The sequence below is a fragment of the Sphingobacterium faecium genome (assembly GCF_003054045.1).
Lineage (GTDB): Bacteria > Bacteroidota > Bacteroidia > Sphingobacteriales > Sphingobacteriaceae > Sphingobacterium > Sphingobacterium faecium.
The window spans coordinates 173,014-230,684 of sequence record NZ_QBKH01000001.1; the positions used below are offsets into that span (position 1 = coordinate 173,014).

The following is a 57,671-nucleotide window of genomic DNA, read 5'->3' on the forward strand; positions in this document are numbered from 1 at the left end:
TTATGGATGAATACCTCCAAACGCATTGCTTGGAAAGATAAATCTAAACTTTTGACCTATATGTCTGTGCGTGAAAAGCAGTCGCGCTTAATGGCAACAGCATTGTTTTCATTGGCTGTAATTATATCAATTTATACTGTAGGAATGGCCTGTGGGTTATTTGCCTTTATTGTTATTTTGATGTGCATGGGATGCCTAATTGTATTATTCTTTCCATTTTCTTATTTCGGAATTCGAACTGTTTTAGGTCTCTATTTATGTTCATTTCTAATTGAAATCCTTATTCATTAATATATGCCTGCTAATAAGAAATATTTAACAAAATCTCCATGGATAAGGCTTTGTAGAATTTTATTGGGAACCATTGGTGGTTATACGGTCATGCTCAGTTTTCACGTTTTGCTTACCGAATTTTTCCCCAAAGAGAATGTGATTGCTACAGCTTTTTTTACTGGATATTTGCTTTGGGCATTTTTATTGTTTTGGGCGTTTTTAGAGCCTAAGTTGCTTCGTTTAGTCCTCACGTACATCGGTCTTACTTTGCTGTTTTCTTTGCCTTACCTAATCAATCATTAACATTATGGATCAGAGAAAATACAATATTTATTTTCATACACACACGATCAGTGGTATTATCATTGCTGCATTGCTTTTTGTCATATTTTTTGCAGGTTCATTTTCATTTTTTAAAGATGATTTAACCGCATGGCAAAAGGGCAAATCTCATAGCCATGTACAATCTCAGGCCGATTTTAATTATGTGCTGGACTCGATGGGCACTAAACATCATTTGCTTGGTAGAAATTTTGACTTCTACGTATTGAGAAGTGGACAAGAAACTTATGTCAATATGAGTGTCTCTCAAGATACAACCATTAGTAAGCCACAAGTAAAAAGTGAAAAATCTAAAGGACGTCGCGGCAGAGGTTTGAAAAACGAAGATTCAGCATATTTTCTACACTCATTTGCTGATAAATCTCAAAGTTCGTATGAGGAAGGTTATAATATTGGTGAATTCTTGTATCGATTACATTTCTTGGCACAACTTAATCAAATTCCAATTCGATTGGGAACACCTTTTGGATATCTAATTGCTGGGATTGTTTCATTTTTATTTTTATTTGCTTTGATTACCGGGGTATTTTTGCATTGGGATAAAATCAAAAACAATTTCTTTCTATTTAGACCTTGGAGTAAGTGGAAAACTGTGTGGACTGATATGCATACCGTGCTTGGAGTCATAGGGTTTCCATTTCAACTCGTATTTGCTATTACAGGAATTATTCTTATTGTCAATTTTGCTCTTATTGGCCCTTTTAGTAAATTACTTTATAATGGTGATCAGGAAGAATTATACCAAGATTTGCAGTATAATCGTAAAATGGAAGTAACCTATAGTTATCAACCCTTGTCCCAGTCTTTTGATGTAAATGCGTTTGTCAACAACTGGATGAAAGAGTGGCCTGAATCAGATATTTCTAGACTCTATATACGTAATTATGGAGATAAAAGTATGCAGATTGCATTGGAAACAAAACCAAAGTCTAATGCCAATTTTGCGGGGTCTGGTTATGTTAGAATGCAAGTTCTTGATGGAAAGCAATTAGAAGTCAAATCTCCTAAAACGGATGCGACTTATGTGGATTGGGTGAAAAGTTTGGTTTATCACTTGCATTTTGGTGATTATGGCGGTCGTACGCTTCGTATCGTTTATTTTGTACTGGGCCTATTGGGCTGTGTTGTGATTATTTCAGGTATTATGATTTGGTTAGTTGCTAGGGAAAAACCCAATATTCCAAGTTATAAAAGAAAGTTTAATTTCTGGGCAGCAAATTTATTCGTATCGATTTCGCTAAGTATGCTTCCAGTCACTGCATTTACGCTGATTATGTTAAAATTCTCTCCAACTATTAACCAAAGTTTGATCTACAATCTTTATTTCTACAGTTGGCTAGTCATGACTATCTATTTATTGATTTTACGAAATCTGACCAAGGTAAATAAGCATACGCTCGTGTTATCAGCTATTTTAAGTCTAGGCGTTCCAATTGCAAATGGTCTAACGACAAAGTTGTGGCTATGGAATACGCTACAGGCAAAGTCTTATGATATTTTCTTCATTGATATGCTTTTTATGACGATTTCCTTATTAAGTGTATTCGCATTTTTCAAAGTAAAGAAACAAGGTAAAACTTTTAAAATATTGAAATAGCTCAAATCTAAATTGGAAATTATACGATTTTAATGATTGCTTTTAGCTTCATCTCTTATTCAGAGATGAAGCTTTTTATTATTGATTTAATATCAGCAGGTAGATCAATAGAAGCATAGAGATAATTACCTTTCCAAAGTAAAATTTTATAATTTAAATACTTTGGTTAATAATTTCAGATCAAATTTTTGGCTTTTCAGATTGTAGTTTATGACAATATGAATCTTCTTTGGTTAAGAGTGTATCACTAATTGATTTTTCTTCTTTACATAAACCTTTTATATATCTCGCTCAAAGCTATCATCATAATCACATTGAACTCGATGCTGAATCAAAACGATTTTTTAATTTCCCAGGAGAAACGCCAAATTTCTTTTTAAATGCTGAGATAAAATGTTGCGGATTTTTATAACCGATATAATCAGCCACTTCATTGACATATTTATCTTCTTCTAATAAGAGACGTCTGGCCTCTTCCATTTTCATTTCGGTAATGTAAACATGAATAGTAGTTCCAAAGAGCTCTTTAAAGCCCTGCATAAGCTTCCTTCTGTTCATGCCACTAAGTTGAGCCAATTTTGAAATGGTTAAAAATTCATTGATATGTTGCTCTATGATCTCCTTTGTTTCATATATACGATCTCGATCTCTCTGTCCATATGAAAAAGAGGTATGGTGTTTATGATCTATATTTTGTTGCATTTGCAATAGAAAAAGTTCGGTCATTTTTGCTTCCAAGAATAATGCTTTCATCTTTGTGCTATATGGATTATTTACTATTTGCGCAAGAATACCGTACATTGTCGGGGTAATGGCCATCGCATCTCCTCGGTACAAATTAGGGGTATGCTTCGTAAACTCATACATCAATTTTTCAAAATGGGATATACCGATTCTGATTTCAAAAAAACTACCATCTTTTACCGGACACATCAAGATCTCTTGTTTATTATCTTTTTGATAAGTAAGCATATTGTTTCCATGTGTTAAATCTATCGGTTTTCCTGAGCGTTGAATACAGCTTGCTCCACTGATTCTAAAATGCATCTCTAAGACTTCCTTTTCTATATCAATATGAATCTGTTCATTATGGTTTAAAGAATAACCGCATTGTATAAACTGTAACGAATCAAAAATGGTTTCATGAAATAGAAATACTCCTCCTGATTTTGTTTCGACCTGATTTTCTTTTTCTGAATAATGTGCAAAGTTTTCACTTTGTAAATTATGCCGGTGAATAATTGTCTTTTCCTGATTTTGCATTGTTACGTTACTTTTAATCACGATGGCGTTATCATCGCTACATATGGAATTATAACCTTTGTACAAAGCTAAACAATAAGTGTTTGAGAAGCGAGATGTTCATATTCAAAACTAATTAATAAGGATAAATATTTTTCTTAAGTCTACATAAGTATTAAAAGCAGAATATGTCAATAGTTAGTGAAACAGACACCTGAAATTTTCCTGAATGTATATGTTGCATTAAGCATACTTCAGCAAATCGGTTTTAGCGGATAGTAATATTTTGACAAAAGATATTTATAACACTATAGGAAATGATAGTATCGGAATTACAACTCAGAATATTTCAAAATTTGTTTGCAATGGCTCACTCGGATCTATGAATTGATCCTCGAAAATGCAAATTTTCCTATGGTATGCAAGTATAAAATAAAAATTGAATTTTATAGATAATTAAAAAATGGAAATATTTGATGTTATAATTATTGGTGCTGGACAGGCTGGACTTGCAACTAGTTTTTACTTAAAACAGCATAAAATCATACATGTTGTCTTAGAACAAGATCGTATTGGTTCTTCGTGGGAAAAACAGCGTTGGGATTCTTTTAAGATGAATACACCAAATTGGATGAATATGCTACCAGGTAGGGAGATTCATTCGCAAAAAAGGCATCATTTTATGGCCAAAGACGAATTTGTAGATTATTTGAAAACGTATGTTTTACAATTTGATTTACCGGTTTTAGAAAAGCATAAAGTAGTTGCTGTTGAAAAAGTATCCGAAATTTTTATGATAACGATCGATGAGGAAGGAATGCAACATAATATCTTGACAAAAACAATAGTTGTTGCATCAGGTATTATGAATAAGATTTTATTCCCAAATTTATCAGACTTGATTCCAAACCATATTTTGCAAGTCCATGCAGCCAATTATAAAAATCCTATGGAGCTACCGGAAGGAAATGTACTGATTATTGGGGGAGGGCAATCTGGCTGCCAACTAGCTCAAGAGTTAATCTTGGGCAATAGAAAAGTATATTTGGCTGGTAGCAAGGTGGCTAGAGCTCCTCGTCGTTACAGAGGTAAAGATATTATGGAGTGGATGGATCAGTTAGGAACAATGGATATATCGACCATAGAATTAGCAAATAACCCAAATTTGGATGCTACACAACCTCAGGTTTCTGGTGTGGGCTTGTTAGGACATACCATAAGTTATCAATCTTTGCATCAGATGGGGGTGACTATTCTAGGAGGATTAAAAGGTGCTGATCATGAAAATTTATATTTTGAAGATAACTGTAAAGAGCATATTCGCTATGCAGATGAGACTTCAGATGCGATTAAGAAAAATGTTGATCAATATCTTAAGAAATATCCTGAGATCGCTGTCTCAAATACTGATGAAGATCCTTCAGATGTTCCTGATCATGCTTATCGATCAGTGTCAGATCTTAAAGTGATTAATTTCAATGACTTTGCAATAACCACAGTACTTTGGGCTACAGGATTTGGATATGATTTTAGTTATTTGAACAGTTCTTTGCTTGATAAAATTGGAAAACCTAAACACCTCGAAGGTAAAATGATGATAGAAGGGCTTTATTGTATAGGTTTTCCTTGGCTAAGGAAGAAAAAATCAGGGTTAGTGTATGGCGTAAATGAGGATGCTAAAATAATTGTAGAAAATATTTTACATCAGCTTCAAAATTTGAGCTAATGTTTACCTGTTTTTTATGCAATCTTACTTTAAATCTTTAAAGAAGTTTTTTCATCTCAAACTGAGCTAAATAATTGACAAGTCCTAGTTGTTTAAAAAATGATATGGCTTCTAAAGAGATATGATCTACGTTTAATACATATATTTCTTTAGAATTGATCTGCTGAGTCATCGTCTGTACAAGTTGTGTAGCTATACCTTTCCGTCTATGTACTGAAGAGATTGCGATTTGTTGTATTTTTTTTGAGTTAGCATTATAGATGAGATAACCAATTAATTTTTCGTCTATAAAAGCACCTAATATCGTGAGATGTGGTCTAGCTTTTTCTAAAGTTGTTATAGCATTTTGCCAAGAAGGTTTTATTGTCCAAAAACAAACAAGTTGATCCCATTCAAAATCCTGTAATTCTCTAATTGTAGATGTACAGGATTTTTTAGCCGTTTCCACAGATCCTTTAAAACAATCTAATGTTCTATTAACTTGATAACCTATTTTTTCATACGCTCGTATCGCGGCATTGTTACCTATTATTACTTCCAAAAGCATCTGTTCTACTGCAAGTGTTTTCAATTTTGGTAATAAATAATGGTACATTTTACCGACTAAACCCCGACTGCGAAATGCTGGAATAATACCCGTCGCAGCATTATAAGCTGATAATTTTCCATCAACAATATTTAATGCATGAAGCATAAAACCAACTAACTGACCAGATGAAAAAACTCCAACTGATAAGTCCAAGTGTATATTCTCGGTAACAATTTTATACTCTAATTGCTCGATATTAAGGTGTAAGGGCACTATATAATCTGAAAATGATGCATTTAAAACATCTGCTATATCTGCAATTGTACAATTTTCTAAAGTGGCAATCTCCATTATATATTAATCTTTAAATTAGTAGTAATCAGTCACGATTTACTAAGTTAGAATATTTCATGGCAGTTCGTGACTTTTCTCGGTTGTTTATTTTCTTATTTCCAATTATACTTTGTCGGAGAGACACCTATAATTTGTTTGAATTCTTTAAGAAAATGATTGTAGTCATAGTATCCAGAAGTAAAAGTATGTGATAATACATCCTGTGACTTATTGTTTTGACACTTACTGTACATAAATATAAATCGTTGTAAAGAAATATATTTTTTAGGTGAAATTCCTAAATACTTAATAAAACTCCTTTGCAACCATTTCCGGTTTACTTTATCCCCAAGTTCAAGAATTAAATCTGATACTGTAATATTACCTTTTTTGTTATCAATTTTTTCTAATGCAGATTGTAAGAGATAAGGATGATTTTCTGCTATTTTGTAGGTGCTAAAGATGAATTTTAATAGTTGCATTTGCTCAGCAACTGTTTCTTTTTGATATAATTGATTGAGAATTTCTGTCCAGTTTTTGTTCATGATATCACTAAAACTACAGAAAGGTTTTTTTAGAAAAAAATGGGGCTCTATATCAAAAATTTTATAAAAAGAAGCCGGTTTAAAACGTATTACAATCATATGGGATAAATCGGCTGGTAATTGCCAATGCGTATTCTGTATAATACCACAGCACACCCACGCTGCATTCAGCTTAATAAGCTCTTCGGCATTTTTAAGGTGAACAACATCAGTTTTTTTTGGTAGAAAAATTAAACAAGGATTTCCATCATTAAATAAGGGTTGACTTGGTTGTATATCTATACATGAAAATACATAAGCCCCAAGGATATGTTCAGATTTAAAAAACAAATCGGACATGCTTAAAGTGTCTAATAATTCGGGATTAAGAGACTCTGATAATTTAATATTTCCTAAAAAATTGATGGGCATAGTTTTACAAAATTACTTAAATATTTGTCAATATTAATACAAAATAATTGTCCAATTTTTACTTTTTGACTATAAAATATTACCGTATTTTTGTTTAAAATGATTTCAAAATCAATTGGTTATGCAATTTGAAGTATGGTATGTAGCTTATCTCCATATTAAAGAAAATCGTTCCATATTTTAAGACCACTGACATTACGGAAAAATTAAAGAAATATTTAAAATGAACCCTATCACCTATAAAACAGAAGAAGAAATAGCATTAATGACCATTAGTACCAGATTGACTAGTGAAACATTAGCAGCCATAGCAACTATGATTAAACCTGGTATAACAACTGTTGAGATCGATAAATTTGCCAATGAATTTATACGGGATCATGGAGCATTACCTTCTTTTTATCAATTCGGTGGGTTTCCATACCATATCTGCACTTCTGTAAATGATGCTATTGTGCATGGTATGCCAAATCATCAAATTTTAAAAGAAGGAGATATTGTTTCTGTTGATGCAGGGGCGTATAAAAATGGATTTCATGGTGATCAAGCGTATACTTTTATCCTTGGAGAAGTAAATCAGGACGTAATGCAATTGGTGAAAATTACTAAGGAATCCTTGTTAAAGGGTATTGAACAAGCTGTGCATGGAAATCGAGTGGGAGATATTGGCTATGCGATCGAATCGCATATTGCTCCATATGGATATGGAATAGTCAGGGAATTGGTAGGTCACGGTTTAGGGCGTGACTTGCACGAAGGTCCAGATATTCCTAATTACGGCCAGCGTGGCAAAGGCAAGGTCTTGAAAGAAAATTTAGTGATTGCTATCGAACCTATGGTCAATTTGGGTACACATGACAATCATAGGGCAGAAGATGGATGGACGATCCGAACAAATGATGGAAAACCTGCTGTCCATTTTGAACAAGATGTATGTATCAAAAGAAATGCTCCCTTGATGCTAACAGATATTAAAATTATTGAAGAAGCTGAAAAATCAAATTGTAACTTAAATTCTTCTTATTACTAGTCCATATCGTTTTTTATTATCCAAGTGATATCTATATCACTCGTGTGGATTATTTTTAAAAAAAGAGTTTCTTTTTGATTGTGATTTGCTTCGCATAAATTAGATTTTAGTTAAAACATACATTTTAATAATCTGTTTTTCACAATCGTATGTATATAGAGTTTATATATCTAATATTACCCTGCATAAGAATTGTGAAAGAAATGAATAAGATTAAACCCGTTCATATCGGTTTAATCTTATTAAATAATATCCACCAAACACAATTGTAACAACGCTCTATCTTTCTTTGCGGTTGGTTTTTAAGTTATCCCTATCACTATTACTGTTTTGGATAGTAGTGGAGTAAAGAGATGATACAAGTTTTACAATAGCCTTGTGATCATATCCATATAATCTATGAAGTTGTTCTTGCGTACCCTGTATTGCAAATTTATCGGGTAAACCTAATCGTTTTAAGGTTACATTATAGCAGTTTTCTATCATAAATTCCATTATTGCGGATCCTACACCGCCGGATATAGAGCCGTCTTCAACAGTAATTACTGTTGAAAATTGGCTGAATACTTCATGAAGAAGATCCTCGTCAAGAGGTTTAAAAAACCGTAAGTCGTAATGCGCTATATCGATCTGTTCTAACACCAATTCTTGACAAGCTGCTATTACATATTGACCTACGGGGCCAAGTGAAAGTATAGCAATATGTTTTCCAGACTTAATTCTTCTACCTTTCCCGATTGCCAACTTCTTAAAATTACTTGTTGGATTTCCAGATCCTGAACTTTTTGGATAACGAATAGCGAGAGGTCCTTTTATCGTATTAGACTGTGCTGTAAATAGTAGATTTCTGAAATCTTCAAGATCCATGGGTGACGCTCCTGTTATGTTTGGTATACAACGAAGAAAACAAATGTCGAATGCACCATGATGTGTCGGCCCATCTGCACCAACTACTCCTGCTCGGTCTATACAGAAGATGACAGGTAGGTTTTGTAAGGCGACATCATGGATAATCTGATCGTATGCGCGTTGTAGAAATGTGGAGTATATGGTACAAAATGGCAGCATGTTGTCAGCAGCAAGTCCTGCCGAAAAAGTGACAGCATGCTGTTCGCTGATACCAACGTCAAAAACACGCTCAGGCATTTCGATTTTCATTTTATTTAATGCACTACCCGAAAGCATAGCCGGCGTGATCGCCATGATACGCGGATTATCTTTTGCAAGTGCGATTAACGTATCACCAAATACTTCCTGATAGGTTGTATTAGGGCCTTTAGTACTGCTTTTATTTATTTTTGCTCCTGTATATTTGTCGAAAGCGCCAGGTGCATGCCATTTAGATTGGTCATTCATTGCAGGTGCAAACCCCTTTCCTTTGACTGTAATACAGTGCAATAATTTCGGACCAGTTATATTTTTGAGCCGTTCAAATGAGTTAATCAGTTTTTTTAGATCATGTCCATCAACAGGTCCAAAATAACGAATACCTAATGTTTCAAATAGATTGCTATAACGCATTGCTCCAGTTTTAATCGATTTTTCTAATTTTCGAATGGTGCTAATAGCCCATTTTTGAGATGGATTTGCTGCTGAAAGGAGAGTTTTTAGGTATAACCTTAAATTGTTATAATGCTTTTCGCTCGTTAAATCTGTGAGGTAGTTTTGTAGTGCTCCGGTATTGTTATCAATGGACATATTATTGTCGTTTAATATTATAAGCATATTGGGTTGCTCATAACCAGCATTATTCATCGCTTCAAAGGCTAATCCTGCAGTCATTGCACCATCTCCAATAACGGCGATATGTTGACGATTGTTTTCTCCTCGGTATCTTGCAGCGATAGCCATCCCAAGGATTGCTGAAATAGAAGTAGAGGAATGTCCTGTTCCGAATGCATCAAATTCGCTTTCATCTATGTTTGGAAAACCGCTGATACCTCCTAACATTCTATTGCTATAAAATTTTTTTCTTCTTCCAGTAAGTAATTTATGAGGATAGGCCTGATGTCCAACGTCCCAGATCAACTTATCTACAGGTGTATTAAATATATAGTGTAACGCAACGGTGATTTCGACAACTCCTAGACTAGAACTAAAATGCCCACCATTTTCTGAAACATGATCGATAAGGAAAGCTCGTAAATCTTCACAAACTTGCTCTAGAGATGGGATTGATAAATTTCGTAGATCGACTGGACTATTGATGAGATGATTTTGTTGCATGTACTTTTTTTCTCAAAGGTAATTACTTAGATTTGCGATACAGATGCAGAATGTGTAAATACTAACAGTACAGATATGAAGGCGTATAAATTTGAACTATTTACCAATACTATTGAAAAGAATATAAGAACTGGTATTTTTAAACCGGGCCATAAATTACCTTCTGTACGCGAATTAAAAGAAGAATATAGATTAAGTATTAGTACTATACAACATGGATATGAGTATTTGATGATCCATGGTTTGGTAGAAAGTGTTCCAAAATCAGGTTATTACGTTTGTTACCGCCCTGAATCTTTTAAAAAGGAATTAAAATCCAATCTTATTCCAACTGTAAGAGATGCTATATTTAGTAATCATCTTCAGCTGACAACCTCATTACGTTCTGGTAGTAAATTTTCAGAATTTAATGTAGCCGCCCCAGGCGACTTATTGATCCCACAGAAGTTAGTTTTACGGACCATGCAGCAGGTGGTGAGAGAGCAGGGGGCAGGCTTACTACGCTATTATCCATCAAATGGTTCACTCCAATTAAAGGAAAATATCATTAAACGTGCGGCTGCACATCGTAGCGTTATCCATATAGATGAATTATTGGTTACAGACGGCGCCCTACAAGCCCTTTATATAGCTTTAGCTTCTACATGTACGGCTGGAGATATCGTAGCAGTAGAAAGTCCCTGTGTATTCTCGATATTGGAGGTCATACGAGTTTTAAATTTGAAAGTCATCGAAGTTCCAATAGATCCTGATATCGGTTTTGATATTGACTTTTTTAGAAATGCCTGTCATCACAATAAGATCAAAGCCGCAATCTTAACACCTAATTTTCATAATCCAACTGGAATATTAATGTCTGATGAACATAAATTGGCTTTGGTGACTATAGCTTATCAATATCATATAGCGCTTATCGAAAATGATATTTATGGTGATTTAAATTTCCACGGCACACGACCTACAACATTAAGAAGTTTCGATGAAAGCGGTGTGGTCCTTACTTATTCATCTTATGCGAAAACGTTAGCTCCAGGAATACGACTTGGCTGGTTAGCAGCAGGTAAATTTATGGAACGAGCAGAACAGATTAAATTCTCCTTGGGTAGTACCGTTTCACCAATTTATCAAGAAACGGTCAATAAGCTGTTAACTGGCAGCAGTTATGACCGTCATATTCGAACATTTAAGGCACAGCTTGCCAAGAATGCCTATTTTACAGTTAATTTGATTTCGGATAATTTTCCTCAAAAAACAGCTGTTTTAATGCCTTCTGGCGGTTACAATATTTGGGTTAAGATGCCTGATCATACAGATATGCACTATTTTTATAGACAATGTGAGCAGATTGGAGTTCGATTTACCCCAGGCTTCACTTTTTCTTTTTCAGGTGCTTTTGATCACTATTTTCGAGTGGTGTTTGCTGATAAATTTTCTGATAGAAAAATTGAAGGAATTAAACTTGCCGGACAGCTATTTAAGTAATTTCTGTACTGGTGTATGTTTCATAAGCTGTAAGGGTTATTGTTTGTAAAGACCCCTAGTTTTGTAGGTGTACATTTAACTTAGTAATATGAACATAATAGCAAAATTTACAGTAGCAACAGAGCAAAGTTTAGACATTCTTGTCAAATTAACACGTCAACTAGCAATAGAAAAGTTTTCCATGCTCCTTGATCCACAAGTCATGGAGAATTATATAACCCAATATTTTAATGCAAAAGCTTTGGTCGTTGAACTGAATAGCATGTCAAATCAATGGCTAGTGGTATATGTGGATGATCAACCGGTGGGCTATGCCCAAATTACTTCAAAAGGCCAGAGAACCTCTTATTTAGAAGAAAAAAGAGCTATTCGTATTGCCAATTTTGGAATATTAAAACAATATAATTTACCTGCAGTTTGCGACGTATTATTTCAAAAGTGTTTAAGTGTTTGCAAATCATATGAAGTAATCTGGATTCATGAATATATTCAAAGTCCGTGGATTGAACTTTTTGAAAATAATGGATTTTCGAGAAAAAAGGAAACCTATCAACTTGATGAATTGCCCTTGACTTCGCTTTATTTAATGACATAGGGCACTTATCAAGTTTCTATGATCTGATACAAAAATAAAAGTAGGATAGTGTTCCGTTTTTTGCTAGATTATATGACTATTAGATCGTTATTGTCTATGGTATAAAATTTTGCAGAAATATTTTTTTTTAAAAAATGTCCCGAATTGTTAATCTAATTTGTCATTAGGATAAATAGTTTATTTATTAACCTTTAAAAAATCAAAAATGAAAGAATTCCTAATGCTAATCCGTGAGTCTGCTGATTATGGAAATTTATCTGTAGAAGATATGCAAGTTGATATTCAGGCGCATATCAATTGGGTTGAAGAATTGGTCGCAAATGGACATTTTTTAGAAGGAAATCCATTAGAAGCTACTGGTGTTACTTTAAAGCTAAATGTCATTTCAGACGGTCCATATATGGAAACTAAAGAATGTGTAAGTGGCTATTACAAATTATTAGCAAACAGTTTATCAGAAGTAACTGAATTAGTAAAAAGTTGTCCAGATCTTAAGAATGGTGCAACATTAGAATTAAGAGAGATTATCAATACTGATGAATAATAGCGATCATAAGACAATTTACAAATTTGCAGATCATCTTTTCAGGGAATCCCATGGAAAGATGATTGCATTGTTGTCTGTGAAATTTGGTTATCAACAAATCGATAATATCGTTGATGCGGTACAAGAGGCTTTTGAAGTCGCATTAAATGAATGGAAATACAAAGGAATTCCAAATAATAGTTTTGCATGGTTGATTCAAGTCTCTAAAAACAAATTAATTAATAAAATCAAACGAGATGCTGTTGGTAATCAAATTATACTTCAATTTGATACTGAAGATCTACAGTTAGATCCAGATGAAGCAGAAGATAGTCTGATTAGACTTTTAGTTTACTTTTCTAAGATTAATCTATCTGATAGAAATAAGTTAATCATTGCATTGTTTTATTTATGTGGATTTGGGTATGTGGAAATCTCTCATGCATTGATGCTATCAATTGAAGCCATAAAAAAGATAATAGGTCGTAGTAAGAGCCTGATTAAGGATTTTGCTGTTCAATATGAAGATTATGACCTGAAAGTTTTGCAAAATGAAATGCCTTATTTGCTTCATGTCTTATACCTGATGTTTAATGAGGGGTTTAAATCATCCCGAAAAAATGGCTCCATACATCATGACCTTTGTTTTGAATCCATTCGATTAGCAATTTTGCTTAAAAACTATCAACAAGAAAGTTGCGAATTAAATGCGATTATAGCTTTATTTTTCTTTCATGTAGCTCGATTTCCAGCAAGGATGCATAATGACATTTGGATATCTATGGAGCATCAAGATCGAACATTATGGGATAAAAATTTAATTGCAGAAGGTTTTGCTTATTTGAATCGAATAGATCTAAAAAAGAACAAACTAAATAAATATTATTTAGAAGCACTGATTGCCTCCGTACATTTATCTGCAGTTAATTATAAAAAAACAAATTGGCAATTGCTTTCAAAACTATATACACAATTGACATTATTAGAGCCCACAATAGCGGTTCAAATCAACAAAATCATTGTTGAAAGCAATTATTTACCTATAGCAGGGTTAATAGAAAAAATAAATAATTTTGAACCTGATCTAAACGAGTTCCTCAAATTTCCCTTTTACACAACATTGGCTCATCTTTATGAAAAAAATAAGATGAACCAATTGGCTTCAAAATATTATTTACGCGCTTTGTTACATACCAAAAATCATTTTGATAGAGATTATATTCAGCAAAAAATAGCTCAGATAGGCCAGTCGCAGGGTATAATTTGAAAATATCCGTTTTTAAGTTAAGCTTGAAAAATCCAATAAACGAAAAAAACCAACTAGGCAGTTGGGTTTATTTTTTGATTGCAGAGAGGGCGGGACTATTTCATGATCCCTAATGTAGAAGGTTCATCTAGCGGTTCATTCTAGCGAGACCCTAGCAAACCATCTTTTAGGGTCTCGCTGAAAATGAGAAGTATTGAAAAAACGATAGGGCGTATAAAAGAAAAACCCTACAAATTGTACAATTTGTAAGGTTTTGATATATTTTCCTTGTTAGGATGCGGAGAGGGCGGGATTCGAACCCGCGGTACCGTTAAGTACACACGCTTTCCAAGCGTGCTCGATCGACCACTCTGACACCTCTCCGTAGTCTGTTGGCAAAAATAGAAGTATAATTCTATTTTCCAAAACAAATTTCAGTAAAAAGTGTTATTTCCGCATTAATAAAAAAACTACCTTTACTTAAGGTGTTTGAAATTAGAAAATTATGGTCAATAAAAAATTATGGGCAATATTGCCAATTGCTGCCTTAGCATTTGGTTGCCAATCCAATAAAAGTTCAGATCAAAAGCAAACAGATCGAACTGTATTTTTAGATGTATCAGGAATGGATACCACGGTACATCCAGGCGATAACTTCTTTATGTATGCCAACGGACAATGGTTAAAAAAGACAGTTATACCACCATCAGAATCAGGTTGGGGGTCATTTTATACCCTTAACGATGAAAATTTACAAAAGCTTCATGGTATATTGGAAAAAGCGGCACAGTCTAATAGTAAGAAAGGGAGTGATCAACAGAAAGTTGGAGATTTCTATACCAGTGGAATGGATACGATCACGATTGAAAGGCTTGGCATTAAACCTATTGAAGATCAATTGAGAAAAATTGATGCGTTAAAATCTATTGATGAACTTATTGCTTATAGCGCTGATGGTTTTAAAGAAGGAAATGGAGATCTATTTTCTTTCTATATTGCAGCAGACGAGCGTATGAGTAATAAAAATGCAGCTACCTTTGTTCAAGGTGGTCTTAATCTTCCTGAAGCTAGTTACTACTTAGATCAAGATGATAAAGCTAAGAAGATCCGTGAAGCATATACGAGTTACCTTACCAAATTATTTACATTAGCAGGACAGCAGCCAACAGCCAAGGTTGATGCCGAGTTTGTTTTGAAAATAGAAACTGCTATTGCTAAATCTCATATCAGTCCTGTTGAATTAAGAGATCCCATTAAAAATTATAATAAAGTAGCTGTGGCTACATTTCAGAAGCAAACGCCAAACCTGAAGTGGAATGATATTCTAGGAAGATTATCGATAAAAACAGATACATTATTGGTGCAGCAACCTAAGTTTTATGTTGCTCTAAATAACTTGTTGAAATCGGAGTCATTGGATACATGGAAACTGAAGTTGAAAGCAGACCTCTTGAACAGCTCTGCTGCAGCATTGACCAAAGATTTCCGTAATGCAAAATTCGAATTATATGGTAAGACCTTGCAAGGTCAAAAAGAGCAAAAGGAACGTTGGAAATTAATGGTGAGCACAGTAGATGAAAGCTTAGGAGAAGTCATCGGTAAATTGTTTACAGATGAATATTTCAAACCTGAGGCCAAGAAAAGAATGCTCGAATTGGTCAATAATCTTGAAATCTCTTATCGTGACCGTATTGAAAAATTAGATTGGATGACTCCTGAAACTAAAAAAAGAGCCATTGAGAAACTGCAATCTTTTACTAAGAAAATTGGATATCCGGATAAATGGAAAGATTATTCAGATGTTGAAATCAATAAAGATAGCTATTATGCTAATCTACAATCAGCATCACGTCACGCTTATAAAGAAATGATCGATAAGATGGGCAAACCGGTAGATAAAACAGAATGGCTGATGACAACGCCAACAGTTAATGCCTATTACAACCCTCCGTATAACGAAATTGTATTTCCTGCAGGAATATTACAGTTCCCTTTCTTTGATGCCAACGCAGATGATGCGATTAACTATGGTGCTATTGGTGCAGTCATTGGACATGAGATGACTCACGGTTTTGATGATCAAGGTCGTCAGTATGATAAAGAAGGAAATTTGAAAGATTGGTGGACTCCAGAAGACGCGACCAAGTTCACTACAAAAACTAATCAGGTGGCAGCGTTATATGATGGTTTTACCTTATTAGACAATCAGCATGTCAATGGAAAACTGACATTGGGAGAGAATCTCGCTGATATAGGAGGGTTAAATATTGCTTTTGATGCTTTCAAAAAAACAAAACAAGGTCAAGAATCAACTAAAATAGACGGTTTTACGCCCGATCAACGGTTCTTTTTAAGTTTCGCTCAAGTTTGGCGCATTAAGAATAGCGATGAAAGAATGAGTATGCGCTTGAAAGTAGATCCACATAGCCCAGAAGAATTTAGAGTTAATGGCCCTGTTTATAACATGGAAGCGTTTTATCAAGCATTTCAGATTCCTAAAACTGCCAAGATGTATGTGGCACCCGAGAAGCGTGTCGCCGTTTGGTAGGAACAGAAATAAAAAGTGTAATATATTTTAGAAATTGAATAATAATTGCTAATTTTGCCGTTCATTAACAATAAACACATTTAATTAATTTATTAACAATGTACGCAATAGTAAATATAGCAGGACAGCAATTCAAGGTTGCAAAAGACCAATTTCTTTTTGTGCACCGCTTACAAGGAGATGAAGGCGCTAGTATTGAATTTGACAATGTATTGTTAGCAGAAGATGGTGGTAAATTCACAATCGGTACTCCGAACGTGGCTGGTGCTAAAATTTCGGCTAAAATTTTGTCTCATTTAAAAGGTGATAAAGTTATCGTTTTCAAGAAAAAACGTCGTAAAGGCTACAAAAAGAAAAACGGTCACCGTCAACAATTCACTAAAATCCAGATCACTGGTATTACATTATAATTGAATTTTTAATCAGACATTAGTCTTAATCTAAGATAAGAAATGGCACATAAAAAAGGTGCGGGTAGTTCTAAGAACGGCCGTGAGTCACATTCGAAACGTTTAGGTATCAAAATCTTCGGTGGTCAAGCTGCTATCGCTGGTAACATCATCGTTCGCCAACGTGGTACTAAACACAATCCTGACTTAAATGTTGGTATTGGTAAAGACCATACGTTGTTCGCTTTAGTTGATGGAAAAGTACTTTTCCGTAAAAAAGCTAACAATAAATCTTATGTTTCTATCATTCCTGCAGAGGTTTCTGAAGTTCCTGTAGAGAAAGCATAAGTTTTTGCTACACAATATTTGTAAAAGGCGTTAAGTTTACTTAACGCCTTTTTTGTGTTTTTAAAGCTTAATTACGAGCTCCTTAATGAGATTGTACATATTTATTTCTAAAAGAATCAAAGTTTGGTACAATTTTATACAGGAATAGCAGTTTATAGATAATATTAAACGTTCATGATTTTTAAAAGTCTATCATACAGTATTACAGCTGTTAGCTTATTACTACTATCATCTTGTAGTTCGATGTATATGCCTAATGTACCAGCTGCACCCATGTTCAAAGATGCAGGTGAGGTATATGTTTCCGGGAATATCAATTTAAAAGGAAATGTTTCGGCAAGTGGTGGAGTCGCAGTTTCAAATCATATTGGAGTGATTGCAAATGGTTCTTATGTCGATCGAAAAGATAGTCCAACTGATTTTGCTCAAAAAATGGGCGAATTAGGAATTGGATATTTCACTACTTTTGGACAGCGACGCAATCGTATTTTAGAAGTATATGCTGGATATGGAATAGGGGTAGTGAATGAATTGGATACCAGAACATCAACTGCTGGACCTGCTGTAGTTGAAAGTAGAGATATGGATTTTGATAAGATATTTGTTCAGGTCAATTATTCTTCTACAAAAAAAGAGAAAATTCGTTTATTTGGTGGAGATCGCGCATTGAATTATGGAACTATTTTAAGAGTGTCACATGTGAATATGACTGATTTTAAAATTGATCAGGTAGATGCACATAAGGAACGCAATGTGTTAATCGAACCTGTCTTTTATACCCGTATGGAAGTGGGGCGTGGTTGGCAGATTCAATACATGACTGGAATGAATTTTGGATTGATGAGTAATGATTATTTAAAAGCAGGTCATCCCATCAATAGCTTAGGAATTCTTTATAAATTTGGAAGGAAAAATTAAATTATGATAAACGTGTTGAAAAAGAATTGGTTATTCGCATTTGTAAGTATAGCAATTTTGACTAGCTGTGGAGTTAGCAGACAAAAAGCCCAAATTGAAAATCTGGGCAAATGCAAATACGATATACAGTCTGTAGATAGTATCCGTGTGGCAGGTACTTCTATTCAAAAAATTGTAAAATCAGATGGTATTGATCTGTCAGCATTGCCAAGTGTAGCATTAGGAATGTTGCGTAAAAATATACCTTTAGATGCTGTGGTTCGATTGAGAATTCAAAATCCTACCCTTAAAAAAGCTGCTATCAATCAATTTCAATATATTATCTTATTTGAGAAAAAGCAATTAGCAGAAGGTATTGTCAATCAATCGATCTCGATAGATCCAGGGCAATCAACAATAGCATCAGTGCGATTGAATACTAATATTTATGAATTAATCAATAATGGTGACTTAGCAGGATTTATCGGATCTAATTCCAATACAAAAAAGGGATTATTTACGATTAAGATAAAACCCTCGATCAATATTGCAGGTAAGTCAATTTTTTATCCAGGATATATTACTATAGATAAAGAAGTAAGTCGTAATATTTTGTTGTAAAAACAGGTTAATAATGTACTTAAGGCTTGTAAAACTTTGTTTTACAAGCCTTATTTTTTTTGTGCACTTGCTACTTTTAACTTTTGTAATAAAAAAGTTATGAGACTTATTGTTTATAATACACAATCAAATTAATATCTTAGACAAATAATACGTCTGGATTAGTGGTAGGGTGATGACCAATTATTTATAGAAAAAAATAAAATGCATAAAAGTTTACTTGCTCTTATCTTGTTAGGAATTTCTAGTACGTCGTTTGCACAGCAAAAGTTGGAAAGTTATGTACAAGAAATAAAGGGTACAAAATTGAAATTTGATATGGTTGCAATTCCTGCTGGAGTATATAAACAAGGCGGAAATGTGCAAGCAGATGAAAAACCTATTCATGAAGTGAAAATAGCACCATTCTGGATTGGCAAGTATGAAGTAACTTGGAATTTATTTGAACCTTTCTTGTATAAGGATTACGAACTAACTCAAAGTTTAGATGGCAAGATAGCACCAGAGGTTGATGCAGTTACACGTCCCACAAAGCCTTATTTGGACATGACTTTTGGTATGGGTAAAGAAGGTCACCCTGCTTTAGCCATGACACATTATAATGCTATTCAATTTTGTAAATGGTTGTATGTTCGTACAGGAGTTTTTTATAGACTTCCAACTGAAGCAGAGTGGGAATATGCTTGCCGTGCAGGAAGTGACAAGGCATATAGTTTTGGCGATGATGCAGCTCAATTAGATCAATATGCTTGGCATAAAGGAAATAGTGATGGATCTACACATCTTGTCGGTACTAAGAAACCAAATGCATGGGGTTTATTCGATATGCATGGAAATGTTTCTGAGTGGACTTTTGATCAATATATTGAAGATTATTATAAACAATTTGAAGGTAAAGTAGCAGACAACCCAGTAGCAGTACCTACAAAATTATATCCAAATAGTGTAAGAGGTGGTTCTTTTGATAGTGAGCCTGTGGATTTGAGAAGTGCGGCTCGTTTGGCATCAGATCCTTTCTGGAAGCAATTAGACCCACAGATTCCTAAAAGTAATTGGTGGTTTCCTGAAGCTCCATTTGTGGGGATGAGGTTGGTAAGACCCGTTACTCCACCTTCACATGAGGAGATCATGGCCTATTATGATAAGGCTCCAATTAAAGATTATTAAAATATCAATTATAACCCTAAATACCTAAAATATGGAAAAATTTGAACGTCGTGATTTTTTAAAAACGACAGCAGCTATTGCAGGTGGGACAGTTTTAAGTTCCATGCCTATCGTAGGAGCATTTGCAGCAGGAAGTGATGTGATTAAAGTTGCATTAATTGGTTGTGGAGGTCGCGGTACAGGTGCAACTTTTGATGCCTTAAGCTCTGGCTTCAATATTAAAGTTGTAGCACTAGCTGATGCTTTCAAAGATAATTTGGATAGCACTTATAAAACTTTAAAAGATAAGTGGCAAGATAAGATCGATGTATCTGATCAACATAAATTTGTTGGATTTGATGCCTACAAAGAAGCCATTAAGTTAGCGGATGTTGTTATTTTAGCAACTCCTCCAGGGTTTCGCCCGATGCATTTTGAAGAAGCAGTTCGCCAGGGCAAACATGTATTCATGGAAAAGCCAGTAGCTGTTGATATCCCAGGAATTCGTAAAGTTTTAGCAGCAGCTGAAATTGCCAAAAAGAAAAAATTAAATGTCGTTGTAGGTCTTCAACGTAGATATCAAACAAATTATAGAGAAGCGATCAAAAGAATTCATGATGGTGCTATCGGTGATGTTGTTGCAGGACAAGTATACTGGAATAGTGGTGGAGTTTGGGTAAGACCACGCAAACCAGGACAAACTGAAATGGATTACCAAATGCGTAACTGGTATTATTTTAACTGGTTGTGTGGAGATCATATTGTAGAGCAACACGTACATAATATAGATATTGCCAATTGGGTAAAAGGTGCATACCCTGTGCGTATCCAAGGTACAGGTAGCCGTGCTCATAGAACAGGTAAAGAGTACGGAGAGATCTATGATAATTTTGCATTAGAGCTAACTTATCCTGATAATTCGGTTGTGTACAGTCAGTGTGCTCACTTTGAAGGTGTCACTAATCGGGTCGATGAGCAGTTCCAAGCAACAAAAGGCCGAGCATACTTATCTGCAAATGGACAAGCTGTACTTTGGGATGCCAAAGGAAATGAAATCTATCGTCACGATCCCAAAGGAAATCCCAACCCCTATCAACAAGAGCATAAAGAATTGTTCGAAGCAATTTCAAAAGGAGAATACAAATTTGATAATGCAGAATATGGAGCTTACAGTACTTTAACAGGTATTATTGGCCGTATTGCTTGCTATACAGGAAAGGTCATCAAATGGGATGCGGCACTGAAATCAGATATTGATATTATGCCGACAAATTATGCCTGGGATGCTTTACCAAAAGTATTACCAAAAGAAGATGGTTCATACCCGGTAGCCATACCTGGTCAGAATACAAATTTATACATTTAATAAGGGGATGCATTCATGTATTTTAAATCATGGATACTGCTCTCAATTAGTTTGTTCAGCTTATGCGGCATCGATGCTGTACGAGCTGAACAAACTCATTATTTTCTAAAACCTCTCCGGAAAATTGTCTTATCTGGTCCTGCACAGGGTACATCCTATCACATTACGTATTTCGATCAATATGAACAAGTTTCAAAAAATGATGTAGATAGTGTGCTGAAAGTGATCGATTTATCCATGTCAATTTACAATCCTTTATCGACAATCAGTCAGTTTAATCAGCAGGAAACAAGTGCTGTCAGATTGGACCAACATTTTAAAAATGTAGTTGAAGCATCGTTTTACTACCATCAGATAACGAAAGGTATTTTTGATATCACTGTAGCGCCACTTGTCCAGTTATGGGGATTCGGTACTAAACAAATCAAACATTTTCCCGATTCCAATGAAATTAGTTCCACTTTATCGTCGGTTGGGATGAGCAAATTGATATGGGAAGAACCCTATCTCAAAAAATCTCAACCCAGCATTAGTATTGATGTAAATGGTATTGCTCAAGGATATTCGGTAGATGTATTGGCTGAATTTCTTGAACTTAGAGGTGTTAAAAATTATATTGTTGAGTTGGGTGGTGAAATGCGTGTCAAAGGCAAAAATTTACAAGGTGACTTCTTTAAGATTGGCATCGAAAGACCAATTTCAAATCATCATCAGCATTTACAAACAAAAGTAGTGTGTATCAAATCTGGAGCGCTAACCACTGCTGGTAATTTTGAGAAATACATGATGAATGGCAAACAGAAAGTAAGCCACCATGTCAATCCATTAACTGGATATATGTTTTCAAGTCCAATAGTGAGTGTGACGGTGTATGCAAAAACGGCTATGGAGGCTGATGCTTTAGATAATTATTTTATGGCACTGACACCTGACGAGATACTTGATTTTGTAAAGAAGAGGAAGAATTTAGAAGTTTATATTATATTTAACAATGAAAGGGGAGAAATAGAAGAAAAATACTCAAAAGGGTTTTCTGATTTTTTTCTAAAAAAAACAACATAATGAAATTATGAAAAGATCTGATTTTTTAAAAAATACCTTACTGGTAGCTGGTTCAGCTGTGAGCTTGACTACTTTAGGAGGGGAGCATCAACAGAAAAAAAATAAAGCTGGAGCAACATTTAATTTGGATTATGCACCTCACCAAGGAATGTTCAGTGCTACTGCTGGTAAAAATTTTGTTGATGAGATCAAATATATGCACGAACTGGGATTTCGAAGTATCGAAGATAATGGTATGACGGGTCGTAGTATTGATGAACAAAAGAAAATAGGTGAAACCTTGGCCGCTTTAGGTATGCGTATGGGTGTATTTGTTGTTCCAAAAGGCGGGAACGGTGCCAATACATTAGCAGCAGGAAAACAAGATTACATAGATATCTTTCTAAAAGGTTGTAAAGAGTCTGTGGAGGTTGCAAAACGCGTAAATGCAAAATGGGTAACGGTCGTTCCTGGAGACTATGAACGTAATTTATCTATTGGTGTGCAGACGGGTAATGTGATTGAAGCATTGAAAAGAGGAGCGGAGATTTTTGAACCTCATGGTATTACTATGGTATTAGAGCCATTAAGTGATACCCCTGATTTATTCCTAAGATATTCTGATCAAACCTACGAGATTTGTAAAGGAGTGGGAAGCCCTTCATGTAAATTGTTATATGATGCCTATCATATGCAAAAAAATGAAGGAAACTTGATACATAAAATGAATGAATGTTGGAGTGAGATCGCGTACATCCAAGTGGGTGATAATCCAGGTAGAAGAGAACCTACAACTGGTGAAATAAACTACAAAAATATATTTAAATGGCTTCATGAGAAAGGCTTTAAAGGCGTAGTAGGTATGGAGCACGGCATGTCCAAAGGAGGCAAAGTTGGAGAAGAAACTTTGGTTAATGCATACCGAGAAGTAGATAATTTCTTAGTGTAATTTGTACAATTGTTTTTTTTATGCTAGATTGTCATATTAAAAACCAATTATTGATAGAAATCTCTTATTTTAAAATAAATTAAACATATAATGTCTACATCTATTAGATTTAAATTGTCGTTCATGATGTTCCTAGAATTCTTTATCTGGGGCGCATGGTTTGTTACATTGGGTACCTACCTGAGTAAAAATTTACAAGCACAACCGCTTGAAATTGCGAATGTCTTTTCTACCCAATCATTAGGCGCTATTATCGCACCTTTTATTATAGGTATGATTGCCGATCGTTACTTTAATGCAGAGCGTATACTTGGTGTATTGCATATAGTCGGTGCCGTTCTCATGTATCAAATGTATAACGCTACTGAAATATCATCATTTTACCCTTATGTATTAGCTTACATGGTATTGTATATGCCGACACTCTCGTTGGTAAATTCGGTATCTTTCAGACAACTAAGCAATCCTGAAAAGCAATTTTCCAATATCCGTATCTGGGGAACAATCGGTTGGATCGTTGCAGGTTTATCGATTAGTTACTTATTTAAATGGGATGCTGCAGAAGCATCTTCTGCAGGTGCTTTGAAAAATACCTTTTTAATGGGAGCTGTAGCATCTTTAGTATTAGGTTTATTTTCATTCACTTTACCTAAAACACCTCCCGTTAAAATTGAATCCGATCAAAAACCTTCTTTTGCGTCCATTATTGGTTTAGATGCAATCAAATTATTGAAAGATCGTAACTTCTTGATTTTCTTTATCTCTTCCATATTGATCTGTATTCCATTGGCATTTTACTACCAAAATGCAAATCCATTTTTAGATCAAATTGGAATGGAAAATCCAACAGGTAAGATGACTATCGGTCAGATTTCGGAAGTACTATTCTTATTAGCATTACCCGTTTTCTTTTCTAAATTTGGTTTTAAGAAAACAATTTTAGTTGGTATGCTTGCTTGGGCTTTAAGATACATCTTATTTGCATATGGCAACGCCGGCGATCTTTCTTTCATGTTGATATTAGGTATTGCTTTACATGGTATTTGTTACGATTTCTTCTTTGTATCAGGACAAATTTATACGGATAGTAAGGCTGGTATTAAATATAAAAGTGCAGCTCAGGGTTTGATCACGTTAGCGACTTATGGAGTAGGTCAGCTAATAGGATTCTGGGTAGCAGGATTTATTGGTGAAAAATATGCGTATTTACAAGAAGCTAATGTTGCGGATTTCTGGAAACAAACATGGATTATTCCAGCAGGCATTGCATTCGTGGTTTTTATTATTTTCTTAGTTGCCTTTAAAGACGAGAAAGTAGAGAATAAAGTTATATCCGAATAAAAGTTAATTAAAAAACTAAACTAAACATAAATATAAAATGGCTGAAAATAACACTTATGATGCTATTGTCATTGGTTCAGGAATCAGTGGTGGATGGGCAGCAAAAGAATTGACAGAAAAAGGTTTAAAGACCTTGATGTTGGAGCGTGGTCGTAATATTGAGCACGTGAAAGATTATCCGTCGCCGAATAAAAATCCTTGGGATTTTCCACACGCAGGTGGTCGTACACAACAAATGATCAAAGATCGTCCTGTTTTAAGTAGAGATTATCCTTTAAATGAAAAAAACTTAGACTATTGGGTGAATGAGCAAGAAAGTCCTTATACCGAGACAAAGCGTTTTGACTGGTATAGAGGATATCACGTAGGTGGTCGTTCATTGATGTGGGGAAGACAATCTTACCGTCTTGGTGATTTGGATTTCGAAGCAAATTTAAAAGATGGACATGGTGTTGATTGGCCTATCCGTTATAAAGATATCGCTCCTTGGTATAGCTATGCAGAAAAATTTGCAGGTATCAGCGGTAATCGTGATGGTCTAGATGTTTTACCTGACGGTGATTTTATGCCTGCTATGGCCATGAATATCGTGGAAAAAGATTTAGCAGCTCGTTTGAAGAAAGAATATAATGGCAATCGCCATTTTATTATGGGAAGAACAGCTAATATTACTGTTCCTCATCACAATCGTATCAACTGTCAATATCAAAATCAATGTTGGTTAGGCTGTAACTTTGGCGCTTATTTCAGTACACAATCGGCAACTTTACCAGCTGCAGTAGCGACAGGTAATTTGACATTACGCCCTTTTTCTATTGTCACGAAGATCATATATGATAAGAATACAAAGAAAGCTAAAGGAGTGGAGATTATTGATGCAGAAACAAATCAAACCTATGAATTTTTCGCTAAAGTAATCTTTGTAAATGCATCGGCATTTAACTCAACTTGGGTATTGATGAATTCAGCTACTGATGTGTGGGAAGGTGGTCTTGGAAGTAGCAGTGGCGAATTGGGTCATAACGTAATGGATCACCATTTCCGTTGTGGTGCTGGAGGTACTGTTGAAGGTTATTTAGATAGTTATGTTTTTGGTCGTAGACCAACAGGATTATATGTGCCACGTTTCGTAAACGTTGCAGGTGATGACAAGAAACGTGATTATGTACGTGGTTTTGGTTATCAAGGAGCTGCAGGCCGTGGTCGCTGGTCTGGAGAGGTCGCAGAGATGAGTGTAGGTGGTGCATGGAAAGATGCTATTACTGAAGCTGGTGATTGGAGCGTAGGTTTTACTGCTTTCGGTGAGATTTTACCATACCATGAGAACAAAATTAGCTTGGACAAAACTAAAAAAGATAAATGGGGTCTTCCTGTATTATCTATGGATGTTGAAATCAAGGATAATGAGTTGAAGATGCGTGGTGATATGCAAAACGAGATGAAAGAGATGTTGGAGAAGATTGGTGTTAAAAATACCTACACATATGATAATGTGTATGGTTTTGGCCAAGGTATCCATGAGATGGGAACAGCTCGTATGGGTAGAGATCCAAAAACATCTGTTTTAAATGGTAACAATCAGGTTTGGGATGCTTTAAATGTTTTTGTAACGGATGGTGCAGCGATGACATCAGCAGGTTGTGTCAATCCTTCATTAACCTATATGGCATTAACAGCTCGAGCGGTTGATTTTGCTGTAAGTGAACTGAAAAAAGGTAACCTATAATCATCAATAAATCTAAATTATGGAAAAGAATAATTCATCAAGAAGAGATTTTCTAAAAAAAGCGGCCTTATTTGGTGCTGGAGTAACAATTTTACCTCGTCATGTTTTAGGAGGTACTGGTTTTACAGCACCAAGCGATATGTTGAATGTTGCATCTGTAGGCGTTGGTGGTATGGGTGGATCTGACGTTTCGCGATTTGCGGGTAGTGGAAAAGCTAATATTGCTTATTTATGTGATGTGGATACACGCCGTGCTGCAGATTCAGTAAAGAAATTTCCAAAAGCAAAATTTTATAAAGATTACCGTGAAATGCTCGATAAAGAGCATAAGCATATAGATGCAGTCTCTGTGTCGACTCCAGATCATCAGCACGCAATCGTAGCTTTGGCTGCGATGCAGTTGGGCAAGCACGTATACGTGCAAAAACCATTAGCACATGATGTTTGGGAAGCTCGTGCATTGACACATGCTGCCAAAAAGTATAAAGTTGTAACCCAAATGGGCAATCAAGGAGCATCAGGTGATGGTGTGAGACAGATGCGTGAGTGGGTTGATGCGGGTATGATTGGCGATCTGAAAGAAATTTATTGCTGGACTGATCGCCCAGTATGGCCACAAGGAATCCAATGGCCAACTCAAAAAGCAGAAGTGCCAAAAGAATTGGACTGGAACCTTTGGTTAGGTACTGCACCAAATAAAGATTACGTTGAAAAATTAATTCCTTTTAACTGGAGAGGTTGGTGGGATTACGGAACCGGTGCATTAGGAGATATGGGCTGCCATAACATGGAAGCACCATTTAGTATCTATGGTCTTCAATATGTAAAAGATGTACAGGCAACTGTAGGCTCGGTATATGTTGATGAATTCAAGAGAGGGTATTTCCCAGAAAGTTGTCCACCGTCTAGTTACGCGGTCATGACTTTTCCAAAGACAGACAAAACAACAGGTGATGTTAAGTTGCACTGGATGGATGGTGGAATTCAACCACCTAGACCAGAAGAACTAGGACCAAATGAAGCTTTTGGTGACGGTGGTAATGGTATCTTATTTATCGGTACAAAAGGTAAAATTTTAGCGGATACTTACGCAGCAAATCCAAGATTGTTACCAACATCTGCTTCCTATACCAATCCAAAACAAAAGTATGCACGTGTTAAAGGTGGTGCTGATGGTCACTGGGCACAATGGGTAGAAGGATGTATTGCTGGTTATGGTAATATGCAAATGTCTTCACCTTTTGAAATCGCAGGTCCGTTGACAGAGGCATTGCTAATGGCTAATTTAGCCATTCGTGGATCTGATTTAAGAGTGGATAATAAGTATCCTGGAAGAAACTTACGCCTATTATGGGATAATGATAATATGCGTGTTACTAATTTTGATGAAGTAAACCAGTTCGTGAAACGTAATTACCGTCCAGGCTGGGAAGTAAATTATACATTTTAAGTATTAAAAAGAGATTGATTATGAATAGAAGAGAAGCAATTCAACGTGTAGCCATGTTGATGGGAGGCGTAGTCATTGGTTCAAGCCTTTTTCTTGAAGGTTGTTCACGCTCTGCTACTAAACAAGTAGAAGTTTTATTTGAAGCTAAGACTACTGATCTATTGGGAGACTTAGCAGAGGCTATTCTACCAAAAACTTCAACTCCAGGAGCAAAAGAAGCTGGTGTAGGAAGTTTTATTCCTGTAATGGTTAGAGATTGTTACACTGACGAGGAACAAGCTGTTTTTATGGATGGAATTAACAACCTTGATAAAAAATCACAGGAGTTAATGAAGAAAAACTTCTTGGATCTTTCTGCTGAAGAACGTACAAGTTTTGTAAATTTATTAGACAAAGAAGCAAATGAGTTTAATAAAAAACAGGATGAGGAAACAAAAGCAGACCGTGAAAAGAATGCAGTTAAGCAGAATGAACTATATCGGGAAGTGGTTGGTAAACCACCACATTGGTTCACCATGTTTAAACAGTTAACCCTAACAGGATACTTTAATTCAGAACTGGGATTAACGAAAGCATTACGCTATGTTAAGATTCCTGGAAAGTTTGATGGAAATTACCCATATAAAAAAGGCGATAAGGCTTTTGCTGGTTAATCCATTTACTATGATATTAAAAAGGTGTACTTCTTTAGAAGTACACCTTTTTATTTTGTTTCAATTTCTAAAGCAAAGGAGATGTGTTCCTGCTTAGCAACGGTCATAAAATAGCCTATTTCAGTTGAGTTACCACTAATTTCTACCGTATCGTTATAACGGAGTTCTCTCAAATAGTTCATTTCTATTGCTGCTATTTGATTGGTTAATACCAGCTCCATAGGTAAGCGGTCCATACACCAATCCAAGTATTTTACATTGTTTGCATGATTGACAATATCTAGATCCGATATTTTAACCGTATAGCTTTCTATCGATTTGACCACCTGCGCTAAATTTAGTTTTGAAAAAGGTTTTTGCGTACTGATGCGGTCAGGAAAAGTTTTAAAATCTCCAAGAGCAATTGCCAATTCTTCAGGTCCTCTTTTTACCGTATTGATTACAGCCCAATAACTGGTTGCCGTCACATACAGTTGATCGTTGACATAAACCTCAAAATTACGGGTAGATTTGGCACCCTCAAGGCGCTGAATCCAAGTCTTAATGGTTACCCTATCCATCCACTTTGGCAAGCGATTTATTTCAAACCGGATACGACTAAGAACCCAAGTCTGATTGTTTTTTGCCATTTCTTTAAAACCAAATCCAGAGATAGTAGCATGCTCACCTGCCGTTAGTTGCAATAAGTTAGAAAGATCAGAATAGCGAATCCGGGCATTTGAATAGCATTGCGTAAAATTGATTTCCCAGTTTTTTTCAAATGTTGAATTGTCCATTTTTGATAAATTTCAACAAATTTAGGGATAATAATACTAGGGGTGATCTGGATTTGTAAAATAAATGTTAAAAATGAAATACTATTGGTATTTTATTTAGGAATCCTTACATTTAAGTAAGGTTAAGTATATGTTATAACAATTAGGACCGTTATAAATGAAATGACTTATTTAATCAAAATTGTCAATTATAAATTATTAGGAGTATGATCGGAGAATTGATAGAAAAAGAACAAATCTCTTCATTCAAAATTGTCGCAGCGAATGAAGATAGAACTCAAACGTTCTTAGAAACACTAAAAGGGGCTTTACGATTAGGTAATGAATTTAAGTCCAAGACAACGATCGCTTTTCAAACAGAGGCTGGTCCCAAGCGAGTGGAAACAACAGTTTGGTCTTTAACAGATAAGTATCTTCAAATTAAAAGTGGTGTGTTGATCCCCCTGAGGTCAATTTTAGCAATAGAGTATTAAGTCACATAAATTGTAATAAGAAAATAAAGTGCTGTAAGATCAGCACTTTTCTTTTTTCTCTTTAGCGAGTTCTATATCGTCTTGATCTACATCTAGAGTATTTTCTTCTTGTTCAATATCAGCAGATCTCTCATATTGCAATTCTGTTAAAATCGGAAAGTGATCCGAATTGAAGTTATACAACCTTTTCATCCGTTTTAATTTAAAATCCGTGCTACAAAAGATATGATCTAATGGAAAACGCATAAAAAAATGATGTGCATGAAATGTGTTGAGAAAGAAACGCCCCCTTCTTGGATCTAGTAATTGGCTTGTTTTTAAGAATAGCTCAGTCGTATAGCTCCATGCAACGTCATTCAAATCCCCACAAACGATAACTGGTATTTCGGATTTTTCAGCTTCATCTGCAATCATTAAAAGTTCTTTATCTCTTTCCGTTGATCGCGGATTTTCGTTTGGAACAGGTGGAGTAGGGTGTACTGCATACAATTGGATGAGTTCACCACTAGGTAAAATTACCTTTGTGTGAATTGAGGGGATATCATCTTCAACTAAAAACCTGACTTCACTATCTTTTAGTTCCAATTTAGAATACAAAAGCATACCATAGGTATTGTCGATCGGCTTTTCGACACGAAAGGGATATGCATCCGTAGCTTCTCTTAATTCTTCCATCCATTTATGACTGGTTTCGAGCAAAAGAACAACATCTGCACCTGTCTTTTTAATCTCCGAAATACAACCCTCATAATTGGTATTATCCTCAAATACATTGGATATCATAATACTGATCGATTGATCAGGTATATTTTTTTTAGCTCTTAAAATTTGCTTTTTTCCGATTGGAGTAAAGGGTAGAATCTGCCTGATCAAATATATAATAGTACCACAAAGTAGGGTAACATAGACGTAGAAAGTGGTTGATTTTTCGCAGAAAATCACTATAAAAACTAAAGATAAAATCGTCAGTACCAGCTTTTGTAGTCTAGGATATTCAAAAACCCGGAATGTCCAATAATCGTTCCTGATTAAAGGAATAAAACTTATAATGATCAGAATGGAAGAAAAAATATAAAGAGCTGTGTGCATATGTCATCTATTGTTCGATAAAAATATAAAAATAATCGAGAAAAGATGGTCGGTGCACAATAAAATAGCAATTCAGAGGTGCCTTATTAAGGAGATGATAGGATCCATTAATTGCTAATCAAATAATTGATGCAGACCATAAAGGAAAGTTTAAAACATAAAATTTCCTTTATGGTGTAACAACGGATGATCACTCTTATTCTTCATATAAGCGTTCAACTGCAAAACCATTTTGCTTGAGTTGCAAGGCAATTTCAAAAGCTTGAATATTGAGAGCTTCCAATTTTAAAATTAATCCATTACTGAGTCTTTTAATTTTAATGTTAACAATATTTGGGATATTCTTTAAAGTTGTCTCTAATTGATGAATCTTCTCTTCATGAATTAGCATAGTTTCAAAAATGTATATTTCCATAACAATAAATATTAAGGTTTTAAAATTAATGTACTCGGGAGTTGTTTTGTCCACTGTTCTTTTTCAAACGAGATTTGTTTCCATGCTAAGAAACTAATCAGTATAATATCAAATGATGCATATGCGACATCTTGACGATCATCTTCATCTATGATATTAATATGGTTAGGAGCTGCATAGTCTAGTGATCGAATAGCTTCCTTAAGTTCTACAGAAGTCTTTATCACTTGATCTTCATCCAAGAAACTTATTTTTACATCATTATTTTGAATTAGCTTGTGAATATAAATCAATAAGAAACTATCACTAAGAGTTTTGATAGGTACAAGTATGTTTTTCACGATTTCAGGAAGACCACGATCTACCAATATCCCACAAGGGATATGTATAGATTTTAAAAGTGCAGTTGTTTTATCTTCAAATCCACTGTGATTAAACAGACTTTCTTTTCCTGTCAATGATCCCAATAATCGTTCTGGATTGACCACTTTACTCGTAAATCCGATGATACTCCCAAGGACCGATCCTTCATAAACAGATTGACCAATTCCAGTTAATAATAAGTCAAAGTCTTCTTCGTTAGCCATTTTAGCAATATCATCATTGATATTGTCTGTGCCTCTAAAAATAGGCGTATAGGGTTGATCTATTTTTTGACTTTCATCGTTTAATAATGAAAAATTATCTCTTTCATATTCTATCGAATTAAACGTATTTAATTCATTCCCTAGAGAAAGATGTAAAGCAGTTACGGTACTATTTTCTTTTGATTTTTTCGTGAGCATATTGGCAATGCGAAGCAGGATTTTACCTGAATTAGGATTGCTAAATGAAATTAAAATGTTGTATTTATTTTTCTTAGATATCAGCTCAGCATTATCTTCTATTTCGGGTTTGAAAAATTTATTAATTAAATCTAGCGCAGGTCCAGTCATAAATGTGGTAATCAAGGCCATTAATACCAATATGGCGAACATTTCGTCGGTCAGAACTCCAAGGTCATAGCCTATATTGAGCGCAACTAATTCCATCAACCCCCTGGTATTCATTAATGCTCCGATGGTGAGACTGCTGTGCCAATTTTGTCCTACAAACCTTGCAGAAAGCGCACTTCCAATAAATTTGCCCACCACAGCAATCAGAACTACCCAAAAACATGTGTGCCAATGTTCAGCTTCATTGAGCAATCCAATCTGGGTACGTAATCCCGTAAATACAAAAAATAGTGGTAAAAGAAGTACTTGTGCTACATCCTCTACTTTTTCAATAAATATACTTCTAAAGCTCGTGTTATTGGGCATGATTACACCAGCCATAAAAGCCCCAAATAATGCATGGATACCAATAACTTCAGTCGTCCAGGAAGAGATGAGTAACGTCAGAAAAAATATGCCTACAATAGATTTTCCCAGACGCTCCTTTGTCGTATGCAGGTCTCCAATACGTTGTAGAAAAGGTTTCACAAATCGGACCATTAAGAAAACATAACCGACGGCAAAAGCAATGGTGTAAACAGCACTGATAACAGATCCTGCTTTCACGATAGCTATGACCGCTGCCAAAAGGCACCATGCAGTAATATCATCTGCCGCCGCACAGGTAATAGCCATGGAGCCCAATCTTGTCTTACTCATGCCCCTTTCTTGAACAATTCTGGCGAGTACCGGAAATGCTGTAATACTCATCGATATACCAATAAATAAAGCATATGATAAAAAAGAAACGTTGTCCGGCGCTGTCGATTGAAAGATCACATAAGCCAAGCCCATTCCGAGTAGGAATGGAAAAATAATACTAACATGACTAATGACAATAGCATCATGCGCTTTATTTTTTAAAATTTTTAAGTCAAGTTCCATACCCACTACAAACATAAAAAGGACAAGACCTATTTGGCTAAGTACACCCAAATTACCTAATGAACTAACTGGAAAAAGAAATGAAGATATGTCAGGGAAATAATTTCCCAGCAGAGAGGGACCTAGCGCTATACCAGCTACAATCTCTCCAATAACTGACGGCTGACCTATTTTTTTAAATAATAAACCAAAAATCCGAGCAACAAAAATAATGGTTATGATTTGCAGTATGAGGATTGCTAGAGGATAAGAAAGATTTTCATGCAAATGGTCTAAGAAATGTGACCAGGCCGAATGCATGGGGACATCTGCATTTGAATACGTTTCATTATCAAATCGTGTACCTTGATGGATAATAAAATAGCCAAGCGATATCCCAACTATTAAAATAATCAAGTAAAAAAACGTGGAGCGGTATTTATTTTTTAACATATATTGTCTTATTGTAAACAACAAGATAATAGCTACAAGTTTCTCTACAAACTTAAATGGTATTTTTTGTACTGAACAATAAAAAAAATGTACTAAACAACTAGACTGTTAATAAAATGATCCCTGTAGGGTGCAGATAATGTAAGCTTTATCATCGCAGATGTCCCCTTTATTTTACAAATCACATACTGTGCAGTATACGAAGAGACCGTCGCTAATGCAATCACATTTCGCCTATTGATTCGACAGAATTTTCCAGCAGGTAAAAGCATCATGATTTCGTCTAAACTTATGTTTTTTGCAAGAATATCAGGTCCGTCAGTCATCTTTATATACTTATCCCTTCTATCATGATCTGCGACTTCAATGTAAGCAATTTGTGAAGCAGTAATTCGAGTTTTCCCTTGATTGCTATTCAATTCAATGATACCTTCGCTAGATACCGCATTTGCTATAATCCATTTCATCGCTTTATCAAAAGCAATTTGCAAGCGATCAGCTTGATAAGGTTTACGTAAATAATCTACAGCATGCAAATCAAATGCATCAGCCGCAAACTCTTTATATGCGGTCGAAAATATAATAGCCTTATTAGGTAAGAGTTTTGCAATATCGAGACCATTAAGATTAGGCATGAGGATATCCATAACACATGTGTTAAAATCAAGCTTGTCGACCTGGTCTAAAAATTTTTGTGGATTATTAAAACTTTTTACAATTTCGACATCTTTAAAATTACCACATAAAGCCTGAAGGTAGCTTAGTGAAGGAAGTTCATCATCCAACAATATACATCTAATCATTCTTATACAGTTTTATTTTTACTGTTACGGTGTAAATATCTTCTTTTTGTTCTGTGTTTAAACTATAATCTTCACCGTAAATACTTTTTAATCGTTGTACAAATGTTTTGTTTCCTAAACCACCTAAAGTAGTCGTTGTACGTTGTTTTGACTGGATACGATTAGATACGGTCAGATAAAAATAATCTTCAACAACTTCAAAAACAACAGAGATATAACTATTTTCATTTTGAACATCGGCATGTTTAAACGCATTTTCGATTGGATTGATGGTCATAAAAGGCGCTATCAGCATATCTCCAGCTTCAGGGCTAATTTTTTTTCGAATATGCAAATCAAATAAAGGGCTGATTTTAAGTTTGTTGATCTCAATCAGATTTTGAGCAAAAGCAATTTCATCCTTTAGTTTAACAAATGTACCATCTGTTTCATAAAGAATATAATCCAGTACATTGGATAACTTATCGAGAGCATGATAACTTTGATAGGCATGTGATTGAATTGCGTTTAATGCATTTTTTAATAAATGTGGATCTAACTTATAAATGGTCGTTTCCGCTGGAAGCGAAATACTATTTACATCGCGATTCTGTTTAGTGAGCAATTCATTTTGGCGTTTCAAAATTCGGATTTTCCAATATAAAAATACAGTCAATAGCACAAGAACTAAGAATGCAAGAAATAATAAACTATAATAAAAATTGAGCATACTAACTTTATTTTACCTCGAATATAGCAATTTTCTAAAAAGACATTGGATTTTCTGGATTTCAGTTGAAAATTGAAATCGCCAATTGGATCGTTTTAAAACAAGAAAAGCTCATCTTTTGGATGAGCTTTCTTGTACCTAGGGCGGGAATCGAACCCGCACTTCCTTAACGGAAACAGGATTTTAAGTCCTGCGTGTCTACCAGTTCCACCACCTAGGCAGGTGATCTTAATGTGGAGCGAAAAACGAGATTCGAACTCGCGACCCCAACCTTGGCAAGGTTGTGCTCTACCAGCTGAGCTATTTTCGCATTGCTAACAGTCAACAAGTTGTTTTCTGTTTTGGTGATGCAAATATACGGTGATTTTCCTAAAATCAAAATTTGAAATCATCATTTTTTGATAATTATATGTAATCGCCTCAAATATTGCATCTTATTTTTTACTGTAAAATAAAATCAGGGAAAGTGTTGAACTATAAACATGATTATGGATCATATAATCTAAGCAACGGAATATTATGTTATACATCATCAGCAGATGCTAAGGAAATATTTAAACGTTTGGATAGTCCAATTTAAATTAGGAAATCTTGATTTATAACAGGTGTACCATACATCATATCCTAGTTAAAACGAGTCTATCCGAAAAGAGTTTATACAAGAAAAGCTCATCTTTTGGATGAGCTTTCTTGTACCTAGGGCGGGAATCGAACCCGCACTTCCTTAACGGAAACAGGATTTTAAGTCCTGCGTGTCTACCAGTTCCACCACCTAGGCAAGGTGTATTAAGTGGAGCGAAAAACGAGATTCGAACTCGCGACCCCAACCTTGGCAAGGTTGTGCTCTACCAGCTGAGCTATTTTCGCTTTTGATACTGCAAATATAGGTAGATTATAGAGACTACAAAATGTTTTTTTATAGCTAAAGCGTAATTCCCTCAAATGAAGCGAGATAAATTTTAGTCGTTTTTAAAGTAGGAGACCTTTGGACTCAAATTTAATATCAAATACCCATTGCTGTCTGTAATCTATGATAGCCATCTTATTTTTCTAATGTCCAAAATTTTAAAATTCAATTGTTGTGAATCGCCATAGGTAGGTGTCGACAAGTGTCAGTTTGTTGAAATCGACAGGAAGATCCGTTACTATTTTCAGTACCTGCATAGCCATCATACTACCAATAATACCTGGAAGCGGACCTAATACGCCGTATTGGTCACAAGTTGGTATATCTTCCGGATGCGGAGGCTCAGGAAATAAATCTCGAAGTTGCTTACTACCTTTATAATTAAAAACCGCCATTTGCCCTTCAAAAGCAAAGATACTTCCATAAACTAATGCCTTTTGAGCACGTGAGCAAGCATCATTGACAAGATATCTAGTGTTAAAATTATCTGAACCATCGACCACAACATCATATGCCGCAATGATACCATCTACATTGTCAGTACTAATTTTTGTCATTAAGCTGGTCACCTTGATGGAAGAATTTAGTTCTTCAATATAAGCAGACGCACTTTTTACTTTGTCTACATGTATGCTTTTTTCGGCGTGAATAACTTGTCTATTGAGATTATGGATTTCGACATGATCAAAATCAACAATCCCTATATTTCCAATACCAGCCGCCGCAAGATATTGAAGTACGGGTGAACCCAATCCACCTGCACCAATGACCAATACTTTTGCCGCCATGATTTTTTGTTGCCCCTCGATACCGATTTCATTAATAAAAATTTGGCGGGAGTATCGATCAAAAGCACTATGTTGTTCCATGTAATAGAAAATTTAAATTGTTATCCCGAGTAGCTTATGTCCCAATCTTTCATGATAGGGTCGTATCCAGCTTTTTTAATGATATTTTGGATAGTTTCCATACTTCGTTCATCACTGATTTCAAATTGTTCGAGCGATTGGGGATCGACAACATAGCCACCAGGATTTGTTTTTGAAGCGGCACTCATGCTCGTCACACCGATAGGAATAATATGATCCCTAAATTTTTCACGTTCACGTGTAGATATGGAAATTTCAAGATTTTCATTCCATAGGCGATACGCGCATATTAATTGGAGCAAATCCCGATCTTCCATGATAAAGTTAGGCGTTGATACCCCTTCAGCAGGACGTAGCCGTGGAAATGAAACCGAATATTTTGTACGCCAATATTGCTTCTCTAGATAGTCAATATGTAATGCGTTAAAAAAACTATCCACACGCCAATCTTCAAGACCTAACAGTACCCCTAATCCGATTTTATGAATACCTGCTTGACCGATACGGTCGGGAGTATCCAAGCGATATTCAAAATTGGATTTCTTACCCTTTGGGTGATAGGTTTTATAGACCTTTTGATGATAGGTTTCTTGATAGACAAGTACAGAATGGACTCCCTCATTATGCAAAATGAGATATTCCTCTGATGTTAAAGGTTGTACTTCAATGGATATCTGCGCAAAATAAGGTTTCAGTAACTGGATAGCATTCTTAAAATAACTGATCTCTACGGTTTTATTTGCTTCTCCGCTCACCAGTAATACATGATTGACCCCCATCGATTTTAGTGCCATCGCCTCCAACAATAATTCGCTATTGGAGAGTGTTTTTCGTTTGATTTTATTATCCATACTAAATCCACAATACGTACAGATATTTTGACATTCATTACTCAGATATAAAGGAGCATATAATTGTATTGTTTTACCAAATCTGCGTTGTGTGACCTGTTGAGTCAGTCGTGCCATCTCCTCCAATTCGGTTGTCGCCGCAGGAGATATCAAGGCAAGAAAATCGTCTAAATTTCTTTTTTCCTTCCGAAGACTTTTTCTGACATCATCAATTGTTTTATGGTATATTTTTTCCTTAATATCATGCCAGTTATATTGTGTAAATAGTTGTTGAAACGTTTGCATCATGATAGTTTAATCGATTAAAAATGAGGTTAGAGGACTAGATGCTATCGCCCGATTTTCCACCCCGCCTAGTCCAGCATGATAGGCTTTTCTTCCTGCGATCACGGCTTCTTTAAATGCTTCAGCCATTTTCACAGGATATGTTGCCGTAGCGATTGCTGTATTGACTAGTACGGCATCGGCACCAATTTCCATTGCTTTTGCAGCATCAGATGGTGTGCCTATACCAGCATCTACGATGACAGGTACTTGGCTTTGGGCAATAATCATTTCTAAAAAATCTATAGTGCGTAATCCCTTATTACTCCCTATAGGCGCTGCTAATGGCATGACTGCCGCCGTTCCAACTTCCTCTAGACGTTTACAAAGCACGGGGTCGGCATGTATATAGGGTAGTACAATAAAACCTAGTTTTGCCAACTGTTCAGTAGCTAATAGCGTTTCAATAGGATCAGGCATGAGGTAACGGGAATCCGGGTGGATCTCCAATTTTACCCAGTTGGTTTCCAAAGCTTCCCGAGCAAGTTGTGCCGCCAATATAGCTTCCTTAGCATTACGCGCTCCCGAAGTATTTGGCAACAAATGTACTGCTGGAATCTGTAATGCTTCTAAAAATGCATCCGAGAAAGACTGATGATCCAACCGTTTTAAAGCCATGGTAACCATTTCAGAACCCGATGCAATCAAAGATTCTTGCATTTGATTGAGGTGTCCAAACTTTCCTGTTCCTAAGAAAAGTCGAGATTTAAAGATGCGATCTGCTATTTTTAAAGTATCCATTCCAATTTATTTTTAAGTTCTTGAATAAGTTGAGGTTGTTTTGTGATGAGACCTGAGAGTGCTACGCCATATATACCCATTTCTTGAAGAAGGGTAATATCTTCGAGTAAGATTCCTCCTATAGCAAAAATAGGAGGATAGTCAGTTCCTTCAGTTCTTAAATTTTGAATGATCTCCTGATATCCTGTGAATCCCAATATAGGACTTAGCTTTTCTTTAGTAGAGGTAAAACGTAGCGGTCCAAGACCAATGTAATCACAGTTTTCTGCTATGCGTTGCTGTACATCAGATAGATTATTTGCTGTACCTCCAATAATCTTCTTAGATCCTAGTAATAATCTTGCTTCCAGTATACTGCTATCCGTTAATCCCAGATGAACACCAGCAGCATCTACGGCTTTAGCAATGTGAACATGATCATTGATGATCAGTTTTGCACCATATTGAAAGCACAGTTGTTTAATACAGATGGCTAATGTTAATAATTGATCTTCATTGCCCTCTTTCCAACGCAATTGAATCCAATCAGCACCAGCTCGTAGTGCGTTTCTGATATTTGTTTCCTGTTCCAGAGCTGTATTCCCCTGAGATATATATTGAATTTTACTAAACATGATGTTGACCGGTAAGACTTTTTTTGCTCTTTAAAAATTGTCTGATATAGTTTTTTCTAATTGACATAGTTCGATTTTATTATATCCTATCAACTGCTAGTGTCGATAAAGCTCCATAGTTTTAATATAAGTGCCTGTATCACCGTCAGGATCAAGATCTGCTATGAGGAGTAGGAAAAGTCTATCTGTAGACATTTTTTAAAATTGATTAAAGGTTGTTCGCTTTTCCAGATGGTTCCCAATAATGCGACCCCATCAACTCCATCCTGATATAAAGAGATGATGTTTTCGGCGTGTATGCCAGCAAGTCCAATTAAATGAACCTGCTGGTTATCCCGGTATTTGAGTTCTTTTTTTACGGTATGTTTAGCCCCATGATTAAGCTTTGAAATGCTTAAAAACATCGGACTAAGCAAAGCGTAAGACCATTGATGATCCAATCTGTTGAAATCATGGATACTATGTACTGATGTTGATCGGATGGTCTGTTGACTGAACTGATTTTGTATCCCCAATTTTCGATCGTGCTCATTAAAATGCAATCTCTTGATGTTAAATTGTTCCGCTAGATGATGATGACTATGCATGACAAGGCGATTTCGATAAGGAGTTGCTATCCCGTTAATAAATTGAGACATTTCATCATCAGAAAAGCTGTACTTCCGAATGTGCAACAGTTCCAATCCCGCGTCTAGTATATCATTGATCACCTGTAGTTCACGAGGTGCAGTCTGTTCAGCAGTCAAAACTAGGATCATAGATAAAGCTCCTTACCTTGCTCGATAAATTCTCTAGACATATCCATCATTCCCTGTTCCGCAGAATCCCGTATCTCTTGCGTAATCTTCATCGAACAAAATTTGGGACCGCACATTGAACAAAAGTGGGCCACTTTTGCACCATCAGCCGGTAATGTTTCATCATGAAATTCTCGCGCGGTATCGGGATCTAATGAAAGATTAAACTGATCTTCCCAACGGAACTCAAACCTAGCCTTGCTCAAAGCATTATCTCGGTATTGAGCTCCAGGATGCCCTTTGGCTAGATCAGCGGCATGTGCGGCTAATTTATAGGTAATGACCCCATCTTTCACATCTTTTCGATTCGGCAATCCAAGATGTTCTTTAGGAGTAACATAGCATAGCATGGCACATCCAAACCATCCGATCATAGCCGCACCTATTGCCGAAGTAATATGGTCATAACCAGGAGCAATATCTGTCGTCAATGGACCCAACGTATAAAAAGGTGCTTCATCACAAACTTCAAGCTGTTTGTCCATATTTTCCTTAATCATATGCATCGGCACGTGACCAGGCCCTTCAATCATAACTTGTACATCATGTTTCCATGCAATTTTAGTTAACTCCCCTAAAGTCTCTAACTCCGCAAACTGTGCAGCATCGTTCGCATCAGCAATAGAACCAGGGCGAAGACCATCACCCAATGAAAAGGCGACATCGTATTGCTTCATGATCTGACAGATATCTTCAAAGTGCGTATATAAAAAGTTTTCCTTATGATGGAATAAACACCATTTTGCCATGATCGATCCACCACGAGATACAATTCCCGTTACGCGTTTTGCTGTCAGATGAATATATCTCAACAATACCCCTGCATGAATGGTGAAGTAGGAAACACCCTGTTCTGCTTGTTCGATTAAGGTATCTCTAAATATCTCCCAAGTCAGATCTTCTGCTACACCTTTTACTTTTTCCAAAGCTTGATATATAGGCACTGTGCCGATTGGGACTGGAGAATTACGGATGATCCATTCACGTGTTTCATGGATATTTTTACCCGTTGAAAGATCCATTATCGTATCTGCACCCCAGCGACATGCCCAAACAGCTTTGTCTACTTCTTCCTCAATACTGGACGTCACTGCACTATTGCCAATATTGGCATTTATTTTCACTAAAAAATTACGTCCGATAATCATCGGTTCACTTTCTGGATGATTGATATTGTTCGGGATGATAGCTCTACCCGCTGCGATTTCTTCACGTACAAATTCCGCTGTGATCGATTTCTTTGGTGTACGAGCACCAAAACTATGTCCCGCGTGTTGGTGTTCCATACCCATTGTCGCCGCTTCTATTTGCTCAATGCGTTGATTTTCACGAATAGCAACATATTCCATTTCTGGGGTGATGATCCCTTTTCTAGCATAATGTAATTGACTTACGTTTTGACCTGCTAATGCTTTTTTAGGCTTATGGCTATATTCAAAACGAAGTTCATCCAGATCCGCATCCGCCAATCGTTCTTGACCATAATCGGAACTGATCTGCGGTAAAATTTCAACATCTTGCCTGTCCAATATCCAATTTTCTCGAGTGCGTGGTAGACCCTTACGGATATCGATTTTTGCGTGATCATCGGTATATGGACCTGATGTATCATAAATGGTTACCGGAGGATTGATTTCCACACCACCTTTGCTTAATTTAGTAGGGCTAAGCGTAATTTCACGCATAGCCACCTGAATTGGGAAGAGTTTTCCTGGGATGTAGACTTTTTTCGAATTTGGGAAAGGGGTCTGGGTAATGTTTTGTTCTAACATAATGGTTTAGTATAGGTATGAATGATTTATCCGCCTTGCGTTGCGGAAATGATGAGAATTGAATCCTGATGCTGTAATTTGGTCGTTGCCCAAGCCGTTTTGGGTATGACTTGGTTATTAATGGCAACAGCAATTCCTTTGCTTTTTTCTGGAAATTCCAAAAGCATCAAACCTTCCAAAGAGGAGGGTGGCTGTTCAAAAAAACGTGCTTGGTGATTGATCGTGAGTTCCATTCCTTTTAAAATTTTTAAATAAAAAACTTTAGGAATGGCCACAGTTATGCAGGTATATGCACAATGAAGACATCTTACTTTTCCCTACGCCAGTATGATCCGGATCAGGTTCTAAGGGTAAAATCTCAGCCTGCAAATCTTGCAGACACCCCTAAAGTTTTCACTAAACTAGGTAAAAAAAATTAATAAACGAAAAGAGGTAGATTTATTTTAGTCTATCCATTGTTTTGTGACAGAAGAGTATATCCACCTCTTCTCCTTGACAGATCATAAAATAGAGCAAGTAGAATCGACCAGAATTACTAAAGGAGCTTATAAAATATCGTTTAATTTAATATATTGAAGCAACATAATTGTTTTAGCATCTTTGATCTCACCGTTCGCGACCATCTGCATGGCTTCGGAAATATCTAATTCTAATACCTCAATGTTTTCTTCTTCATGATCCAGTCCTCCACCTTCACTCACCTTCATTTCTTTTGCATATTCGGCTATAAAGAAATGAAGAATTTCTGTAACCGAGCCAGGAGACATGTAAGCTTCAAATATCTTTCTTACATCTGTAATTTTATATCCCGTTTCTTCTTCCGTTTCTCTTCTAATACAATCTTCCGCATTATCTTTATCCAGTAAACCTGCACAAGCTTCAATCATCATTCCTGTTTCATTTCCATTAATAAATGTTGGAAGGCGAAATTGTCGGGTCAGGATAACAGTTTTTTGCTCTTTGTTGTATAGTAAAATAGTAGCACCATTTCCTCTATCGTAGGCCTCTCTACTTTGACTTATAATCGTACCATCCTTTTTTAAATATTCATAAGTAATCTTTTTGAGAACATACCAATTATCAGACAAAATTTTGGTATCTGTGATCTTGATGTTAGTTATCATATGTAAGCTGTTGCGGTGTTGTGTTGAAAAAGTTTTCGTTTGCTAAAGATATAAAAAAATACAAAATCACATTTTATTACAACATAGTAAGGAACTAATTTTAAAGAAAATTTTACCATGAGAGTTGAATTTCTAAGAAGATAATAACTGTTTGATATCGAGTAGAAGTTGAGAATGATATAATTGAAATTTAATAGTGGATTATTATAGGGTTTTAACTTTATGAACCTTCTATAAGATCACGATTATTTCACTGCTTATTTATAACATGATAAAAAACCAGAGAATATGTTTAATCAATTCAATCAAAAAAGACAGGGTCTAAAACAAGAAAAGCCCATCTTTTGGATGAGCTTTCTTGTACCTAGGGCGGGAATCGAACCCGCACTTCCTTAACGGAAACAGGATTTTAAGTCCTGCGTGTCTACCAGTTCCACCACCTAGGCAGGTGATCTTAATGTGGAGCGAAAAACGAGATTCGAACTCGCGACCCCAACCTTGGCAAGGTTGTGCTCTACCAGCTGAGCTATTTTCGCATTACTAACAGCTAACAAGTTGTTTTCTGTTTTGGTGATGCAAATATAGAGCTAATAATTAAAAAAACAAATTTTCATCCAAGCTTTATTTTCTTTTTTTTATAAGCCCTTTTCTTTCAGGACAGAAGAAATGATATCACTTTCAAAACCGCGGGATAAAGCATATTGAAATAGCTTATTCTTGATTATATAAGGATCTTTATCTTTTATTAAAAACTGTTTTTTATCGACCAGCTCGCTGAGTTTATGCTCATATTCATCTAAATCAATTTTCGATAATGCAATTTTAATCAAAGGTTCTGAAACTCGTTTAAATTTTAAAGACTGTTTGATCTTTATTTTTCCCCAGCTCTTTATCCGCAGCTTACCCAAGGTATAAGCAATCGCAAATCGTTCTTCATTTAAGAAATTCTCTGATATCAATTGCGAGATGATTTGCTCAACATCTTCTTGGTGTAATCCCCAGTCATATAATTTATCCCGTACTTCTTGTTGAGCCCGTTCTTGATACGCACAATAACTCTCCGCCTTGAGCAATGCCTGCTTAGGTGTGTATATTTTTTTTCTTGTTTTCTCTTCGTCAAACATCTTTACAAATTTCAAAAATATATTGAACTTACTGAAAAAATGTGGAGCTTTGATTGAATAAAATTTTTAATCATGTACAGCATAGCGGATATTTCGGAGATTTTAAGCCCTCAAAGATCAATTATAGTTAATGATCAATGTATCATTCAAAATTTGATATATGATACACGTAAGATCGTCAATGCAGAAACAGGATTATTTTTTGCTCTGGTCAACCGTCGGGATGGACATGAGTTTATTATGGATGCCTATAGCAAAGGAATTAGAAATTTTGTGTTACAAGATGATTTTCAACAAGAACTGGTATTGCAAGATGCTAATATATTATGGGTGGCCGATACTTTCTTGGCATTACAAGCCATTGCTGGTCATCAAAGGATGAAATTTAAATCCCCGGTCTTAGGTATTACAGGGAGCAACGGTAAAACTATTGTGAAAGAATGGCTTTTTCAATTATTATCTCCTGAATATAAAATATACCGCAGCCCAAAAAGTTATAACTCGCAGCTTGGAGTTGCTCTATCATTGTGGGAATTGAATGACCAATATAATTTTGCGATTATAGAAGCCGGGATCAGTGAAGTAGGAGAGATGGCAAAACTTCAACAGATGATCAAACCTACACATGGTATACTGACCAATATCGGTGTGGCACATAAAGAGGGGTTTGACTCTAAAGAGCAAAAAATTGATGAAAAACTGAAACTCTTCACGGATGCTGAAGTATTGATCTATCCAAAAAAATATTTGGAGCATATATATATGCCTTCCCAGATCTATAAATTTGCATGGGGAGAAGATGACAGCTGTCAATTGGAAGTCTATTCTGTTAAAAAAGAGGAAGATCAAGCCACATTACTCAGCTTATGTTTCTCCAGACAATTTTTCACGGTAAAGATCCCTTTTGTCGATCAAGCATCTATAGAAAATGCCATTTCATGTATCGCTGTCATGATTACATTTGGTTATGATTTCAAAACCATAGCAGAACGAATAGCTACATTACAACCCATGGAAATGCGTCTTGAATTGAAAAAAGGGAAGCATAACAGTTCCATCATTGATGATTCGTACAGTAATGATTTAGTTGCACTGCAGATTGCTTTGGATTTTCTAAAACAGCAGAAACAAAATCAGCGTAAAGTATTGATTCTTTCGGATATCCCAGGTGTTCGCTTGCACGATGAGAAAAGCATCAATAAATTGAAACGCTTGATTATAGACAGTGATCTCACGGATCTGATTTTTATAGGACCGATACTGAATCAGTTGTCAGCTCAATTTTCATTACCAGTAACCAGTTACCCAGATACAGCATCGTTTATAGAAGATTTTAAGCATATTGAATATAGTAATGCCACTATCTTGATCAAAGGAGCACGTGATTACCATTTTGAACAAATCAGTAAACGATTGGTTGCAAAATCCCATGATACCATTTTAGAAATTAATCTGAATGCATTGGAACACAATCTTAATGTCTACCGAGGATTATTGCCAGCAGGAGTAAAATTAATGGCTATGGTCAAAGCATTCTCCTATGGTAGTGGAAGCTTTGAAATCGCTAATTTGCTACAATTCAATCATGTGGATTATTTGACAGTAGCTTTTGCCGATGAAGGTGTTGATCTTCGAAACGGTGGCATTACACTTCCAATAGTGGTCATGAGTCCAGATGAAAATGCTTTTGATGCCATTGTACAGTATAAATTGGAACCAGAAATCTATAGTTTTAGAATTTTAGCTTCATTTCTTCGTTATTTGGAGCTACATCAATTAAAAAACTTTCCTGTCCATATCAAAGTAGACACGGGTATGCATCGATTGGGATTTATGCCAGAAGAAATTGATGAATTACTGGCTGTGTTGAAAGATCAAGAGGCAATGAAGGTTCAGTCTGTTTTTTCACATCTGGCATCAGCAGGAAATGCAGTGGATCATGCGTTTACAGAAAATCAAATTCATCTTTTGGATGTATTTGCGACCAAGCTTAAGCAGGAGTTAGGATATTCTTTTATAAGACATATAGCTGCGACATCAGGTATCGATCTATGGCCTAGTGCATATTTTGACATGGTAAGATTGGGGATTGGTCTCTATGGAATTGATATGGATCGTGATGATCTACCTGTTCGAGAAGTCAGTGTTTTGAAAACTAATGTGACACAGATCAAATCGCTTGCTGCTACAGAGACTGTAGGGTACAATCGTGCAGGTGTGTTAAAGCGTGCTAGTCGTACAGCTACTATTAAGATTGGTTATGCAGATGGTTATGATCGTCGTTTTGGAAACGGTGTGGGAAAGATGTCTATCAATGGGCAACTGGTACCCACAATTGGTAATATCTGCATGGATATGTGTATGTTAGATGTTACTGATATTGACGTCAATGAAGAAGATGAAGTTATTGTCTATCCAGATCTGAAAGAGGCTGCATTAGCAATTGGGACTATCCCTTATGAATTGTTGGTGAATATCTCCCAACGGGTTAAAAGAGTTTATTTTTACGAGTAATTCAAGGCTTATTTCGCATCTTTGCAGAGTCTATAGGTACAAGTGATATGTTATCAAAATTAATTAGAGCTTTTTTAAATTATCTTATAAAAGGAACCTTGGTCGTTGTTCCTTTAGCAGGTGCTATTTTCTTAATTGTCTGGATTGTAGCTTCGGTCGATTCGGCACTCAATCTAACAGGTTTATTTTTAGAAGATGAGACTGGGCATCCTTTATATATACCAGGCATTGGTATTTTAACGGTTATTTTAATCTTGGTTGTAGCAGGAATTGTTTTTACCAATTTTGTTACGGATCCTATTAAGCACTGGTTGAATAATCAGATTAATCGTATTCCATTGTTGAATACTTTGTACTCATCGATTAAGGATTTTACAGAAGCATTTGTTGGTGATGCCAAAAAATTCAATGTCCCTGTCTTGGTCAAAGTGAATGAAATTGGTGTGAGTAAGATTGGTTTCTTGACACAATCGGATTTATCAAAAATTAATTTGACAGATGAAGTGGTTGTTTACTTTCCTTATTCTTACTCGTTCGCAGGACAAGTTGTTGTCGTGAAATCTTCCTTAGTAACAAAATTAGATATGTCTGCTACAGACGCAATGAAGCTAGTTGTTTCTGGTGGTGTCAGTGGTTTGGAGTAATATTTGGATAAATTATTGTATAAAACAAAAGGGAATCATTGGTAAAATGGTTCCCTTTTGTTTACATTTATTTTGTATTGTAAGATCATATTAACAATGAAGATTGACTTTAAAACAGTAGACGAGTATATCGCTTCTTTTCCAAAAGACATCCAACAGATTTTGTTGCAGATGCGGAAGACCATTATGGATCATGCTCCCGACACTAAAGAGAAAATTGCCTACGGTATGCCAGCTTATCACTTTAAAGGAAAACCACTCGTTTATTTTGGCGGTTTTCAGAAACATATTGGGTTTTATGCAACACCGACCGGTCACTCGCAATTTGAGGCCCAACTTGCTTCTTATAAACAAGGTAAAGGTTCAGTCCAGTTTCCGTTACAGCAACCAATTCCTTATGAACTAATCGGAAAGATTGTGGAGTATAGGGTTGCGGAGGCATTAGAAAAGTTAAAATAGCGCGTTAAATTTGATAAATTAGAGTCGTATGGATCGATTGTGGAATCGTTTATGGAGTAGTAAGGTTCCTGAAAACTTACAGGAGCAATGGAAAGATAAGGCTACGCTATCTTATCTAAATAGTCAGGTAGATGTTGCATTGTTGCGAGGCTGTCTAAATAAAATTAAGGATGATCCCAATGATACGTCTTTTTTACAAGCTTTTTTAGATTATCAGGATATCGCTTTCCAAACAGAGACTATGATTTCTGCTGATGCAGAAATCAATTTTATAGAGCGGTATGTTTATTTATTTAGTCAGGTTTTTGTAGGACATATGTCCATTGTGTGGAGTAAAAAGATCGAATATCCGAACCTATTAATACCTCGTTTTATATTACTGCCATTAATTCAAAATGCCTTATGGCAGGGGTATCATGCCATAGAAAAATATCCCATGAAAATTAAGATTTCAGTGTTTGAGAAAAATCTTTTATTGGATGTAACCAATCATGTCAATCACCATATTGTCGATCAAAAAATAAATGATACTATGGAGAACTTTCAAGCACGATTACAATTTGAATTTGGCGATCGACATACGTTGATCATGAATAGTAATGCACATACATTTCGTTCAAATCTTACTTTAAGGTTTTAAATGACCTCAAAGTGCGCTAAAGCATTAAAAATACCGTCATTGTCGACATCGTCAGTAATATAGTCTGCGATAGCCTTCACCTCAGGATTAGCATTACCCATTGCAATACCATATGCCGTATGTTTTAACATCGTGATATCGTTTCCACCATCACCAAAGGACATCGTTTCATTGATGTCAATATCAAAATGATCGATAAATACATCGATTCCTACTTGTTTACTCTGGCCTAAAGGATTTACATCTGCAAATAAAGGAGTCCAACGGCTTGCCACAGAATTAGGCATGACCTGGTTCATAAATGTTTCCTGTTCTTCCGGTTGAATAAAGATATTCGTTTGGAGCACCGATGCCATATCAAAGTCAGCATAAGATCTTTGTGGAGGAACAGGTAAGTTTAAAAGCTCATACATGGAAGCGATCTCAGGGGTAACTTTAAATATAGAGATTTCTTGTTCTGACATCAGTGAGAAACTCACTTCATGTTGCGCAGCATGGTCGATCAAGGATTTAATATCTGTCGCATCTATTCCTTTTCTGAAGAGCACATCACCTTCTTTTGTAATACAATAACCACCATTGAAAGTAATAAAACCATCAAAGTCCAAGTATTTGATATGATCTAAACTATTAATAGATCTACCCGTGGAAACAATGACTTTTATACCTTTTGATTTTAACTTTTGAATGGCTTTTTCGGTTGAAGTTGGTACTTTATGGGTGTCGAAACTAAGAAGGGTACCGTCGATATCAAAAAAAACTGCTTTAATCATGCTACTATGTAAATGTTTGTGGTACAAAGTTAATCATTAGAAAAATGTTTTTTGCCCTATGGATGTCATAATGAAGATTAGGGTCAGATAACACCAGAGGCAAGAAAAAATAATATGAATTAATGTTTCAAAATTTTTGCCTTTCCAAAGTTTACTGGAATATCCAAAAAATTGAATAAGTAATCTCAACAACCAAAAAATCCCCATTCCCAAAGATAATTTGTTACCAAGTTCTGTTTCGACGAGTTCTTCAGAAGATGATATGCAAAGAACGCCCATTAAGATTATTGTGATTGCGATAAAGAAAGTGTGGATCAACATCATCTCTTTGTTAATCAAACTGAGTGATTTTAATTCTTCTTTCCAATTAAAATATTTGGGGAAATATAGATGTATGATACCTAAAAAGATTAAAATAAAACCAATGAATTTAAGGTGTACAATCATTTTTCATTAATTTAAATATGCTCATAAATGGAGTATGTTTTTTTTCTTCAACGATATCAAAACCAGAGGCCTTAAAATTTTTTATCCAGTTTTTTTTACTGTAAAAGTGAAAAAAACCGATATTGAAAGCTAAAAAATTAGGTATGTTCCTTAAATGCTCTACAATATATACCTCACCATTAGGTTTTAAAGTTCGATGTATTTCTTTAAAAAATAGAGTTCGTTCATTTGAATTACGAATTTCATGTGCAGCTAGAATAAGAAATATCAAATCTATTGATTGGTATTGAATAGGAATATGTAGCGTGCTGATCGTTAGGCAGGATTTAGCTAATGGATATGCTTTTCGAGCTCTTTTGATAGAAATTTCTGTGTGTTTTTTTGCATCATAAAAATCAAGTATTTGTATCGTTGATTGCGGAAATACCTGTTTTAAATATATAGTTGTTTCGTCAAATCCTGCATTAATATTCACAATTGATCTATTTTCATAAGATTTTTTTAACCATTTTAAAGAATAGAAATCGCTGAAATCATAAATATAAAATGATGCAATTAAAGACAGTCCCGTAGAGAGACAGACCATACTCAACAGTACCAAAAAATAAAATTTAAGATGATCACTAACGATAAAATAACCCCATAATAATAAACCTATACACAATAAGGCAATGAGATAGAAGTGCCAATTGAATCGGATGATATTTCCTAGACCTTGAAGTGGTTTCCTTAATTGCTGCATTTTTCTTTAATTCCTTTTTTCCAAGAATAGGATATATCATTAATAATAAAAGCATTTGCTAACATAGCATCATCTAATTTTAGCTCTTTCAAAAATTCGACATGGTATTGAGATACTGTTATTGGGATAGGTTTCCAGTTTTCTCTGACTCCCTCAATAATTAGCATTTCGTTATTCTTTGCATCATAATTAAAAGTAAATGGAAGTGGTCCAGCATATTTCCTGGCCTCTTTCCAATCAATAAAGGGAGATTGTGCCGGTAATTCACTGTTAATATCTCCCTCGCTATACTCGATCTGAAAATTAGAATTTTTGGAAGAAACGCAATGCTCTTTACCTTTTTGTTGCTGTTGGATATCGGTTGTCCTATAATTATAATGACTAAAGATATTGCCCAAAATTTCCATTTTTTTTCGATTGGTTTCGGATTTTAGAATATATAATCCACGACGTTTCTTCCCTTTTTCATTTTCATATTTTACAAAAATTCGATATCCAATAAGAAAGAAATCATTTCCGAATACCTTCGGAAAACCTTTAGGTCTTAATTGAGTTGTTTTCACTAATGCTACAGCCAAAAATCCATAGCGGTCATTAAGTGTATCCAATGTCAATGTTTTAGGAATCAGTTCCACTAATTTCTCCTTAGAAACGGCAAATGTTAAAACAATAGAACTTTCGAAATATGCTTCAACAGCAAAAGGGTGATTTTTAAGAAATGCGAACATGGCCTTTATTTTTAGAAAAATAGTATTCGTTGCTGTAGATAATGAGGATAAATATTAAAGCGTATAAGATATTCCAGGGACCCCAAAGCAATAAATGAGGTACAAATAATAGTTCTAGACTGTTCATCATAGCAATTACAATAATTTGAACAATACAATTTAAACGTGACTTAAAACCGCTTAAAATCCATATAGCCATAATAATTTCTGCGAGACCGATAAGTAACGTTAATACGCCTGCATATTGATCACCTAAAATTACGGAGACAATTTTTTGATGTCGTGGAACTAAATTCAGCACTTTACAATATAGACCATTTGCAAACCAAACGAAGGCAATACTGTAAGTTAAGAAGGTGTGCAAGGAACTATTTCGCATGATTGATGAAGTTTTTACTAACTATTCAGGATTTCAATTAAGTCAATATTTTAGTGATACGCTATTATAGCTCATATTCGTCACCGTCTTATTTTTCTGACTGTAACGTTTTCACCTTTTCAAGGATTAGCGCTATAGCTTCAGGAGACCTTAATATTTTTTCATGACCAACAGCGTTCAGGTTGATAGCTTCTATTTGAGGATGATCTTCCAAATATGATTGCAGATAATCATAGGGAGCAATTTTATCTTCCTTGTCGTACAGTAACAGATGCTGTTGGCTATTAGGGAAGGTGTATAAACTATTTAAATGAAAATAAGCAATTTTCATATTGAATTTTTCTTCAAAATTGTGGAAGAAGTGCTCTTGAACATCTCGGGGAACATTTACATAATCCATGCTGGCCGCAAAATTCGCTTTTAAGTTTACTAGAGGAGTAAGGCTAATGATCCAAGTTGGCTCATGTTTGATATGGGCTAAAGCCGCGACATTGGCCATAGCCCCAAGAGAATGACCAATTGTTATGGCAGGCATACCGTAGGCAGTTATAATAGCTTGCACAGCTTCTATATATAAGATTAAGTTGGATAGCTCACCCTCAGCCTCTCCATTTCCAGGGGCATCAAATGCAATTATCGTTAAGTCTGGATTTTCCAATAGCTGCTCAATAAGTATGGAAAAATCCGCAGCTTTTGATCCCCATCCATGTGTTAATAAAACGATGTCCTTACCCGCTCCCCAACGAAAGACAGGAAAGGATAATAGATGGCCACAGAAAAACTCATCTTTTACCGTCAGTTTATTTTTTGAGGCTAATTCAATCAACTGTTCCTGATGATGTCTCAAAGGCATTTTAGGAGAATAGCAGATATAAGACCAAATATCATGTATGTTTTCTGCAACAGAAATCTTTTCTAGAGATTTCAAATATTCCATGGTTTGCTTTAATTTTTTCATCGGTGCAGTAGTTCTTTCTAAATTTCCTGTCTATTCAAATAGAGCAAGTAAACGCTCTTTATTCATAAAATCCGCAATTGGATTGTATTTGCTGGAAATGATATTATCCGCTATGGCTGTTTTATTTGCCTGCAGTTTCATGATTTTGTCCTCGACAGTATCTGGGCAGATCAAACGTATAGCGGTCACATCTTTGGCTTGACCGATCCGGAAAGCACGGTCGATAGCTTGTGCTTCAACAGCAGGATTCCACCAGGGGTCTACCAGATAAACTAAACTCGCGGCCGTTAGATTTAGACCTGTTCCACCAGCTTTTAAACTGATCAAGATAACCCTTTGCGCATCATTTTCCTGAAATTGAGATACAATATATTGCCTATCTCTTGTTTGTCCTGTCAATTTTAGTGCCGTGATATCGTGTTTTGATAAAGCCATTTCGATTAGATTTAACATACTGACAAACTGTGAAAAGATGATAATTTTTTGATAAGGACTTTTATCCAGCACCTGTTCCACCAGCATTTCAATTTTACATGCATCTTGCTCCACACTTAGATCTTCTGTTTTTAGCAATTTTGTTGAGTTACAGATCTGTCGCAGTTTAGTCAGTCCTTTTAAGACATGCATGGGACTTTTACGGATTTCATCTCCATCTTTTACAGATATAAATTCTCGAAATTCTTTTTCATACGTATCATAGATATGCCTTTGCGCAGGTTTCATCTCGCAGTAAAGTACGATTTCATTTTTTGCAGGCAACTCTTTGGCGACCTCAGTTTTTGTGCGTCTTAGAATAAAAGGTTTTACTTTGCGTTGCAGTTCTTCCAGTCTTTTTTTATTACTAAATCCATCGATAGGCGTTGTGTAAACATCTTTAAAATATTTTTTTGAACCTAATAATCCGGGGTTAGCAAAGGACAGTTGAGCAAACAAATCCATGGTACTGTTTTCGATTGGTGTTCCAGTGATGACGATACGATTGCGCGCAGTGAGTTTGGTGACCGCTTGGTAACGTTGTGAATTGGGGTTTTTTATCTGTTGCGACTCGTCTAAAAAAATATAGTTGAAAGCATGTTTTTTTAAATGATTGATATCGGTCAATAGGTTATGATAAGAAATTAATATCAGTTCATATTGCTCAAATCCTTGGGTGTTTTTTTGCCGATCTGTGCCTTGCAGTACAAGTGTTTTAATCGATGGTGCAAATTTCTCCAGTTCATTTTTCCAGTTGAAAATAAGCGTAGTTGGCAGTATCAGTAGATTGCAATTGTTTTTAACTTTGATACGCTGGTTTAAAATAAAGGCAATGATCTGGATCGTTTTTCCAAGCCCCATATCATCTGCTAGGCAACCTCCAAAATTAAACTCATCTAAAAAATTCAACCAGTTCAGTCCATCATGTTGGTAACTTCTTAGGCTGCCTATAAAATCCTTGGATAGTGCTACCGGTTTGACCTGATCGATATTTTTGATTTTACTTTTGATTTCCTCAAGCCGTTCTTTTGCTATTTGGGATAACCATTGTTCCTCAAAGTACTGATCGATAGCTGAATAATTAGTTTCCGCAATCTGTAAGAGGCTATCATCGATTATTTCACCAGCTAAAAAAAACTGTTCAAATTTATTAAGCCATTCTTCCGGAAGCATACCTTGCGTACCATCATCTAAGGTGATGAATTTTGATTTGTTACGAATGGCTTTTTGAAGGTTTTTAAGAGAACCTTTACTTTTGCCAAACTGTATATCCACATTGACATTAAACCAATTCTGCCCACTGAGCACATGAATAGCTATTTTGCCCTTAAAGGAATTATATTTAATTGTTTTTATTTCGTTAAATCCGATGATAGAGATGTGATGATTACGCCAATCCTCAAAAACATTCAGAAACCAGTCCAATTCCAGGAAATGTTTACGATGCAGATAGAAGTGCAGAAAATCTTCATCCAGCTGCTCCTCAAAATAGGGATGTTGTTTGATGATTAAACTGACAATCTGGAGTTCAGCTTCGAGATCCCGTTTCACTAAAAACTTCTTTCCATTTTTATCAAATCCAAAAATGGACCGTCTACTACGTACCGGCACCTCTACATCAGCGTAGCGCATGGTTGGGATCAGATTGATGTAATCACCAGATTCTTCAAGATAGATAATCGCTTCAGTATCGCTGTAGAATTGCTGATCTTTAATTTGTTTACTGCTAGCCTTTGGGATGTATAAATAATTGACTTCTACGACTTCTTCCATGACCATTAAGAAATCTCTCTTAAAATCCTCAAACTTCGATTGATGTACTTTAAGGTGATCAGCTGTAGTATGGAACAGTTTGAAAAGGGTGAGGATCTGTCGATTTTCAATAAAATAAAAATGCTGCTGGACTTGGGTGAAATAATCAAATACTAACGCAAGTTGCTGTAAAGGATGATCTTGTCCTGCAATTTGGATGGAACTCCGAATAGTAAAAAAATTACCAACTTGATCGATATCGATACGAATTGTCTTTGGAAGCTCTCTTAATGTAATCTGCGTTAGACCATTTGCCGAAATACTTTGGGATTGAGATTTATCCTGCTGATAGATCTCCAGTCCCAGTGGATTTTTAATCAACTTTTTAAATGCTATAATCTGTTGATTCCCTTCTTCTACGGTATTTTGTCCTAAAAAATGAAGAGCCGTGAAGAATTGGCTTTCCGTGATATCTTTACTTTTCCAGATCATTTCCTCACAAGAAATCTGTTGTAATGGATTTTTTAAAGATCCATTCTTAGCACGTGTAGCACGATAAAGCAATACCTGTGGATGTTTGTAGTATTTATGCTCTTTCAGGACCAAGATATTGGTCTGTTGTTCGACTTCTTTGTCAATACGTGTTAGATCAGTACCAGTTGCGGTGTTAAGGATATCCAAAGACAGATCCAGTAAATTATCTTGCTTTTTGTGAATTTTTACATGTCCATCGACCCATTCGATCTCGAAATAGTCTTCCAATTGCAGTTCATGTTCTAGTCCGTATTTAATCGCTATTTTTTTCAGATGATCCTGATAAGCATTAGCTGAAAAAAATAAATACACGTGATCATTCTTATAGATTTCATTTAAAATCAGTTTTTGATGGATACAGAATTCTTCGCGGTCAGAACAATTACAAAATAAGGTAAGCACGGGGCTGTCATAGACCACAATGACATCGTAGCTAGTGCCTAAAGAAAGAATCAAAAAATGACCTTCATTTTTCTTAAGTGAAAAAATTTGGATAGGAGCTTGGTTATCGGATAAGTTCGACATCCAGGAATAAAAGCTGTATCGATATTCATTGTCAAAATGAATATCTGAAAACCGAAACTGGTGAAAATCATCTGAACCCTGTGGCGAATCGTCTTTTTTATACATGCTATTCAAACTTAGATAAATTTGTTTTATTTACCATTTTAATTCCGTCATTTAAAACCAATTTATTCATAAATATTCGTCTATCGTATAGTTACCCTTGTTTTGCAAGTGTTGATCTCACTTCTGCTGAGTAGAATCATAAAGCAACTAGAAAAGAGTAAAGAAGAATATTTTTTAAATTTATAGCACTGAGCTGTAACATTTGATAATCTGTATGCATCTAATGAGAAAAATATAAATTATGAATGAAGAAACAGTGATTGCTATTATGGTTGTATCCTTATTTAGCACAATTTTTTTTACACTTTATTACTATTTTCAAGCTCGCAACAAAGAACGTATGGCATTGATAGAAGCTGGGCTTGATTTATCTCAGTTTTATAAAAAGAAGGTGCAGATCTCACAATGGTTACGGTTAGGTATTTTAGCTGTAGGAATCGGAATAGGACTGTTTATTGTTGGTTTAATGACACAGTATCAGGTGCAGCCAATTACTGCAGTTTTAAAAGTTTCGATTATTGTACTTTGTGGTGGTATTGCGATGGTTCTTGCAAGCTATATAGATAAACCCAAGCAAGACAGGGATTGATGGATCAACAGTATATTGATAAAGTCTTAGCGGGAGATCGGCATTCCTTTCGGTATTTTTTACAGAAGTATCAGGATATGGTCTTTTCTGTTGCAATGAGTATTGTGAAGAACGAATCGCTTGCAGAAGAAGTCGCTCAGGATGCTTTTGTCAAATGTTACCATAAATTGGACACGTTTCACCAGCAGTCTAAATTTAGTAGCTGGTTATACCGAATTGTAGTCAATACAGCCTTTATGCGATTACGCAAGATCAAAATTGAAGTATTAGATTTTCAGCCTGATTATAATCAGGAGCTGATCGATGAGCATGAACTTACGTTACTGGAAGAAGAGGAGCGAAGTCAACTTATTAATGAAGCACTTTGCTTACTACCTGCCAATGAAAGTTTAGCATTACGCCTATTTTATCTGGAAGAAGAAAGCATTAAAGAGGTTTCCCTAATAACCGGATGGACTGATGCCAATACACGTGTGATCTTACACCGCGGTCGTAAACGCATGTATGGCATATTGAAGAAATTAATGAATAAAGCAAATGTGTAGCATGGAGAATAAAGATGAATTAATGAAATCGTTGATGCAGAGCAGCAAACTTAAAATGCCTTTCTCAGATTTTGAAAGTCGAGTCATGTTGACTATCGAGCAGGATGATAAAAAGTCTATTGCCGTTTTGCAAGATAGAAAAAAAGGAATTTACTTTTTCCTGGCCGGAATGCTATTTGGCGTAGTATTGAATTATTTACTAAGCAGATCTTGGAGAGATCTTAACATCAATTTGCCACAACAGGAAAATGCACTATTGGTTTCCCAAATCATTTATGCCTTATTGATTCTGTTTTTTATTGATAGACTTGTCAAATTATATCAATTGAACCGTTTAATAAAAAATTTATAAAGAAAAAAGGAGCATATACTATCTATATGCTCCTTTTCTATATTATCCCCTTTCACGTTCGAGTAAGATCATCATCATAAAACAAAGAATTAATCTAGTTTCATCTTTGGGATCGACCTCTGCGAGCTTATCCAACGTGAATTTACGACCGAAAAAAGAAGGTTTTTTCTGGAGTTGTAAGACCTTATTTCCCTCTTTATCATACATAGTATAAGAAGGGTTGAAAAGATATCCCGTGAGAATATTGAGGATCG

At 35.5% G+C, this 57,671-nt stretch carries 56 protein-coding genes, 7 tRNA genes and 1 riboswitch (2 of these 64 only partly in view); of the genes, 30 read left to right on the forward strand and 33 right to left on the reverse strand.

All coding sequences use genetic code 11. The features are described from left to right. The 3 genes in view from C8N37_RS00745 to C8N37_RS00755 are tightly spaced (at most 4 nt apart) and all read left to right on the forward strand, a layout consistent with a single transcriptional unit that may run on beyond the window. A protein-coding gene (locus C8N37_RS00745) for a hypothetical protein (protein WP_146170963.1) crosses the window boundary here: on the forward strand, positions 1–291 show its 3' portion. 42 nt of this gene lie to the left of the window's left edge; the window shows 291 of its 333 coding nt (coding positions 43–333); its start codon lies off the left edge, out of view; the stop codon is at positions 289–291. 3 nt (positions 292–294) lie between these two features. Further along, positions 295–576, forward strand: coding sequence for a hypothetical protein (locus C8N37_RS00750; protein ID WP_108157102.1), 282 nt, complete (start codon positions 295–297; stop codon positions 574–576). 4 nt (positions 577–580) lie between these two features. After that, complete coding sequence (locus C8N37_RS00755) at positions 581–2,212, forward strand: PepSY-associated TM helix domain-containing protein (protein WP_108157103.1); 1,632 nt, start codon at positions 581–583, stop codon at positions 2,210–2,212. 309 nt (positions 2,213–2,521) lie between these two features. On the opposite strand, the gene C8N37_RS00760 is transcribed toward C8N37_RS00755, so the two are convergent. After that, positions 2,522–3,475 (reverse strand): helix-turn-helix transcriptional regulator, encoded by a 954-nt coding sequence (locus C8N37_RS00760; protein WP_108157104.1) that lies wholly within the window; start codon positions 3,473–3,475, stop codon positions 2,522–2,524. Positions 3,476–3,917: 442 nt separating this feature from the next. Here C8N37_RS00760 and C8N37_RS00765 point away from each other — a divergent pair, with 442 nt between their 5' ends. Then, the gene (locus C8N37_RS00765; RefSeq protein ID WP_108157105.1) at positions 3,918–5,180 is read left to right on the forward strand and encodes an NAD(P)-binding domain-containing protein; all 1,263 of its coding nucleotides are present in this window, start codon (positions 3,918–3,920) and stop codon (positions 5,178–5,180) included. 37 nt (positions 5,181–5,217) lie between these two features. Here C8N37_RS00765 and C8N37_RS00770 read toward each other — a convergent pair whose 3' ends face one another. Beyond that, the gene (locus C8N37_RS00770) at positions 5,218–6,060 is read right to left on the reverse strand and encodes a GNAT family N-acetyltransferase (RefSeq protein ID WP_108157106.1); all 843 of its coding nucleotides are present in this window, start codon (positions 6,058–6,060) and stop codon (positions 5,218–5,220) included. 95 nt (positions 6,061–6,155) lie between these two features. Then, positions 6,156–6,998, reverse strand: a complete 843-nt coding sequence (locus tag C8N37_RS00775) for a helix-turn-helix domain-containing protein (protein ID WP_108157107.1) — start codon at positions 6,996–6,998, stop codon at positions 6,156–6,158. Between the two features lie 223 nt (positions 6,999–7,221). Between C8N37_RS00775 and map the strand changes: the two genes are divergently transcribed. After that, on the forward strand, positions 7,222–8,028 hold the full coding sequence (map, locus tag C8N37_RS00780) for a type I methionyl aminopeptidase (RefSeq protein ID WP_108157108.1): 807 nt from the start codon (positions 7,222–7,224) through the stop codon (positions 8,026–8,028). Positions 8,029–8,307: 279 nt separating this feature from the next. Here map and dxs read toward each other — a convergent pair whose 3' ends face one another. Beyond that, entirely contained in the window at positions 8,308–10,254 is a 1,947-nt protein-coding gene (dxs, locus tag C8N37_RS00785; RefSeq protein ID WP_108157109.1) for a 1-deoxy-D-xylulose-5-phosphate synthase, read from the reverse strand. Between the two features lie 75 nt (positions 10,255–10,329). On the opposite strand from dxs, the gene C8N37_RS00790 reads away from it, so the two are divergent. The 4 genes from C8N37_RS00790 to C8N37_RS00805 all read left to right on the forward strand — a co-directional run bounded on the left by C8N37_RS00790 (position 10,330) and on the right by C8N37_RS00805 (position 14,124). Continuing rightward, complete coding sequence (locus tag C8N37_RS00790; RefSeq protein WP_108157110.1) at positions 10,330–11,736, forward strand: aminotransferase-like domain-containing protein; 1,407 nt, start codon at positions 10,330–10,332, stop codon at positions 11,734–11,736. Positions 11,737–11,824: 88 nt separating this feature from the next. Then, on the forward strand, positions 11,825–12,331 hold the full coding sequence (locus C8N37_RS00795; protein ID WP_108157111.1) for an N-acetyltransferase: 507 nt from the start codon (positions 11,825–11,827) through the stop codon (positions 12,329–12,331). A gap of 205 nt (positions 12,332–12,536) precedes the next feature. Continuing rightward, on the forward strand, positions 12,537–12,875 hold the full coding sequence (locus tag C8N37_RS00800; RefSeq protein ID WP_108157112.1) for a YciI family protein: 339 nt from the start codon (positions 12,537–12,539) through the stop codon (positions 12,873–12,875). After that, positions 12,868–14,124 (forward strand): RNA polymerase sigma factor, encoded by a 1,257-nt coding sequence (locus C8N37_RS00805; RefSeq protein WP_108157113.1) that lies wholly within the window; start codon positions 12,868–12,870, stop codon positions 14,122–14,124. The genes C8N37_RS00800 and C8N37_RS00805 overlap by 8 nt, the downstream gene beginning before the upstream one ends. 278 nt (positions 14,125–14,402) lie before the next feature. Here the strand turns inward: C8N37_RS00805 and C8N37_RS00810 are convergent. Next, positions 14,403–14,487 (reverse strand) — tRNA-Ser (locus C8N37_RS00810). Between the two features lie 121 nt (positions 14,488–14,608). On the opposite strand from C8N37_RS00810, the gene C8N37_RS00815 reads away from it, so the two are divergent. From C8N37_RS00815 to C8N37_RS00875, 13 genes are all read left to right on the forward strand, one after another. Next, a complete protein-coding gene (locus C8N37_RS00815; protein ID WP_244914304.1) occupies positions 14,609–16,651 on the forward strand; it encodes a M13 family metallopeptidase in 2,043 nt (680 codons plus the stop codon). Between the two features lie 98 nt (positions 16,652–16,749). Beyond that, positions 16,750–17,061, forward strand: a complete 312-nt coding sequence (gene rplU / locus C8N37_RS00820; RefSeq protein ID WP_045753476.1) for a 50S ribosomal protein L21 — start codon at positions 16,750–16,752, stop codon at positions 17,059–17,061. A 42-nt stretch (positions 17,062–17,103) separates the two neighbouring features. Further along, positions 17,104–17,388: a 50S ribosomal protein L27 gene (rpmA, locus tag C8N37_RS00825; protein WP_108157115.1), complete on the forward strand. Its 285-nt coding sequence runs from the start codon at positions 17,104–17,106 to the stop codon at positions 17,386–17,388. 174 nt (positions 17,389–17,562) lie between these two features. Beyond that, positions 17,563–18,306: a hypothetical protein gene (locus C8N37_RS00830; RefSeq protein WP_108157116.1), complete on the forward strand. Its 744-nt coding sequence runs from the start codon at positions 17,563–17,565 to the stop codon at positions 18,304–18,306. 3 nt (positions 18,307–18,309) lie between these two features. Then, positions 18,310–18,906, forward strand: coding sequence for a hypothetical protein (locus C8N37_RS00835; protein ID WP_108157117.1), 597 nt, complete (start codon positions 18,310–18,312; stop codon positions 18,904–18,906). A 204-nt stretch (positions 18,907–19,110) separates the two neighbouring features. Further along, positions 19,111–20,073 (forward strand): formylglycine-generating enzyme family protein, encoded by a 963-nt coding sequence (locus C8N37_RS00840; protein ID WP_108157118.1) that lies wholly within the window; start codon positions 19,111–19,113, stop codon positions 20,071–20,073. Between the two features lie 31 nt (positions 20,074–20,104). Then, the gene (locus C8N37_RS00845; protein ID WP_108157119.1) at positions 20,105–21,418 is read left to right on the forward strand and encodes a Gfo/Idh/MocA family oxidoreductase; all 1,314 of its coding nucleotides are present in this window, start codon (positions 20,105–20,107) and stop codon (positions 21,416–21,418) included. Positions 21,419–21,433: 15 nt separating this feature from the next. Continuing rightward, positions 21,434–22,480, forward strand: a complete 1,047-nt coding sequence (locus C8N37_RS00850; protein WP_108157120.1) for an FAD:protein FMN transferase — start codon at positions 21,434–21,436, stop codon at positions 22,478–22,480. A 7-nt stretch (positions 22,481–22,487) separates the two neighbouring features. Next, positions 22,488–23,408, forward strand: a complete 921-nt coding sequence (locus C8N37_RS00855) for a hydroxypyruvate isomerase family protein (RefSeq protein WP_108157121.1) — start codon at positions 22,488–22,490, stop codon at positions 23,406–23,408. 90 nt (positions 23,409–23,498) lie between these two features. Then, complete coding sequence (locus C8N37_RS00860; RefSeq protein WP_108157122.1) at positions 23,499–24,749, forward strand: nucleoside permease; 1,251 nt, start codon at positions 23,499–23,501, stop codon at positions 24,747–24,749. A gap of 37 nt (positions 24,750–24,786) precedes the next feature. Beyond that, positions 24,787–26,475 (forward strand): GMC oxidoreductase, encoded by a 1,689-nt coding sequence (locus C8N37_RS00865; protein ID WP_108157123.1) that lies wholly within the window; start codon positions 24,787–24,789, stop codon positions 26,473–26,475. 19 nt (positions 26,476–26,494) lie between these two features. Continuing rightward, positions 26,495–27,925, forward strand: coding sequence for a Gfo/Idh/MocA family protein (locus C8N37_RS00870; RefSeq protein WP_108157124.1), 1,431 nt, complete (start codon positions 26,495–26,497; stop codon positions 27,923–27,925). Between the two features lie 20 nt (positions 27,926–27,945). Beyond that, the gene (locus tag C8N37_RS00875) at positions 27,946–28,578 is read left to right on the forward strand and encodes a gluconate 2-dehydrogenase subunit 3 family protein (protein WP_108157125.1); all 633 of its coding nucleotides are present in this window, start codon (positions 27,946–27,948) and stop codon (positions 28,576–28,578) included. 50 nt (positions 28,579–28,628) lie between these two features. On the opposite strand, the gene C8N37_RS00880 is transcribed toward C8N37_RS00875, so the two are convergent. After that, the gene (locus tag C8N37_RS00880) at positions 28,629–29,354 is read right to left on the reverse strand and encodes an acyl-[acyl-carrier-protein] thioesterase (RefSeq protein ID WP_108157126.1); all 726 of its coding nucleotides are present in this window, start codon (positions 29,352–29,354) and stop codon (positions 28,629–28,631) included. A gap of 206 nt (positions 29,355–29,560) precedes the next feature. Between C8N37_RS00880 and C8N37_RS00885 the strand changes: the two genes are divergently transcribed. Continuing rightward, positions 29,561–29,827, forward strand: coding sequence for a hypothetical protein (locus C8N37_RS00885; protein WP_045753487.1), 267 nt, complete (start codon positions 29,561–29,563; stop codon positions 29,825–29,827). Positions 29,828–29,866: 39 nt separating this feature from the next. Here C8N37_RS00885 and C8N37_RS00890 read toward each other — a convergent pair whose 3' ends face one another. The 20 genes from C8N37_RS00890 to C8N37_RS00985 form a co-directional block, all read right to left on the reverse strand. Next, the gene (locus tag C8N37_RS00890; RefSeq protein WP_108157127.1) at positions 29,867–30,916 is read right to left on the reverse strand and encodes an endonuclease/exonuclease/phosphatase family protein; all 1,050 of its coding nucleotides are present in this window, start codon (positions 30,914–30,916) and stop codon (positions 29,867–29,869) included. Positions 30,917–31,112: 196 nt separating this feature from the next. Further along, positions 31,113–31,331 carry a hypothetical protein gene (locus tag C8N37_RS00895; protein ID WP_108157128.1) on the reverse strand — a complete coding sequence of 73 codons (219 nt, stop codon included), beginning with the start codon at positions 31,329–31,331 and terminating at the stop codon, positions 31,113–31,115. An 11-nt stretch (positions 31,332–31,342) separates the two neighbouring features. Beyond that, positions 31,343–33,622 (reverse strand): cation:proton antiporter, encoded by a 2,280-nt coding sequence (locus C8N37_RS00900; RefSeq protein WP_108157129.1) that lies wholly within the window; start codon positions 33,620–33,622, stop codon positions 31,343–31,345. A 92-nt stretch (positions 33,623–33,714) separates the two neighbouring features. Beyond that, a complete protein-coding gene (locus tag C8N37_RS00905) occupies positions 33,715–34,425 on the reverse strand; it encodes a LytR/AlgR family response regulator transcription factor (protein ID WP_108157130.1) in 711 nt (236 codons plus the stop codon). After that, positions 34,418–35,134, reverse strand: a complete 717-nt coding sequence (locus C8N37_RS00910; RefSeq protein ID WP_108157131.1) for a sensor histidine kinase — start codon at positions 35,132–35,134, stop codon at positions 34,418–34,420. The genes C8N37_RS00905 and C8N37_RS00910 overlap by 8 nt, the downstream gene beginning before the upstream one ends. 135 nt (positions 35,135–35,269) lie before the next feature. After that, positions 35,270–35,354: transfer RNA gene (locus C8N37_RS00915), tRNA-Leu, on the reverse strand. Positions 35,355–35,368: 14 nt separating this feature from the next. After that, positions 35,369–35,444: transfer RNA gene (locus C8N37_RS00920), tRNA-Gly, on the reverse strand. A gap of 383 nt (positions 35,445–35,827) precedes the next feature. After that, positions 35,828–35,912: transfer RNA gene (locus C8N37_RS00925), tRNA-Leu, on the reverse strand. Between the two features lie 13 nt (positions 35,913–35,925). Continuing rightward, positions 35,926–36,001: transfer RNA gene (locus tag C8N37_RS00930), tRNA-Gly, on the reverse strand. A gap of 198 nt (positions 36,002–36,199) precedes the next feature. Beyond that, positions 36,200–36,910, reverse strand: a complete 711-nt coding sequence (locus tag C8N37_RS00935; RefSeq protein WP_108157132.1) for a HesA/MoeB/ThiF family protein — start codon at positions 36,908–36,910, stop codon at positions 36,200–36,202. Positions 36,911–36,930: 20 nt separating this feature from the next. Continuing rightward, positions 36,931–38,049, reverse strand: coding sequence for a 2-iminoacetate synthase ThiH (gene thiH, locus C8N37_RS00940; RefSeq protein WP_373866225.1), 1,119 nt, complete (start codon positions 38,047–38,049; stop codon positions 36,931–36,933). A gap of 6 nt (positions 38,050–38,055) precedes the next feature. Then, positions 38,056–38,826 (reverse strand): thiazole synthase, encoded by a 771-nt coding sequence (locus C8N37_RS00945; protein WP_108157133.1) that lies wholly within the window; start codon positions 38,824–38,826, stop codon positions 38,056–38,058. After that, positions 38,814–39,440 (reverse strand): thiamine phosphate synthase, encoded by a 627-nt coding sequence (gene thiE / locus C8N37_RS00950; RefSeq protein WP_108157134.1) that lies wholly within the window; start codon positions 39,438–39,440, stop codon positions 38,814–38,816. The genes C8N37_RS00945 and thiE overlap by 13 nt, the downstream gene beginning before the upstream one ends. Before the next feature lie 161 nt (positions 39,441–39,601). Beyond that, on the reverse strand, positions 39,602–40,198 hold the full coding sequence (locus C8N37_RS00955; protein WP_108157135.1) for a thiamine phosphate synthase: 597 nt from the start codon (positions 40,196–40,198) through the stop codon (positions 39,602–39,604). Then, complete coding sequence (gene thiC, locus C8N37_RS00960; protein WP_108157136.1) at positions 40,195–42,009, reverse strand: phosphomethylpyrimidine synthase ThiC; 1,815 nt, start codon at positions 42,007–42,009, stop codon at positions 40,195–40,197. Before thiC ends, C8N37_RS00955 begins: the two co-directional genes overlap by 4 nt. A gap of 26 nt (positions 42,010–42,035) precedes the next feature. Then, on the reverse strand, positions 42,036–42,242 hold the full coding sequence (gene thiS, locus C8N37_RS00965; protein WP_108157746.1) for a sulfur carrier protein ThiS: 207 nt from the start codon (positions 42,240–42,242) through the stop codon (positions 42,036–42,038). Between the two features lie 64 nt (positions 42,243–42,306). Further along, a riboswitch (TPP riboswitch) is annotated at positions 42,307–42,405 on the reverse strand. A 149-nt stretch (positions 42,406–42,554) separates the two neighbouring features. Further along, entirely contained in the window at positions 42,555–43,133 is a 579-nt protein-coding gene (gene nudK / locus C8N37_RS00970) for a GDP-mannose pyrophosphatase NudK (protein ID WP_108157137.1), read from the reverse strand. 361 nt (positions 43,134–43,494) lie between these two features. After that, positions 43,495–43,579, reverse strand: a tRNA-Leu gene (locus C8N37_RS00975). 14 nt (positions 43,580–43,593) lie between these two features. After that, positions 43,594–43,669: transfer RNA gene (locus C8N37_RS00980), tRNA-Gly, on the reverse strand. A 99-nt stretch (positions 43,670–43,768) separates the two neighbouring features. Continuing rightward, entirely contained in the window at positions 43,769–44,257 is a 489-nt protein-coding gene (locus tag C8N37_RS00985) for a regulatory protein RecX (RefSeq protein ID WP_108157138.1), read from the reverse strand. 72 nt (positions 44,258–44,329) lie between these two features. Here C8N37_RS00985 and C8N37_RS00990 point away from each other — a divergent pair, with 72 nt between their 5' ends. The 4 genes from C8N37_RS00990 (at position 44,330) to C8N37_RS01005 (ending at position 48,514) form a co-directional block, all read left to right on the forward strand. Continuing rightward, entirely contained in the window at positions 44,330–46,771 is a 2,442-nt protein-coding gene (locus tag C8N37_RS00990; protein WP_108157139.1) for a bifunctional UDP-N-acetylmuramoyl-tripeptide:D-alanyl-D-alanine ligase/alanine racemase, read from the forward strand. A 47-nt stretch (positions 46,772–46,818) separates the two neighbouring features. Beyond that, entirely contained in the window at positions 46,819–47,415 is a 597-nt protein-coding gene (locus tag C8N37_RS00995; RefSeq protein ID WP_108157140.1) for a DUF502 domain-containing protein, read from the forward strand. 96 nt (positions 47,416–47,511) lie between these two features. After that, positions 47,512–47,874 carry an iron chaperone gene (locus C8N37_RS01000; RefSeq protein WP_108157141.1) on the forward strand — a complete coding sequence of 121 codons (363 nt, stop codon included), beginning with the start codon at positions 47,512–47,514 and terminating at the stop codon, positions 47,872–47,874. A 28-nt stretch (positions 47,875–47,902) separates the two neighbouring features. After that, positions 47,903–48,514, forward strand: a complete 612-nt coding sequence (locus C8N37_RS01005) for a LytS family sensor histidine kinase (protein ID WP_108157142.1) — start codon at positions 47,903–47,905, stop codon at positions 48,512–48,514. Here C8N37_RS01005 and C8N37_RS01010 read toward each other — a convergent pair. The 6 genes from C8N37_RS01010 to C8N37_RS01040 form a co-directional block, all read right to left on the reverse strand. Then, positions 48,511–49,287 carry a Cof-type HAD-IIB family hydrolase gene (locus C8N37_RS01010; protein ID WP_108157143.1) on the reverse strand — a complete coding sequence of 259 codons (777 nt, stop codon included), beginning with the start codon at positions 49,285–49,287 and terminating at the stop codon, positions 48,511–48,513. The two genes, C8N37_RS01005 and C8N37_RS01010, sit on opposite strands and share 4 nt — an antisense overlap. A gap of 430 nt (positions 49,288–49,717) precedes the next feature. Then, positions 49,718–50,476, reverse strand: coding sequence for a methyltransferase domain-containing protein (locus tag C8N37_RS23025; protein WP_108157145.1), 759 nt, complete (start codon positions 50,474–50,476; stop codon positions 49,718–49,720). Continuing rightward, a complete protein-coding gene (locus tag C8N37_RS01025) occupies positions 50,464–51,204 on the reverse strand; it encodes a DUF2071 domain-containing protein (RefSeq protein ID WP_108157146.1) in 741 nt (246 codons plus the stop codon). The genes C8N37_RS23025 and C8N37_RS01025 overlap by 13 nt, the downstream gene beginning before the upstream one ends. After that, a complete protein-coding gene (locus C8N37_RS01030; protein WP_108157147.1) occupies positions 51,188–51,583 on the reverse strand; it encodes a DoxX-like family protein in 396 nt (131 codons plus the stop codon). The genes C8N37_RS01025 and C8N37_RS01030 overlap by 17 nt, the downstream gene beginning before the upstream one ends. Before the next feature lie 88 nt (positions 51,584–51,671). Then, positions 51,672–52,541, reverse strand: coding sequence for an alpha/beta fold hydrolase (locus tag C8N37_RS01035; RefSeq protein ID WP_108157148.1), 870 nt, complete (start codon positions 52,539–52,541; stop codon positions 51,672–51,674). A 30-nt stretch (positions 52,542–52,571) separates the two neighbouring features. Then, on the reverse strand, positions 52,572–55,931 hold the full coding sequence (locus tag C8N37_RS01040) for a DEAD/DEAH box helicase (protein ID WP_108157149.1): 3,360 nt from the start codon (positions 55,929–55,931) through the stop codon (positions 52,572–52,574). A gap of 241 nt (positions 55,932–56,172) precedes the next feature. On the opposite strand from C8N37_RS01040, the gene C8N37_RS01045 reads away from it, so the two are divergent. Genes C8N37_RS01045 through C8N37_RS01055 form a run of 3 tightly spaced genes read left to right on the forward strand, consistent with a single transcriptional unit; the run spans position 56,173 to position 57,417 of the window. Beyond that, positions 56,173–56,520 (forward strand): DUF6249 domain-containing protein, encoded by a 348-nt coding sequence (locus C8N37_RS01045; protein WP_108157150.1) that lies wholly within the window; start codon positions 56,173–56,175, stop codon positions 56,518–56,520. Then, on the forward strand, positions 56,520–57,065 hold the full coding sequence (locus tag C8N37_RS01050) for an RNA polymerase sigma factor (protein ID WP_108157151.1): 546 nt from the start codon (positions 56,520–56,522) through the stop codon (positions 57,063–57,065). The genes C8N37_RS01045 and C8N37_RS01050 overlap by 1 nt, the downstream gene beginning before the upstream one ends. Before the next feature lies 1 nt (position 57,066). Then, a complete protein-coding gene (locus C8N37_RS01055; protein WP_108157152.1) occupies positions 57,067–57,417 on the forward strand; it encodes a hypothetical protein in 351 nt (116 codons plus the stop codon). A 42-nt stretch (positions 57,418–57,459) separates the two neighbouring features. Here C8N37_RS01055 and C8N37_RS01060 read toward each other — a convergent pair whose 3' ends face one another. Beyond that, on the reverse strand, positions 57,460–57,671 hold the 3' portion of the coding sequence (locus tag C8N37_RS01060; protein ID WP_108157153.1) for an LURP-one-related/scramblase family protein. The gene runs 388 nt beyond the window's last position; the window shows 212 of its 600 coding nt (coding positions 389–600); its start codon lies beyond the right edge, outside the window — the gene reads right to left on this strand; the stop codon is at positions 57,460–57,462.

Bases quoted from the DNA above. Each gene is read 5' to 3' on its own strand.
- C8N37_RS00860 (WP_108157122.1), top strand. From the start codon at position 23,499: ATGTCTACATCTATTAGATTTAAATTGTCGTTCATGATGTTCCTAGAA.
- C8N37_RS00765 (WP_108157105.1), top strand. From the start codon at position 3,918: ATGGAAATATTTGATGTTATAATTATTGGTGCTGGACAGGCTGGACTT.
- C8N37_RS00985 (WP_108157138.1), bottom strand. From the start codon at position 44,257: ATGTTTGACGAAGAGAAAACAAGAAAAAAAATATACACACCTAAGCAG.
- C8N37_RS00805 (WP_108157113.1), top strand. From the start codon at position 12,868: ATGAATAATAGCGATCATAAGACAATTTACAAATTTGCAGATCATCTT.
- C8N37_RS01045 (WP_108157150.1), top strand. From the start codon at position 56,173: ATGAATGAAGAAACAGTGATTGCTATTATGGTTGTATCCTTATTTAGC.
- C8N37_RS00910 (WP_108157131.1), bottom strand. From the start codon at position 35,134: ATGCTCAATTTTTATTATAGTTTATTATTTCTTGCATTCTTAGTTCTT.
- C8N37_RS01025 (WP_108157146.1), bottom strand. From the start codon at position 51,204: ATGTTCGCATTTCTTAAAAATCACCCTTTTGCTGTTGAAGCATATTTC.
- C8N37_RS00795 (WP_108157111.1), top strand. From the start codon at position 11,825: ATGAACATAATAGCAAAATTTACAGTAGCAACAGAGCAAAGTTTAGAC.
- C8N37_RS23025 (WP_108157145.1), bottom strand. From the start codon at position 50,476: ATGCAGCAATTAAGGAAACCACTTCAAGGTCTAGGAAATATCATCCGA.
- C8N37_RS00955 (WP_108157135.1), bottom strand. From the start codon at position 40,198: ATGATCCTAGTTTTGACTGCTGAACAGACTGCACCTCGTGAACTACAG.
- C8N37_RS01010 (WP_108157143.1), bottom strand. From the start codon at position 49,287: ATGATTAAAGCAGTTTTTTTTGATATCGACGGTACCCTTCTTAGTTTC.
- C8N37_RS00880 (WP_108157126.1), bottom strand. From the start codon at position 29,354: ATGGACAATTCAACATTTGAAAAAAACTGGGAAATCAATTTTACGCAA.
- C8N37_RS00800 (WP_108157112.1), top strand. From the start codon at position 12,537: ATGAAAGAATTCCTAATGCTAATCCGTGAGTCTGCTGATTATGGAAAT.
- C8N37_RS00890 (WP_108157127.1), bottom strand. From the start codon at position 30,916: ATGCACACAGCTCTTTATATTTTTTCTTCCATTCTGATCATTATAAGT.
- C8N37_RS00905 (WP_108157130.1), bottom strand. From the start codon at position 34,425: ATGATTAGATGTATATTGTTGGATGATGAACTTCCTTCACTAAGCTAC.
- C8N37_RS01035 (WP_108157148.1), bottom strand. From the start codon at position 52,541: ATGAAAAAATTAAAGCAAACCATGGAATATTTGAAATCTCTAGAAAAG.
- C8N37_RS00815 (WP_244914304.1), top strand. From the start codon at position 14,609: ATGGTCAATAAAAAATTATGGGCAATATTGCCAATTGCTGCCTTAGCA.
- C8N37_RS00790 (WP_108157110.1), top strand. From the start codon at position 10,330: ATGAAGGCGTATAAATTTGAACTATTTACCAATACTATTGAAAAGAAT.
- C8N37_RS01000 (WP_108157141.1), top strand. From the start codon at position 47,512: ATGAAGATTGACTTTAAAACAGTAGACGAGTATATCGCTTCTTTTCCA.
- C8N37_RS00760 (WP_108157104.1), bottom strand. From the start codon at position 3,475: ATGCAAAATCAGGAAAAGACAATTATTCACCGGCATAATTTACAAAGT.
- map (WP_108157108.1), top strand. From the start codon at position 7,222: ATGAACCCTATCACCTATAAAACAGAAGAAGAAATAGCATTAATGACC.
- thiC (WP_108157136.1), bottom strand. From the start codon at position 42,009: ATGTTAGAACAAAACATTACCCAGACCCCTTTCCCAAATTCGAAAAAA.
- thiE (WP_108157134.1), bottom strand. From the start codon at position 39,440: ATGTTTAGTAAAATTCAATATATATCTCAGGGGAATACAGCTCTGGAA.
- rpmA (WP_108157115.1), top strand. From the start codon at position 17,104: ATGGCACATAAAAAAGGTGCGGGTAGTTCTAAGAACGGCCGTGAGTCA.
- thiS (WP_108157746.1), bottom strand. From the start codon at position 42,242: ATGGAACTCACGATCAATCACCAAGCACGTTTTTTTGAACAGCCACCC.
- C8N37_RS00840 (WP_108157118.1), top strand. From the start codon at position 19,111: ATGCATAAAAGTTTACTTGCTCTTATCTTGTTAGGAATTTCTAGTACG.
- C8N37_RS00835 (WP_108157117.1), top strand. From the start codon at position 18,310: ATGATAAACGTGTTGAAAAAGAATTGGTTATTCGCATTTGTAAGTATA.
- C8N37_RS00755 (WP_108157103.1), top strand. From the start codon at position 581: ATGGATCAGAGAAAATACAATATTTATTTTCATACACACACGATCAGT.
- C8N37_RS01050 (WP_108157151.1), top strand. From the start codon at position 56,520: ATGGATCAACAGTATATTGATAAAGTCTTAGCGGGAGATCGGCATTCC.
- C8N37_RS00900 (WP_108157129.1), bottom strand. From the start codon at position 33,622: ATGTTAAAAAATAAATACCGCTCCACGTTTTTTTACTTGATTATTTTA.
- C8N37_RS00855 (WP_108157121.1), top strand. From the start codon at position 22,488: ATGAAAAGATCTGATTTTTTAAAAAATACCTTACTGGTAGCTGGTTCA.
- C8N37_RS00830 (WP_108157116.1), top strand. From the start codon at position 17,563: ATGATTTTTAAAAGTCTATCATACAGTATTACAGCTGTTAGCTTATTA.
- C8N37_RS01055 (WP_108157152.1), top strand. From the start codon at position 57,067: ATGGAGAATAAAGATGAATTAATGAAATCGTTGATGCAGAGCAGCAAA.
- C8N37_RS00845 (WP_108157119.1), top strand. From the start codon at position 20,105: ATGGAAAAATTTGAACGTCGTGATTTTTTAAAAACGACAGCAGCTATT.
- C8N37_RS00895 (WP_108157128.1), bottom strand. From the start codon at position 31,331: ATGGAAATATACATTTTTGAAACTATGCTAATTCATGAAGAGAAGATT.
- C8N37_RS00870 (WP_108157124.1), top strand. From the start codon at position 26,495: ATGGAAAAGAATAATTCATCAAGAAGAGATTTTCTAAAAAAAGCGGCC.
- thiH (WP_373866225.1), bottom strand. From the start codon at position 38,049: ATGATGCAAACGTTTCAACAACTATTTACACAATATAACTGGCATGAT.
- C8N37_RS00850 (WP_108157120.1), top strand. From the start codon at position 21,434: ATGTATTTTAAATCATGGATACTGCTCTCAATTAGTTTGTTCAGCTTA.
- C8N37_RS00945 (WP_108157133.1), bottom strand. From the start codon at position 38,826: ATGGATACTTTAAAAATAGCAGATCGCATCTTTAAATCTCGACTTTTC.
- C8N37_RS01040 (WP_108157149.1), bottom strand. From the start codon at position 55,931: ATGTATAAAAAAGACGATTCGCCACAGGGTTCAGATGATTTTCACCAG.
- C8N37_RS00990 (WP_108157139.1), top strand. From the start codon at position 44,330: ATGTACAGCATAGCGGATATTTCGGAGATTTTAAGCCCTCAAAGATCA.
- nudK (WP_108157137.1), bottom strand. From the start codon at position 43,133: ATGATAACTAACATCAAGATCACAGATACCAAAATTTTGTCTGATAAT.
- C8N37_RS00775 (WP_108157107.1), bottom strand. From the start codon at position 6,998: ATGCCCATCAATTTTTTAGGAAATATTAAATTATCAGAGTCTCTTAAT.
- C8N37_RS00875 (WP_108157125.1), top strand. From the start codon at position 27,946: ATGAATAGAAGAGAAGCAATTCAACGTGTAGCCATGTTGATGGGAGGC.
- dxs (WP_108157109.1), bottom strand. From the start codon at position 10,254: ATGCAACAAAATCATCTCATCAATAGTCCAGTCGATCTACGAAATTTA.
- C8N37_RS00935 (WP_108157132.1), bottom strand. From the start codon at position 36,910: ATGGAACAACATAGTGCTTTTGATCGATACTCCCGCCAAATTTTTATT.
- C8N37_RS00750 (WP_108157102.1), top strand. From the start codon at position 295: ATGCCTGCTAATAAGAAATATTTAACAAAATCTCCATGGATAAGGCTT.
- C8N37_RS00770 (WP_108157106.1), bottom strand. From the start codon at position 6,060: ATGGAGATTGCCACTTTAGAAAATTGTACAATTGCAGATATAGCAGAT.
- rplU (WP_045753476.1), top strand. From the start codon at position 16,750: ATGTACGCAATAGTAAATATAGCAGGACAGCAATTCAAGGTTGCAAAA.
- C8N37_RS01005 (WP_108157142.1), top strand. From the start codon at position 47,903: ATGGATCGATTGTGGAATCGTTTATGGAGTAGTAAGGTTCCTGAAAAC.
- C8N37_RS01030 (WP_108157147.1), bottom strand. From the start codon at position 51,583: ATGCGAAATAGTTCCTTGCACACCTTCTTAACTTACAGTATTGCCTTC.
- C8N37_RS00865 (WP_108157123.1), top strand. From the start codon at position 24,787: ATGGCTGAAAATAACACTTATGATGCTATTGTCATTGGTTCAGGAATC.
- C8N37_RS00995 (WP_108157140.1), top strand. From the start codon at position 46,819: ATGTTATCAAAATTAATTAGAGCTTTTTTAAATTATCTTATAAAAGGA.
- C8N37_RS00885 (WP_045753487.1), top strand. From the start codon at position 29,561: ATGATCGGAGAATTGATAGAAAAAGAACAAATCTCTTCATTCAAAATT.